45 protein-coding genes and 1 pseudogene (1 of these 46 running past the window's edge) are annotated in these 57,671 nt (G+C 69.7%); 38 read left to right on the forward strand and 8 right to left on the reverse strand.

What is annotated here, in order from left to right; translation table 11 throughout:
• The 6 genes and pseudogenes from ACWER9_RS00005 to ACWER9_RS00030 all read left to right on the forward strand — a co-directional run.
• A pseudogene (locus tag ACWER9_RS00005) lies at positions 1-2,330 on the forward strand (hypothetical protein); the annotation flags it as partial.
• Between the two features lie 384 nt (positions 2,331-2,714).
• Complete coding sequence (locus tag ACWER9_RS00010; RefSeq protein ID WP_452299652.1) at positions 2,715-3,806, forward strand: RuBisCO large subunit C-terminal-like domain-containing protein; 1,092 nt, start codon at positions 2,715-2,717, stop codon at positions 3,804-3,806.
• 6 nt (positions 3,807-3,812) lie between these two features.
• Positions 3,813-4,214 carry a hypothetical protein gene (locus ACWER9_RS00015; protein WP_452299653.1) on the forward strand — a complete coding sequence of 134 codons (402 nt, stop codon included), beginning with the start codon at positions 3,813-3,815 and terminating at the stop codon, positions 4,212-4,214.
• The gene (locus ACWER9_RS00020) at positions 4,211-5,476 is read left to right on the forward strand and encodes a hypothetical protein (RefSeq protein WP_452299654.1); all 1,266 of its coding nucleotides are present in this window, start codon (positions 4,211-4,213) and stop codon (positions 5,474-5,476) included. Before ACWER9_RS00015 ends, ACWER9_RS00020 begins: the two co-directional genes overlap by 4 nt.
• Positions 5,469-5,981 carry a pyridoxamine 5'-phosphate oxidase family protein gene (locus ACWER9_RS00025; protein WP_452299655.1) on the forward strand — a complete coding sequence of 171 codons (513 nt, stop codon included), beginning with the start codon at positions 5,469-5,471 and terminating at the stop codon, positions 5,979-5,981. Before ACWER9_RS00020 ends, ACWER9_RS00025 begins: the two co-directional genes overlap by 8 nt.
• Before the next feature lie 26 nt (positions 5,982-6,007).
• Positions 6,008-6,496 carry a 2,4'-dihydroxyacetophenone dioxygenase family protein gene (locus tag ACWER9_RS00030; protein WP_452299656.1) on the forward strand — a complete coding sequence of 163 codons (489 nt, stop codon included), beginning with the start codon at positions 6,008-6,010 and terminating at the stop codon, positions 6,494-6,496.
• Between the two features lie 28 nt (positions 6,497-6,524).
• Here ACWER9_RS00030 and ACWER9_RS00035 read toward each other — a convergent pair whose 3' ends face one another.
• Positions 6,525-7,097 carry a flavin reductase family protein gene (locus ACWER9_RS00035; protein WP_452299657.1) on the reverse strand — a complete coding sequence of 191 codons (573 nt, stop codon included), beginning with the start codon at positions 7,095-7,097 and terminating at the stop codon, positions 6,525-6,527.
• 105 nt (positions 7,098-7,202) lie between these two features.
• Here ACWER9_RS00035 and ACWER9_RS00040 point away from each other — a divergent pair, with 105 nt between their 5' ends.
• On the forward strand, positions 7,203-8,192 hold the full coding sequence (locus ACWER9_RS00040; protein WP_452299658.1) for an N-acetyltransferase family protein: 990 nt from the start codon (positions 7,203-7,205) through the stop codon (positions 8,190-8,192).
• Between the two features lie 241 nt (positions 8,193-8,433).
• Positions 8,434-9,324, forward strand: a complete 891-nt coding sequence (locus ACWER9_RS00045) for a hypothetical protein (RefSeq protein WP_452299659.1) — start codon at positions 8,434-8,436, stop codon at positions 9,322-9,324.
• 328 nt (positions 9,325-9,652) lie between these two features.
• Here the strand turns inward: ACWER9_RS00045 and ACWER9_RS00050 are convergent, their stop codons facing one another.
• Entirely contained in the window at positions 9,653-9,946 is a 294-nt protein-coding gene (locus ACWER9_RS00050; protein WP_452299660.1) for a DivIVA domain-containing protein, read from the reverse strand.
• A gap of 317 nt (positions 9,947-10,263) precedes the next feature.
• On the opposite strand from ACWER9_RS00050, the gene ACWER9_RS00055 reads away from it, so the two are divergent.
• The 6 genes from ACWER9_RS00055 (at position 10,264) to ACWER9_RS00080 (ending at position 18,187) form a co-directional block, all read left to right on the forward strand.
• A complete protein-coding gene (locus tag ACWER9_RS00055; protein ID WP_452299661.1) occupies positions 10,264-10,503 on the forward strand; it encodes a winged helix-turn-helix domain-containing protein in 240 nt (79 codons plus the stop codon).
• Positions 10,504-10,575: 72 nt separating this feature from the next.
• The gene (pglX, locus tag ACWER9_RS00060) at positions 10,576-14,169 is read left to right on the forward strand and encodes a BREX-2 system adenine-specific DNA-methyltransferase PglX (RefSeq protein WP_452299662.1); all 3,594 of its coding nucleotides are present in this window, start codon (positions 10,576-10,578) and stop codon (positions 14,167-14,169) included.
• The gene (locus ACWER9_RS00065; RefSeq protein ID WP_452299663.1) at positions 14,166-15,344 is read left to right on the forward strand and encodes a hypothetical protein; all 1,179 of its coding nucleotides are present in this window, start codon (positions 14,166-14,168) and stop codon (positions 15,342-15,344) included. Before pglX ends, ACWER9_RS00065 begins: the two co-directional genes overlap by 4 nt.
• Positions 15,345-15,404: 60 nt before the next feature.
• Positions 15,405-16,343 carry a hypothetical protein gene (locus ACWER9_RS00070; protein WP_452299664.1) on the forward strand — a complete coding sequence of 313 codons (939 nt, stop codon included), beginning with the start codon at positions 15,405-15,407 and terminating at the stop codon, positions 16,341-16,343.
• Between the two features lie 379 nt (positions 16,344-16,722).
• Positions 16,723-17,412 carry a DUF6642 family protein gene (locus ACWER9_RS00075; RefSeq protein WP_452299665.1) on the forward strand — a complete coding sequence of 230 codons (690 nt, stop codon included), beginning with the start codon at positions 16,723-16,725 and terminating at the stop codon, positions 17,410-17,412.
• An 88-nt stretch (positions 17,413-17,500) separates the two neighbouring features.
• Positions 17,501-18,187, forward strand: a complete 687-nt coding sequence (locus ACWER9_RS00080; RefSeq protein ID WP_452299666.1) for a hypothetical protein — start codon at positions 17,501-17,503, stop codon at positions 18,185-18,187.
• A 55-nt stretch (positions 18,188-18,242) separates the two neighbouring features.
• Here the strand turns inward: ACWER9_RS00080 and ACWER9_RS00085 are convergent, their stop codons facing one another.
• The 3 genes from ACWER9_RS00085 to ACWER9_RS00095 are packed head-to-tail and all read right to left on the reverse strand — an operon-like array spanning position 18,243 to position 21,705.
• The gene (locus ACWER9_RS00085; RefSeq protein WP_452299667.1) at positions 18,243-18,509 is read right to left on the reverse strand and encodes a DUF7662 domain-containing protein; all 267 of its coding nucleotides are present in this window, start codon (positions 18,507-18,509) and stop codon (positions 18,243-18,245) included.
• A gap of 11 nt (positions 18,510-18,520) precedes the next feature.
• A complete protein-coding gene (locus ACWER9_RS00090) occupies positions 18,521-19,708 on the reverse strand; it encodes a hypothetical protein (RefSeq protein ID WP_452299668.1) in 1,188 nt (395 codons plus the stop codon).
• 11 nt (positions 19,709-19,719) lie between these two features.
• Positions 19,720-21,705 carry a GmrSD restriction endonuclease domain-containing protein gene (locus ACWER9_RS00095; RefSeq protein WP_452299669.1) on the reverse strand — a complete coding sequence of 662 codons (1,986 nt, stop codon included), beginning with the start codon at positions 21,703-21,705 and terminating at the stop codon, positions 19,720-19,722.
• Between the two features lie 299 nt (positions 21,706-22,004).
• Here ACWER9_RS00095 and pglY point away from each other — a divergent pair, with 299 nt between their 5' ends.
• From pglY to ACWER9_RS00120, 5 genes are all read left to right on the forward strand, one after another.
• Entirely contained in the window at positions 22,005-25,706 is a 3,702-nt protein-coding gene (pglY, locus tag ACWER9_RS00100) for a BREX-2 system ATPase PglY (protein WP_452299670.1), read from the forward strand.
• The gene (pglZ, locus tag ACWER9_RS00105; RefSeq protein ID WP_452299671.1) at positions 25,703-28,444 is read left to right on the forward strand and encodes a BREX-2 system phosphatase PglZ; all 2,742 of its coding nucleotides are present in this window, start codon (positions 25,703-25,705) and stop codon (positions 28,442-28,444) included. Before pglY ends, pglZ begins: the two co-directional genes overlap by 4 nt.
• 29 nt (positions 28,445-28,473) lie before the next feature.
• Positions 28,474-29,754: a BREX system ATP-binding protein BrxD gene (gene brxD / locus ACWER9_RS00110; protein ID WP_452299672.1), complete on the forward strand. Its 1,281-nt coding sequence runs from the start codon at positions 28,474-28,476 to the stop codon at positions 29,752-29,754.
• Between the two features lie 14 nt (positions 29,755-29,768).
• Positions 29,769-31,892 carry a DEAD/DEAH box helicase gene (locus ACWER9_RS00115; protein ID WP_452299673.1) on the forward strand — a complete coding sequence of 708 codons (2,124 nt, stop codon included), beginning with the start codon at positions 29,769-29,771 and terminating at the stop codon, positions 31,890-31,892.
• A 127-nt stretch (positions 31,893-32,019) separates the two neighbouring features.
• On the forward strand, positions 32,020-32,970 hold the full coding sequence (locus ACWER9_RS00120) for a DUF559 domain-containing protein (RefSeq protein ID WP_452299674.1): 951 nt from the start codon (positions 32,020-32,022) through the stop codon (positions 32,968-32,970).
• A 56-nt stretch (positions 32,971-33,026) separates the two neighbouring features.
• On the opposite strand, the gene ACWER9_RS00125 is transcribed toward ACWER9_RS00120, so the two are convergent.
• Positions 33,027-33,866, reverse strand: coding sequence for a hypothetical protein (locus ACWER9_RS00125; protein WP_452299675.1), 840 nt, complete (start codon positions 33,864-33,866; stop codon positions 33,027-33,029).
• Positions 33,867-34,052: 186 nt separating this feature from the next.
• Between ACWER9_RS00125 and mptB the strand changes: the two genes are divergently transcribed.
• From mptB to ACWER9_RS00220, 19 genes are all read left to right on the forward strand, one after another.
• The gene (gene mptB, locus ACWER9_RS00130) at positions 34,053-35,456 is read left to right on the forward strand and encodes a polyprenol phosphomannose-dependent alpha 1,6 mannosyltransferase MptB (RefSeq protein ID WP_452299676.1); all 1,404 of its coding nucleotides are present in this window, start codon (positions 34,053-34,055) and stop codon (positions 35,454-35,456) included.
• Positions 35,453-36,673 carry a glycosyltransferase 87 family protein gene (locus ACWER9_RS00135; protein WP_452299677.1) on the forward strand — a complete coding sequence of 407 codons (1,221 nt, stop codon included), beginning with the start codon at positions 35,453-35,455 and terminating at the stop codon, positions 36,671-36,673. The genes mptB and ACWER9_RS00135 overlap by 4 nt, the downstream gene beginning before the upstream one ends.
• Positions 36,674-36,738: 65 nt before the next feature.
• A complete protein-coding gene (locus tag ACWER9_RS00140; RefSeq protein ID WP_452299678.1) occupies positions 36,739-37,188 on the forward strand; it encodes a ribonuclease domain-containing protein in 450 nt (149 codons plus the stop codon).
• A gap of 33 nt (positions 37,189-37,221) precedes the next feature.
• Positions 37,222-37,593, forward strand: coding sequence for a barstar family protein (locus tag ACWER9_RS00145; RefSeq protein ID WP_452299679.1), 372 nt, complete (start codon positions 37,222-37,224; stop codon positions 37,591-37,593).
• Positions 37,594-38,041: 448 nt separating this feature from the next.
• Positions 38,042-38,983 (forward strand): hypothetical protein, encoded by a 942-nt coding sequence (locus tag ACWER9_RS00150; RefSeq protein WP_452299680.1) that lies wholly within the window; start codon positions 38,042-38,044, stop codon positions 38,981-38,983.
• A gap of 37 nt (positions 38,984-39,020) precedes the next feature.
• Positions 39,021-40,190, forward strand: a complete 1,170-nt coding sequence (locus ACWER9_RS00155; protein ID WP_452299681.1) for a hypothetical protein — start codon at positions 39,021-39,023, stop codon at positions 40,188-40,190.
• 17 nt (positions 40,191-40,207) lie between these two features.
• Positions 40,208-40,636, forward strand: coding sequence for a hypothetical protein (locus tag ACWER9_RS00160; protein WP_452299682.1), 429 nt, complete (start codon positions 40,208-40,210; stop codon positions 40,634-40,636).
• A 59-nt stretch (positions 40,637-40,695) separates the two neighbouring features.
• Positions 40,696-40,950, forward strand: a complete 255-nt coding sequence (locus tag ACWER9_RS00165; protein ID WP_088989350.1) for a hypothetical protein — start codon at positions 40,696-40,698, stop codon at positions 40,948-40,950.
• Positions 40,951-40,952: 2 nt separating this feature from the next.
• On the forward strand, positions 40,953-44,168 hold the full coding sequence (locus ACWER9_RS00170; RefSeq protein WP_452299683.1) for a hypothetical protein: 3,216 nt from the start codon (positions 40,953-40,955) through the stop codon (positions 44,166-44,168).
• Entirely contained in the window at positions 44,165-45,643 is a 1,479-nt protein-coding gene (locus tag ACWER9_RS00175; protein WP_452299684.1) for a hypothetical protein, read from the forward strand. The genes ACWER9_RS00170 and ACWER9_RS00175 overlap by 4 nt, the downstream gene beginning before the upstream one ends.
• 2 nt (positions 45,644-45,645) lie before the next feature.
• Positions 45,646-46,146, forward strand: a complete 501-nt coding sequence (locus ACWER9_RS00180; RefSeq protein ID WP_452299685.1) for a hypothetical protein — start codon at positions 45,646-45,648, stop codon at positions 46,144-46,146.
• Positions 46,146-46,793, forward strand: a complete 648-nt coding sequence (locus ACWER9_RS00185; RefSeq protein WP_452299686.1) for a hypothetical protein — start codon at positions 46,146-46,148, stop codon at positions 46,791-46,793. The genes ACWER9_RS00180 and ACWER9_RS00185 overlap by 1 nt, the downstream gene beginning before the upstream one ends.
• On the forward strand, positions 46,790-48,817 hold the full coding sequence (locus ACWER9_RS00190; protein WP_452299687.1) for a hypothetical protein: 2,028 nt from the start codon (positions 46,790-46,792) through the stop codon (positions 48,815-48,817). The genes ACWER9_RS00185 and ACWER9_RS00190 overlap by 4 nt, the downstream gene beginning before the upstream one ends.
• Positions 48,818-48,827: 10 nt before the next feature.
• Positions 48,828-49,151 carry a hypothetical protein gene (locus tag ACWER9_RS00195; RefSeq protein ID WP_145781284.1) on the forward strand — a complete coding sequence of 108 codons (324 nt, stop codon included), beginning with the start codon at positions 48,828-48,830 and terminating at the stop codon, positions 49,149-49,151.
• Between the two features lies 1 nt (position 49,152).
• Entirely contained in the window at positions 49,153-49,656 is a 504-nt protein-coding gene (locus ACWER9_RS00200) for a hypothetical protein (protein WP_452299688.1), read from the forward strand.
• Positions 49,649-51,085: a baseplate J/gp47 family protein gene (locus ACWER9_RS00205; RefSeq protein ID WP_452299689.1), complete on the forward strand. Its 1,437-nt coding sequence runs from the start codon at positions 49,649-49,651 to the stop codon at positions 51,083-51,085. Before ACWER9_RS00200 ends, ACWER9_RS00205 begins: the two co-directional genes overlap by 8 nt.
• A gap of 11 nt (positions 51,086-51,096) precedes the next feature.
• Positions 51,097-53,442, forward strand: coding sequence for a hypothetical protein (locus ACWER9_RS00210; RefSeq protein ID WP_452299690.1), 2,346 nt, complete (start codon positions 51,097-51,099; stop codon positions 53,440-53,442).
• Between the two features lie 13 nt (positions 53,443-53,455).
• Positions 53,456-54,583: a hypothetical protein gene (locus tag ACWER9_RS00215; protein ID WP_452299691.1), complete on the forward strand. Its 1,128-nt coding sequence runs from the start codon at positions 53,456-53,458 to the stop codon at positions 54,581-54,583.
• 137 nt (positions 54,584-54,720) lie between these two features.
• Positions 54,721-55,500 carry an AfsR/SARP family transcriptional regulator gene (locus ACWER9_RS00220; RefSeq protein ID WP_452299692.1) on the forward strand — a complete coding sequence of 260 codons (780 nt, stop codon included), beginning with the start codon at positions 54,721-54,723 and terminating at the stop codon, positions 55,498-55,500.
• A 33-nt stretch (positions 55,501-55,533) separates the two neighbouring features.
• On the opposite strand, the gene ACWER9_RS00225 is transcribed toward ACWER9_RS00220, so the two are convergent.
• Entirely contained in the window at positions 55,534-56,256 is a 723-nt protein-coding gene (locus ACWER9_RS00225) for an HD domain-containing protein (RefSeq protein ID WP_452299693.1), read from the reverse strand.
• Between the two features lie 81 nt (positions 56,257-56,337).
• Positions 56,338-57,671, reverse strand: partial view of a pectate lyase family protein gene (locus tag ACWER9_RS00230; RefSeq protein ID WP_452299694.1) — the 3' portion only. Its footprint extends 19 nt past the window's final position; 1,334 of the gene's 1,353 nt are visible here — the last part of the coding sequence; its start codon lies beyond the right edge, outside the window; its stop codon occupies positions 56,338-56,340.

Genomic DNA, 57,671 nt, shown 5'->3' on the forward strand with positions numbered 1-57,671 from the left:
TCCTCGGCGCCGCGAATCGTCAGGTCTACGACAAACACGCCGAGTGGTACGCACTCGCGGTCACCCTGCACGAGATGGCCTCCGGAGAGCTGCCGGTCTGGGGCGACGGCGGCACAGAACCGCAGCTCACCGACGGCCCGCCGGTGCTGGCAGCCGAGGCGTTCGACCCGGCGATCCGCGACGGCCTCGTGGAGTTCTTCCAGCGGGCACTGCACCGCGACCATCGTCGACGCCACGCGTCGCTGAAGGATCTGCGCGACGCCTGGCAGGACGTCTTCCGCCGCTCGGACGCGAGCACCCCCGTCGGCACCGAGCACCCGGACGTCGACGAGCCGGACGAGCAGGTCGCCGCGGCGGCCCGCGACGAGGCCGCAGGCAAGGCCACCCGGGCTACCACGCTGGAGGCTGCCGGTCTCACCCCACGGGCAGTCTCGGCCGCGCACCGACTGGAGGCCGCCACCGTCGGGGAGCTGCTCGCGGTCGCCAACAAACTCGCCCACCTGCCCGGTCTGGGTGCGAAGACCCGCCAGGAGCTGCAACGCCGGGTCAAGGAGTGGCGGCAGCGACTGGGGGAGCGGGAAACGCTGCCCACCACGCCCGCCGCCCGCAAGGCGGCAAGCGAAGAGGCAGCCACCGAGACCTCTTCCGGTCACGGCGACACCGATCTGGTACGCGTCGGTTTGGACGCCATCGCCACGCTGCTCGTCCCGGCGAAGAACGGCCGCAACGCCACCGAGATCGAGGGCACCCGGCTGCTGCTGCACCTGCCCGACGAGTCGGGTGCGCTGCCGGCGTTGCAGCTGTGGCCGCAGCAGCCGCAGGTAGCCACCGCGCTGGGTGTGACCGCCGGTCGGGTCGCGCAGGTCCTCGGCAAGCAGCGCAAACGCTGGCACGAGATCCCGGTGGTCGGCAGCCTGCGTACCCAGATCGTCGAGCTGTTGCACGACGGCGGCCGGGTGATGGGCGTCGCCGAGTTGGCCGCGGCGTTGTTGAGCAGCCGCGGCTCGGTGCGTACCGGGGACGCCTTACGTCTCGCGGTGGCCGTCGCAGCGGTACGTGCCGCCGTGGAGGTCGACGCGCTCGCCGACGAGCCGCGCCTGTTGCTGCGCCGGCACGCCCGCGCCGACATCGACGGCAAGCCCCATCCGCGCGGCGACCGGCTGCTGGTGGCGCTGGAGGTCAGCGAGGACGACGCACCGGACACCCCGGCCGCGCCGGCGCTGCTCGACTACGCCGACGCGCTCGGTAAGGCCGCCGACAAGCTCGCCGCGAGTGACGTTCTGCCCAGCCCCGCAACGGTGCTGCGTACTCTCGCGGCGGTGAGCGCGCCCGGCGGCGCGGCTGAGGCGTTCGACGAACGGCGACGCGTGTTGCTCGCCGCGGTGGCCTCGGAGCGGGCCGCCGCCACCACGCGGTTGGAGCTCTATCCGCGCAACCTCGACCCGGTGCGGGCACTGCGGCTGGCCCAGGCTGGCGTGGTGCCGCCGACGAGCCCACCTGATGGCCGGCGTGGGCTGACCCCGACGCACGTCGCCGACCGGGTCACCGCCCGCTTCCCGGAGCTGGACCCGCTGCCAGGCCACCCCAAACTGGATCGACTACTCGCCGAGGCGGGCTTCGAGCTGCGCTGGGACCGGGACCGGTACGTCTCGCCACCACCCCGCGCGGCCTCGTCCTCGGTGTCGATCATTCAACGGCGCCCGTCGGTCACGGCCACGCCGAGCCGGTGGACTGCGGAGTCACCGGAGTTGGCGGCGGCGATGCGCGCCGAGGAGCGACTGGCCGGGGCACGGTCGGCGGGTGGGTTCCGGGCGCTGACGGTGCGCCTCGACCGCTACCACCTGGCCCGGGAGGAACTGGCCCGACGCTTCGACGCCCGACCGGTCAACGTGGCGGCGCGTTTCCTGGGGCACCTGCACGCCCTGGTCGACGCCCGCCCGAAGCCGACATGGGAGACCGTGCTCGGTGCGGACATCGCCCAGGAAGGGTCGCGGGCGGCGATCAAGCTGGGGGAGTACGTCGAGCAGGCGTGGCAGCTCACCGTGCCGTCGCTGCACTCCTTGCTGTCTGCCGCGGAGGGGCCGGTGCTGCTGCATGACGCGGCGGTGCTGGCGCGGTACCGGGCGATGGAGCGGCTGCACGAGGTGGCTGACGCGGCGCGCGGTGGGTCGGGGGATATCTGGCTGCTCTGTCCGATGGAGGATCCGGCGCTGCTGCCCAAGCTGGACGGTGCGGTGGTGCGGGTGGGCGACAACGAGTGGATCGCGCTGCCGGACGCCTGGGTGGTAAACGCTCATCGCAGCACCGCTGGTCAGGTCCTCACGCGCTGACGTAGCGGGTTGTATCGATTGCTGGTTGTCAGATATCAGACCAGCTATCGTTGACTCGGACTGCGACAATGGGCGTCGCGTGCGGACGGAAGTCGATCTCACTTTCGCCAATACTCCACACACGGTGGTGAGCCCTTTGCCAGCTCCTGTGCAGATTTCCCGAACTGGCGATCCGGTCTGATGAACTGGCGGGACCAGATTCTGGACCCAGACTCGTTGGATCTGGATGCGTTCGTGAGGGCCACCTACAGTTTCGCGGTTCCCGCGGGCTCGGACCTTCGCCACGCCGCTGTGCAGATGCTTCGGATCCTGACTCAACGCTCACAGCGACTCGATCATCAATACCGGAGCACCGATCCGGAGATCGCCGGAGCTGTCATCCACGTGGGTCCGATCTCCGATTGGACGGATGTCACGCTCGCTCTGCCACTCGCGCACGCCGCACCGTCCGAAGGGCTGGCCCACCTCTTTCAGCTCCTCACCAGCGCGGCCGAGTACAGCTACGCGGACGGGGTCTGGTTGCAGCGGGTCGACCTGCCTCGGCCCTTCCTCTCTGCCGTGCCCGGCCCACAACTGGGAATCGGCGGCATCCGGTCGATGGTGGGAGTGTCGGACCGCCCCCTGCTGGCTCTGGAGACGGGGCCGCGCACCCAGCCGCTCGACCAGCCGGTCCTGGACCTCTACCGGCAATCGCTGGTCGCCGGAGCGGACCTCCTGGTCGACGACATGTTGCTGGGTGATCCGCCGTCACCGACGCTGAGTCTGCAGCACCGGCTGCCTCGGTTGGTGGAGGTGTGCAGCCGCGCGGCGGACGAAACCGGTAAGGCGAAGGCCTACATCACCTCTCTCGCCGGCAGCCCGAGTCAGATCCTGCGCAAGGCGGAGTGGGCTGCCGCGAACGGCGCGAAGGGTTTCGTGGTCAACGGATTCACTCAGGGGCTCGGCACACTTGAGGATCTCAGCGCCCACAGTTTCGGTGTGGCTCTGGTGGCCACGAACATGGGCTCCGGCATGGTGTCCCGCCCGTCCGCTGGCGGGGTGCACCGGGTGGGTGTCGACGAGCAGGTCATCTCCAAACTCAGCCGACTCGCCGGGGCCGATGCCGTGCACACGGGCACGACCGGGGCGGAGTGTTTCGACATCAACTGGAGTGACGCGGTCCGGGCCCTCGCGCAACCGCTGCACGTGCCGGGCCGACGGATCCCCGGGTCGTTTCGAGTGGCGGAAGGAGACCTACAGATGATCAACATCTGGCCCAACATGAGGGAGTTAGGCACCGACACGATCTTCGAGATCCACTCTGCGATCCTCGGCCACGGCGACATCCGCACTCGTACGCGTCGGTTCGTCGAGTTGATGAACGGGCTGACAGGGGTCACCGACAACGCGTCCGCGTTGACCGTGTACCGAGCGCTCGCCGGTCGAGACCAGGTGCTCCGGGCTGAATTGGACTCCGTTGACCTGAAGCGGTGGTGACCGATGATGAATCCGTTTCCGGGCCTGCTGCACCAGGACCCGGGTCTCGCCGAGCCGATCAAGGACGCGACCGCCCTGGCAGCCAGTCTCGCCGCGATCTCCGTGGCGATCTTCATCGTGCTACCGACGTTTCACAGCATCATCCGCCTGCAGGGTGCCCCCGGGTTCTCCGAGTTCATGGCCGGACGGCGGGTCCTCCGCGGTTTGCACGCCCTTGCGTTCGCCAGCGGGCTCTTCTCCGCCAGTGTGGTGCTCGGCATCCTCGGCCGGCACTTCCCCTGCAAGCTGGTGCTCTATGGCCAAGAGGGCATGACGACCCTGGCGACTCTGCTCTTCTTCGTGGCGATCTACGTGGTGTGGCGGTCGTCCGTGCGCTCCTTCAACGACCGGACCAACGGCAGCGGATGAGTGAGCAGGTGGCCCAAGGGCAGGTGCAGATCGCTCACGGCCTCCACCGGAGCTTCGAGGCTCTGCGCACCGTGCTCGACGAGAGACCGCACCGACCGATACGGGTGCGCTACAGCCACCAGCCGAACGTGCTCGCCAGCCTGGCGGTGCTGACGCCGTGCGTCGCCGCCTCGATCACCGCCTCTCGGATGGGACAACAGGCAGACTGCGACATCACCTGGGTCTGTGTCGACTACGACGGCGCGGACGACGAGCAGTTCCTCCGGGTCCGGCTACCCCGGCTGCGACCCGCGCCGGCAACCCGGATGACCCCGGCCCTGGGCCGGCGGTGGGCCGGTCGGCGGCTGACATCGAGCATCCCCTCCTCGGCGATGCTGTCACGTCTCGTGGACCTTGAGCAGGAAGTTGTCCACGCTGCCCTCGCACTGCGGCACGACTTAGCTCGCCGGGGTTGGCCGGTCGGTGCGCGACGAACATGCCGCCAGCGAGTCACGGAGGGGTTCACCGCGCTGCGCCACGCGCTCAGCATCCATCGCCGGCTTCCGGACGCCCTGGCCAGCCACAACTCGTGGATGATCGAACAGGTATTCGGGGTCCATGTTTCCGTTCAGAGCGGCACAGATTGGTTGCAGGGTCAGGCAAAGCAGCGGATGGAGACCCTGGCGCTTGTCGCGGCGGCCCGACCCGATCTGCTCGGTGCGGGAATCTGGCGGGTCTGCTCCCGCTGTCACGTGCGCACCCGCGTCGAGTGCGGCGTTTCGTCATCGATCCTGCAGGTCACGGAGGAATCGTGCGGAGGGTGTGGGCGCGTCCTCGAGCGGGCGCCGATCGACCTGACCGCCACAGTGGATTCGCCGGCCGGACCATGTCCGGAATTCTTTCCGCCCGTTCACCTCGATGACCTCCTGGAGCGACTGGTGGACCCGGGCTTTGATCTGGCCGTGCACTACCCGGGCTCGTTCAGTCATCTGGCGGCATCGCGGGCAGCGCTGGTGCCGTTGCTCGACGGCGTCCTGTCCGGCTACCCGCAGCCGGCTCCGGACTGGTGCCCGACCCACTTGGACCTGATCGCGTTCGTCGATAGTCTCTTCCCGGATCGCTCGCCGCGTTCCACGCGGGTCGATGACGTGACGGCCTTTCAGATCCTCTATCGGTCTTCCGCCCTGGTGGCATGGAGCATCCTCAGCAGGCCGTCGACGGCTCGACCACTGACTGCTATAACGTCCCGACCGGCGAACCCAGGGGGTAGCTCACGTGACTGACGACGATCTGGTGCGACGCGCTGTCAAGCTGGTGCGCGACAATCGTTATCTGACGCTCTCGACCTGCTCCGACGGGATGGCCTGGGCCGCGCCGATCAACTATGTCCTCGGGCCTGGCGACTTTCTGTATTTCTATTCCACTCCCACCGCTCGGCATTCCCAGGACATCGCGGTCACACCGAGAGTCGCCGGTGCCATCTTCGACTCCACAGCCACGGGCGACGACGTCGATGGCATGCAGTTCGTCGGCACCTGCGTGGAGGTGGCCGGTCCCGAGCTGGCGGAGGTGTCCGAGCACTACTTCACCGTTAACTTCCCGGACCCGGAGGTGCGCGAGTGGTGGTACAGGCCGCCGACGGAGTTCGAGGGCGATGGCACGTGGCGCTTCTACCGCCTGGACCTCATCCACATCTACCTGATCGATGTTGAGACGTTCGAGGAGACCAAGGTGGATTCGCGGGTCGAGGTGGAGCCGGGTCCGGTGTTCGCCGCTCTGCGGGCCTGACCTGGCGCTCACGGGGGAGGCGGCACATGTACGGCATCGATCTGTCGGATCGACGGCGGTCGTCCTCGGTGGCCGCCGTCCAGTGCGCGACCCAGCCGTGGGTGGAGGACCCGGTAACCGGGGGCAGCTTCATGCTTCTGCATGTCGATCGTCTCTCCGGGCTGTGGGTGGTACGCAGCCGCTTCGGCGCCGGCACTGTCATCGAGCAGCATCTCCACAGTGGATCGGTGACTGCGGTGACTCTTGCCGGTTCCTGGGGCTATCCCGAGCTGGGCGTGCGGTGCGGCGCCGGAGACTATCTGGTGGAGGAGGCGGGGACGGTGCATTCGCTTGCCGTGCATGGTGACGAGCGCGTCGACATCGTGTTCTCGATCCTCGGCTCCATCACCTACTTCCACGGCGACGGCACGGTCTCGCGAATCGAGGACTGGCGGAGCGTCCTGGACGAGTACGAGGTCGGGTGCGCCGCGCAGGGCCTGCCGGCGAGAGTCATCGGCTCCTCCAGCCTGCACTGACGGTGATCACCGCTGCCGGGTGGCGGGGCTATTCCACCGGTTGCGCCGTGGCGAACCGAGCGCCGGTGAGTTGCAGGAGCGGCTGTCGGCGACTGAGGCCCAGGACGAGGTCGTCCGAAACCGACTCCGGGTCCACCCACGCCGACCTGACCTTCGCTATTACGACGTCGTGGTCGCCCAGGCCCGAAACAACCTCCACCACGTCGCAGATCAGGACGGCTGCGCTCTCGGCCACGCCGGCGGGGTAGTCGCCCCCGGTCGTCAGGGGTGTGAGGCCCGCCGCCGCGAACTTGTCCGACGACCCGGTGGGAAGAGTGACCCCGCTGTACCGGTGCCCGGCCGTCAGCACGGACGCCACCTGGTCGGACAGGGCGAGGCTCACGGTGAGCTTCCCGCTCCTGCGGATGTTGACGGTCGTCTCCCACTCCGGCCAGAGGGCCACCGCGAGCAGCGCCGGGTCGGAGCTGATGGAGGTGACGTTGGTGGCGGCGCAGAGGTGTGGCGCCCCGTCCGGGCGGTTCGACCCGACGAAGTAGACGGGTCGGGGCCCGAGGAGCCGGTGGTAGGGATGTGGGTGTGATGCCGGAAGCTCACGCAGCATTCGAGTCTCCATTTCTGGGCCGGGCAGGGCTCATCAGATACCTACCACTGTTGGCTACGGTGCGTAGAATCACGGTGCCAGAGCGTGGAGCCGGGGTGGTCACCAGTGGATCTGCTGGACGCGATCGTGGAGCAGCACCGACGTCGAGCGCGGTTGGACGATCGCCTTCCGAGCCTGGACCGATCGCGACTGTCGTCGTTGGTCGACACTCCCGTACCCGATGCGTCGGCGTCGGTCCGCGCGGTGGGTGGAGCGGGCGGCCTGCTGGCGCTGGGCTGGCCCGCCGTGGATCACTACCCGGTCGACAGCGACAAGCTGGCCTACTACGAGCGCGATACCGGCACCACGGTTGCGCTGACCCTGCCCGAGGCCGACTCGTACTGTCTTGACGCGCTGGGTCGGTTGCTGGATCGCATCGAGACGGACTGGGTCGCCTCCGGAGCCACAGGTGCCAACCTCGTCTGGCCGTGCCGGGAGGTCAACATCGATCGTGTCGTCGCCGCTCGCGGGTTCCGGAAGGACGCCTGTATCGCCTTCAAGCCGGTCCGTGAGCTGGCGCCTACCCCTGCGCGATCCGAGTCGCCGTACGTCGTCAGGGCAGCCGTGCCAGCCGACGAACCTGACCTTCTGCGCTTGCAGGAGGAGGTCCTCGCGGCGCACATCCCGTGCAGCCCGTTCGCTCGGCGTGTTCCCGGAGTGCGGGCCCGCTTCAGCGATCGGTTGGCCGAGATGTGGGTACGAGGGCCGGCGGTCGACGGCGCTCCGCTGGTGCTGGTGCTTGAGGATGGGGGCCGGATCACAGCCATGTCGGAGTGCTTCGTCCGGCAGCACGAGATCGCCCTGGACATGCTGTTGCCCGCCGGGCGCTACGGCTACGTGAACACGTTCGGAGTCCTACCGGAGTGCCGCGGTAACGGGACCGGCCGCTTCCTGGCTGCGGCGGTCGAGGCCCGCCTCTCGTCGTACGGGGTCGACGGCCTCTACCTCTACTACAGCTACTACAACTCCGGGGCGGTGGCCTTCTGGTCGCGCCAGGGGTACTCGCCGCTGTGGCGGACGTACCAGCGGCGTGATCTGGGTCCGTCGCGGCGTTGACGGTCGGCGTCAGGGTGCCGCCGCTCTCGGCTGGCAGGAAGTTCCGACCGGGTCCATCAGAAATCCGACAGATCTGCTGAGGCAGGGCAAGTGGCCCTCGCGTCTGGCAGCCAACTCACCCTCCGGTCGGTGGCAAATGACGGATTTTCAGGGATGACAGGGGATTGGCGCCAGCCGGCCCCACACTTAGAGTCGTCGATGCCCTACCTCAAGCGACGGCGAGCCGATCGGCGGACTGTGGATGGCTGGGAACACGCACAGAGCGAACTGCGCCAACGCCCAGAACCCGGGCTGCACGTGCTCCGGCTGTGGCGGCTCGCTGCATGGCTGGGATGGGTGGGCAAAGCTGGCCGTCGAGCCCCCGGCCGTTCGCGACGAGCGGCGAAGCGCGCTCAGGAGCGACATCGGCAAGGACCGCACCGGGGCACTGGCATTCAACGCCAAGAATCGGCAGAAATCCCTCGACCTTGCCCGTCTCGACCTCGCCAATCACCTGTGGGCTGCGGACCCGCGCCCCAAGGACCACGCGCCACTGCCGCGTCAGTTCGACATCGGCGACCGGGCGGCGGTGACATTCGACAACGGGCGGATGAACATCCTCGCGGACTCCATCATGGTCGACCCGTGGGACGAGATCTCGGAGGGCATCGACGACCTCGTCCAGAACAAGCAGACCGCCCGGGAGGTCAAGAAGGGCCTCGCCAGTCACGGTTGGTGCAACCTGCTCGTCGCGCTGATCCAGTTGATCGAGAAGGTCAACAAGACCATCGGTCTCTTCACCGACGCGGCCAAGCGGGCGGTCCAGCGTGCGTTGGCGGATCACCTCACGTCCCGCATCCCACAGCAGGTGAAGGATGCCGTCGCCGGCCTCGTCGTCGACAAGGTGTGGTCGGCCCTGACGCGACTGCTCGAAGCTCACTTCCCCCTCCTGGGCGCGGACACCCTGCGCGTCCTACGGATGCTGACCGTCTTCGCCTGTCCCTCAGTCGAGCGGCACCGGGACGTCTACCAGCACGCCGTCGTGCCGCTCATGGGTGACGCCCGAGGGCTGGTCACCGAGGAGGTCAAGGCGCAGGTGACCACCCTGTTCACGGCGTGGTGGCAGCGAAAGGGCCCAGCGACTGCCCAGTGACATCTCCGGTCAGGCGACCGGGCGTGGGTGCGAAGCCCTGAACGGGACGGGAGTGCTCAACAACCGGCTCGGCGCCGGACGCCACGACCTTGCCTATCTGAAGCGACGGGCACGCCAGGGCGAAGGCCAGCGAGTTGGACGTAGACCTCACGTTTGGTTGTCGCGTCGCCTCGGCGGTTGATGACGTAGCCGGTCAACCAGACCCAACCCTCGTACGTCGGTCGATCGCAGACCGACACGACGCGGAAGGTCAGCGCACGGTCTCCGGCGAACTGCACCGAGGCCCGGCCGTCGATGACGAGCAGGTCGCCGGGGGAAGGTCGCGCGGTCACCAGGGGCCGGAGTTGGGGCGCTGCTCCTGCGGCGGCGGGCACTCCCGCGCGTGCATGGTCTGCCAGTCCCGCAGCGCCCGCTTGATCCGGTCGTTCTCCTGGCTGAGCAGCCGTACCGTCTCGTTGAGCATCGCCAGCTCGTCGCTGACCCGGGCCTGGAACTCGCGTACCTCATCGGGGTCGACGCCGCGCCGGCACGCGGCGAACTCGCGGGTCCGCACCTCGTGCGGCGTCAACCGGCCCGGGTAGCCGGCGGGGTAGGGGCGGCCACCTCGATACACCTGAGCCACGGCGATCCTTTCTGAGGGCAGGGGGAAGCGCAGAAGGTCCCTGTGGTGGGTCTGGAGGGCGGGCCGTCCGCGCGGGGGCCGCGGGCGACCCGCCCGCTCCGCTGACGCAGCCCCATTCGGCGGTACGACAGCAGAGCAGTCCGGAGGGTCGGGACGGGCACACGCACCCGCCCCGACCAGGGGGATGAGCCGAACTCGTTGCCACGCGAGGAGCAGCTCAGGCTCAAGAGTAACGAGTTAGTCGTTTAAGTCAACCACCGAGTGTTGTCGTTCCGGGGCGGTTCGTGATCGAATTGGCGAGCCACGCAAGGAGCGCCATGCCAACAACACCTGACTACATCCGCATCGCCGATGACATCATCGCTGGGGTCAAGGCGAAGAGGCTCAAGCCTGAAGAAAAGTTGCCACCGATCGCGCAGATGGCAACCGACTACCGCGTCGGCACGTCTACCATCCAGATGGTCTACGTGCGACTCGAAGCCCTGCGCGTCATCCGGCGTCATCAGGGCAAGGGCATCTTTATCACTGAACCGAAGACCTGGATGCGGGAGCCGTAGGTAGCGGGCCGGCTACGTACACGAGCCTTTTGGGTACCCCCGTCCCGTGAGCGGGACGACTAGAGTCGGCGCGTGATCGACCGGAAACTGCTCTTGTCCGACCTGCAGAAGCAGGTCAAGAACCTGGAAAAGGACCTGCGGGAGCAGGCCGAGTCGGTCGAGGAGGTGCGCCTCCGCCTGCGTGGCGAGTACGACCACGCCTTCAAGGTCGGACGCACTGCCGCCACCTGGGCAGCCTGGCGCGACGAGCGGGTAACCCAGGCCGCCGTCGCCTGGGTGCTCGGCACCGTCTTCGTACGTTTCTGCGAGGACAACGGCCTGCTGCCCGACCCTTACCTGGCTGGCCCGGGGGACCGCCTGGTCCTCGCCGAGGAAGCTGAGGCTCAGTTCTTCCGGAACCAGCCCGACAAGACGCTCCGCGACTGGCTGCACCAGGGCCACGACGCTATTGCCAGCACTCAGGCAGGCAAGTCTCTCTTCGACAAGCGCCACAACCCGCTGTATCAGATCCCGCTGTCGCACGACGAGGCAAAGAACCTCATCGCCTTCTGGCGTCGGCGCGGCGAGGCCGGCGGCCTGGTCCACGACTTCACCGACCCGGAGTGGGACACCCGCTTCCTCGGCGACCTCTACCAGGACCTCTCCGAGGCGGCCCGCAAGACCTACGCGCTGCTTCAGACCCCGGAGTTCGTCGAAGAGTTCATCCTCGATCTGACGCTGACCCCGGCGATCGAGGAGTTCGGCCACGACGTGGTCAAGATGATCGATCCGACCTGCGGCTCGGGTCACTTCGTCCTCGGTGCCTTCCACCGCCTCCTGAAGGAGTGGGAGCAGCACGCCCCCAACCGCGACCCCCACGAACGAGTACGCCTCGCCCTCGACGCCGTCCACGGCGTCGACCTCAACCCCTACGCGGTAGCCATTGCCCGCTTTCGTCTACTGATCGCTGCTCTGCGTGCTTCCAGACTCAAGGTTCTCGATGCTGCTGACGGTGTCGCATTTCCCATACATCTTGCCGTCGGGGATTCGCTGATTAAGTCTCGGCAGGCGATGCTGGACGGGCAGGAAGATTTGGCTGATTTTGCTTATGCTACGGAGGATGTTGGCCAGTACCCAGGCATTCTGGGTGTCGGTCAGTATCAGGTTGTTGTCGGCAACCCGCCCTACATTACGGTGAAAGACAAGGGCTTGAACGAAGCCTACCGTGATATGTACGACGCCTGCTCTGGCAAGTACGCACTGTCCGTGCCGTTCGCGCAGCGGTTCTTTCACCTGGCCAAAACCGCCGATACTATCGGCAAGGGTGCGGGCTACGTCGGACAGATCACTGCCAACTCGTTCATGAAGCGCGAGTTCGGCAAGAAGATGATTGAGAAGCTGTTTGCTCTTCGGGTCAACCTGACCCATGTCATCGACACCTCCGGTGCTTACGTACCTGGCCACGGTACGCCGACAGTGATCCTCGTTGGTCGCAACACCAACCTGAACCGTGCAGGGGTCATCCGGACGGTCATGGGTATCCGAGGCGAATCCAGCATCCCGGACGACCCGCGTCGAGGCTTAGTCTGGCGGGCCATCGTGGATCAGGTTGAAAGTCCTGGTTCCGAAAGTCAATGGATCAGCGTCGCTGACACACCTAGGTCCCATCTTTCCACGTTTCCATGGAGTTTAAGTGGCGGCGGGGCCGGAGACCTTCTGGCGAAATTGGATGCGGGTGAGCGCCAGCGCTTAGAAACAAGGATTAGCGGAGCGATTGGATTCGCTAGCTTCCCAGGTCAAGATGATGCATTCTTCGCACCGCCGGGATGGTTCCGCCGTCTCCGAATCAAAGACGGGATCCGGCGGCCTCTTCTAATCGGTGAGGTAATACGGGACTGGGGCAGTGCGCCGGAGGATCACGCCTTAACGCCATACGGCACGGACTTCAAGCCCGTCGCATTCGATCTGGAGACAGGGTGGGGTAGGCACCTGTGGTCACTACGTAGGCTGCTCGCTTCAACGACTGGCTTTAGCGGACGAACCCGGGGGGACTCAGACGAGCCTTGGTGGACGTGGTACCGGTGGGTTTCCGACCGTTACCGGACGCCCTTGTCGATCACATTCGCCTCTGTCGTAACGCATAACCATTTTGTTTTAGACCGGGGTGGAAAGGTTTTCAAACAATCGGCGCCGGTGATCAAACTGCCGGACGGGGCGTCTGAGGACGAACACCTGCAGTTACTTGGAGTCCTCAACAGTTCCACTGCCTGCTTCTGGCTGAAGCAAGTAAGTCACGCCAAAACCGGTGCCGATAATTCAAGTGGTGGCGGTAATCGATGGAGCCCTGAGCCTTGGTACTCGTTCTACGACTTCACCGGGACAAAACTGCATGATTTTCCACTGCCGTCAGCGTACCCACTAGGGTTGAGTCGGGGGATCGACGGTCTTGCGCAGCGGTTAGCTACTGTGAGCGCGGCGGCGGTTGCGGCTACTGGGGTTCCCACCCGCGAACGGCTCGCTGCCGCTCGCGACGAGTGGCAATCGGTCCGAGGGCAGATGATCGCCTTGCAGGAAGAGTTGGACTGGCAGGTCTACTCGTTCTACGGGTTGCACGATGAGCCGACTTCGCACACCGAACCGGTGCCGGGGCTGAAAGCGGGAGAGCGCGCGTTCGAGATCGTTCTCGCTCGCAGGGTGGCTTCTGGTAAGGCGGAAACGCAGTGGTTTACCCATCACAACCACACTCCTGTTACGGAGTTGCCGGCGCACTGGTCGGACGAGTATAAGGCGATCGTGGAGCGGCGGATCGCGGTCATCGGGGGCAACCGCAACATCGGGCTGATTGAGCGGCCGGAGTGCAAGCGGCGCTGGGCCACCGAGGGCTGGGACGTCATGCAGCAGAAGGCGCTGCGCGACTGGCTGTTGGACCGGTGTGAGGCGCGGGAGCTGTGGTACCAGTACGTCGACGGCCTAGAACAGCCGCGCCCGTTGACCACCGCGCAGCTCGCCGACGAGCTGCGCCGCGACGACGACGTGCTCACCGTCGCCAACCTTTACGCGCCCGGTCAGGATCTCGGCAAGGTGGTCGCCGACCTTGTCGCCGACGAGCACGTGCCGCACCTGGCGGCGCTGCGCTACAAGGACACCGGGCTGGTCAAGCGGGCCGACTGGGAGCAGGTGTGGGACCTGCAACGGCAGGAGGACGCGCTGCCCGACGAGGCGGCGAAGCGGGCGTTCCGTAAGGGCATCCCGGTACCGCCGAAGTACACCTCGGCGGACTTCCTCAAGAGCAGCTTCTGGAAGCACCGGGGCAAGCTCGACGTACCCAAGGAACGGTTTGTCTCGTACCCCGGTGCCAGCCGCGACGGTGACCCGTCGCTGCTGGTCGGCTGGGCCGGCTGGGACCACCGCGAGCAGGCCCAGGCGCTGGCCACCCTGATCGTGGCCCGCGAGCAGGAGGACGGCTGGGCTGACGACCGGCTGTTTCCGCTGGTCGCGGGGTTGCGCGAGATCCTTCCCTGGGTACGCCAGTGGCACGGCGAGTTCGACCCGGAGTGGGGTGCGTCGCCGGCGGACATCTACGAGGGCTTCCTCGCCGAGACCACCAACCGTCTGCACCTCACCGATGAGGCGCTCACGTCGTGGCGTCCGGCGAAAGCCACCCGCGGCCGCAAGGTCAAGGTATGACGACCGAGTCGGTGCCGGCCGGTTTGTGGTCGGCGGATGACGTTGAGGAACTGACCGGGATCCTGGCGGCCCGCCGTTCCCGGCTGTGGCAGCTCACCCAGCCGGCCGACCTCGCGGCGTGGGTGTTCGCCGACCCGGCGCCGGCGCCGCTGGAGCCGCCGCCGGCCGCCTTCGACGGTGACTGGGCCGATGGGTTGGACGAGTCACAGCGCGCCGCCTGGGCCTTCGCCGGATGGGTGGCCCGGATGGCGGTGCCCGAGGCGGCACCGACCGCCGGCACGCACTGGCTGCTGTCGCGGGTGAGCGGCGGCCACGGTCCGCTGCTGCGGTTGACCGTCGGGGTGCTGGAAACCCTCGGCGTGTACGAGTCGGGCGAGGAGGTGTGGCTGCGGGTGGCCATGGCACCGATTGGCCTGGCCATGGACGCCGGTACGGCGGACCTGGAGGAGTGGGGACGGCGCGGCATTGACGTGGGGGAAGACCGGACGAAAACCCGCGCCGAGGACAAGCTGCTCTTCACCTGCCCCGACGTCGAGACGGCGCTGTGGCTGCTCCGGCAGCCACCCGTGATGGCCGCCGCCCGGATGCTCAACGCCTGGGTGGCGGCGGGCCCGTTTCCGTTCGAGAGCCGGTACCGGCCCGAGGTGGCCGGCCGTGCCTGGCGGGCAGCCGAGGCCCTGATCTCCGATGCGGTGCCCGCCGGGACCGGCGGGGAGCGGGGCTTCGACCGGGAGTACGCCGGGCCGACTGCGCCGGTCGACCTGCCGGCGCAGCGGTCGTTCGACGCGGACGCCTACCGGGCCGGGGTAAACGAGCACGATCGGCTGTGCCGGGCGTTGATCGACCAGCTCGGCGCCGAGGGCATACGGGCTGGTGCGGGCCTGCACGACGTACCGGTGGATCTGGCCTGGCGGGACGCCGATGGACGACAGTTCATCGCCGAGGTGAAGAGCGTGGTCGGCGGCAACGAGGTGGAGCAGCTGCGGCTGGGCCTCGGCCAGGTCCTCGAATACCGTCACCTCCTCGCGAGGCGTGGAGTCGATGCCACGCCCGTGCTAGTCGTGTCGAAGTGCACGGCCCCGGCCTGGTTCGACGTTTGCGCTGAGAACACGGTCGTCCTGGTCCAGGGTGAGGAAATTGCGGATTGGACAACCAGGCTGCGATCCGCGCCCTGAGGATTCTGTTGGTGTCGCTACCGCGGCGATGGTGCCGTCAGTTTGGGGAGGGAACAAGCCATGACCACTGTTGACGCGGCCCACGTACCGGTGTGGACGCTCGCCACGGAGGCGGTGAGCGTGCCCGACGTGCTCCGTGCGGATGGCATGACGCCGGACCGACTCGCCGAGCTGAGAACGGCCCTGGCGACACTCGCAGCTGCCCCCATCGCCACGCTTGAGGCCTATCCGATCTCGACCAGACGCGACCGGGCCAGCGGGATTCCGCTGCACGCGACAAGCCCGCTCGCTCAACAGCTGTCGCACCTCGTCACGCAGACCGCGAGCTCAGTGCCCAGAACGGTGAACGCCGCCACCTCGGGTGACGTGCTCTACCGCATGGTGGTGCCGGCCAAGGTCGCCGCGCAGGTCGGTAAGGGGCTCGTCCGACCCATGACATCGAAGGCATCCGCAGGAGGCATTCACAGCGCCCTGGTCAACTCGACCGGCATCGCAGCCCAGGCCACATTCGTGCCCGTTGCCGGCAAGACCGCTGTTGCCGGGGCGGCGACCGGCTCAGCCGCCACCGCGGGTGTGGCTGCGGCCGGTGCCGGAGCATTGACGGTGGCTGCACCACTCGTGTTGATGGCCGTCGCGGTCGGCGTCAGCGCCTACGCCGACCACCAACGTCAGCAGGCCATCGAGCGAATCACCGACCTCCTGGAGCAGCTGCACGAAGACAGCCTGGAAGGAGAACGCAACGCGTTGGACGGATGCCGCGACGCCATCGACAAGGCGACGTCGGTCCTCCTCGACCAGGGCCGCGTCGGCCTGTCACTGGGGCTGGATTCCTCCTCGTACGCGATCAACACGGCGATCGAGGGAACCAAGCGTCGGCTGACGAAGTGGCAACAGGCGCTCGTGGCGCTACCCGACGGCCCGCTGGAACTGGGCGTGTTGACGAAGGCGTTCCCCGGCATCAACGAAGAAGGCGGCGTTCACGTAGGGCGAGGTCGATGAGCTGCTTAAGGCGGCGTACCGCCTGCGCGCCTGGGGTGACGGGCTGGCTGTGGGAAGCCAACAGGTTGACGTGGCGATTGAGATCGAACGAGGTGGCGACGGATCGCTCGTCGTGTTCCCTGCCGTCGCCGTTTGACCGAGCACCGGGCACGACTGAATCCATGAAGGTTGTCCTACCGTAGGCGGCGCCCGGGCAATGTGCGGTGGAGGTTCACGGTCTGCCGCATGTCCGGTGGCGGCAGGTCGTCTTCACCGCGAGCGACGGTATTTAGGTAGCTCGGCGGCTCAGCATCACCCTGGTCGACTGGCGCGCCTTGAAGTTGCGGCGTTCGGGGGCGCTGCCGGGGGAGGTTGCCTGGAACTGATCCCGCTCAGCACAATGTCGGCCACGACTGACTTTTCGATCAATCGCTATCTGTTGATCGCCTTGTTAGGGTCGGTGCTTCGACGGGCGAGGGGCGACTGCGACGTGGCAAAGCCGGGTGGCGTGTTCTGTGTGGAGGGTCAGTGGCACGATAACCTTGAGGAGCGAGGATCGGTGCTGCCGACGCTGGAACTGCTTGAGCGACTCGGCGCGCTCCGCTACATCCATCGGGATACCGCCACGCCGCAGGAGCTTCGGTACTTCCTCGAACGGTGGCTGTCCAGGAAGTACGCGGCCTACGAGGTTGGCTTCTTCGCGCTGCACGGCGCACCCACCAAACTGCAGCTCTCCGACACCCACTCAGTGGGGCTGGCGGAGATCGCGAGCTGGCTGTCCGGTCGGTGTGAGGGAAAGCGGTTGTACTTCGGGAGCTGCTCGTCCCTGCGGGCCTCCGACACCACACTCGCCGAGTTCCTGCGCGAAACCAAAGCCGCGATGATCTGCGGGTTCACCAAGAATATCGACTGGATCGAGTCCGCCGCGTTCGAGACGGTGGTCCTTAACCGGCTGGTCAACAGCAGCAAGATCAATGGTATCGAGCAGCTGATGAAGTCGGAGCGCTGGGCTCCGCTGGCTCGGCACCTGGGCTTCCGGGTGGTGTATCGCAACGGGGTCTCACGGGAGAGCGGCGCTCCTCGTCGGTGACATGCTCCCGTCCGACTCGACATCGACCTGGATGTTGTTGTACCGGTGCACTTCGCTGATCAGCGCTGGATGACCGGGAGGAAAGCGAATGGATGAGACGGACTGCCAGCCGGGAGATGCCGATCTGCTGGCCGCCGAGGTGCTCAAGGTGCTCGGCCCCGCCGAAACCTGGCGACCGGCGCCGTCCGGCTATCCCAAGAGCCTCGCACTGTGCATCCTTGATGCCATCTGGTCAATGGGCGTCCGGTACGGCGCGGTGCAGAACGTCGTGCGCCGCTACCGGGAGGTACGCTTGGCAGACGGCCGGGACGCTGACCGGGACGGAGCGTCGGACCTGCTCCGATGCATCGAGACGCTCCATGGGGCGGACGGGTTCGCGGAGCGTGTGCGGAACCGGCAGCGCGTGTCGACCCACGCGAATGCGGTGCGCAAGGCCGAGGCAGTCCACCGGGCGGCCCAGGCTCTGCTCCAGGCCGGAGTGGAGACGGTGGAGGACCTGCGGGTGGCGGCAATCAGCCCGGATGAGGCTGGGGTGAAGAGCGTATGGCTGGCCCTGCCGGGGCAGCACTCCGGCATCTCCTGGCACTACCTGCTCATGTTGGCCGGCCTCCCCGGAGTCAAGCCGGACCGGATGATCTGCCGGTTCGTCGGCCGGGCCCTCGGGCGCAAGCGGGTCCCGCCGGTAGAGGCCGCGTGTCTCATCAAGCGTGCGGCCGTGATCCTCGACGTGTCACCCACGAGACTCGATCACGAGATTTGGCGGTACGAACGTTAGGGCCGCAGGTAGGCGCGACCTCGTGCCAAGCGTCTGGGCACCGCGTGGCCGGCGATTACCTAAGCCCCGCCCGCGTGCCCGGTTCAGGCCACGGTACGAAGCGGACCCGCTGTCGGGGAATGTCCGCGTGCGCGTCGAACCCGGCGTCACCCCACGCCCGGCAGTGTAAGTGGGTTGCGTCACTGTTGTTCCACCAAGCGGGGTAGCGGTAGGCGGAGTTCGGCAGGCCGCCGGGCACCAAGTCCGACACCTCGGCGAAACTCAGCTCCACCGTGCTGGACCGTCGACTGAGATGGTCCCGCAGTAGGTCGTACTTGCCCACAGCGCTCGGTCCTACCTTCCGGCCGGGGTATCCAGGACGACGAGGATGGCTGCGGCGGTCTGCTCGATCCAGTCGATCGTCTTGGTGGCGGTGGGCGCGTCGATGGCACGCTTCCTGCTGGGATCGTCAGGATCCTCGTCGTACTCGTGGGCAATCTTGTGGCGGCGCTGCACGATCTGGCGCAGTTGGTCTCGCACCTCGGCCCCGGTGAACGAGACCCCGTCGCCACTCTGCTCGGTGAGTACCTTGGCAACCCTGTTCCACAATCCGTTGACATCGGCGACCAAAGCAAAGCCGTCCCGGATCTTGTCCGGGTGTTGGTAGACCAGGTGGCCACGGTCGCGCAATTGCTGGTCGAGCGCGTCGACCAAGGTGGCGTTTCCCATCTGCACCTGTTCGACCAGCCCCAGCGAGATCTGGAAGGCCGCGAAGGCCTGAGGCTTCTCGGTGCCGGGCTGCGCCGCCAGTCGGAGCATCCTGGCCCGGATCTCCTGGCGTACCCAGTGGTCCAGAGCTGCGACGCTCTGCACCCAGGCTGCGCGGAATACATCCGAGATCTCGAACGCGCCGACCTTGAGCAGGGCCAGGTGCTGGCCGGCGGTGGCGAGACTGCGGGCGTAGTTCAGGTTGCGTTGGAGGTTGGCGAAGGGTTCGGACATTTCGTCCGGTCGGGCTGGGGTGACCACCTCAGGCGCCATGACGACCGCGTCAGGTATGGGTTGCGGGTCGCCCGCAAGCCGCTGAAGGCGAGCGACGGTCTCTGCCTGGTTGATGCGGTAAACGGTGGTCAGGGTAGGCAGGGCGAGCAGTTCCCGCTCTACCGATGCGCGGGGCAGGTCGGTGCGTGCCCAGGTCACCGACCGGACGTGAGCGATCCCGTCAACGAGGTCCTCCCGGAACATGTAGCCACCAGTGATTCGACCGAGTGCCACATCTGGACTCGACCGGCGCAACAGGAGCACGACGTCGCCCGGGGCCATCCGGGCGCGGAAGGCGAGGAGTTGGATGGCGTATCCGTCCGCCGCCTGGTACTCCACCGACGGGTAGGCGGACAGCACCCGATGACGGATGGCGGTGAGTGTTGTTGACTCACTGAGATCGCCGGTTGCCGACCATCCGACCGCGATCAAATTCTTGTTGAGGGCCAACTCCTCATAGCTGTCGTCCCGTCCCGCCCGGACGATCCATGCCTGCGTCATGCGTCCTTCCCTCAATCGGTGCTGGTAACGGGGAACTCGATCCGGTTGCCGCTCCATGCAGCCGGAGCCAGCGGTGGAGCCGCCGACAGGGGCTGCGAAGCGAGTCGCTCACGGTCGAACACCGCACGCCACTCCTCAGGAGTGCCGGTCACGAGGAAGGGGCCGATGGGAACGTGGAGCGAGTCCTCCATCATCTGAACGGGCACGGATTCACCCGCGATGGTCACGTCGCTGTCGATTCCGGCGATACGAGCCGACTCGATGGCGGCTTCCAGCTCGGTTACACTGGCCGATCCCACCCAGGAAATGCTGTCGCCGGTGGCGGTGAAGACCATTTGTCCGTCGTCTCGGCGACTCTCGTAAAGCGCCAGGTCCAGTGAAAGGCCTGCGTTCGGGTCGGCAGGCCCAGCTGGCACCTCGTCCAGGAACTCCGGCCGGAACCGATCGAGCAGGACGTTCATCGCGTCCGCCAACGTGCGGCGCCGCTCGACCAGGAAGCGCGCATAACCGTCTGCGTCGCGTAGGGGCTCTTCCAAAGGCACGCAGTGCGCTCTGAGTTCCTCTACTTCCAGTGTCGGGAAGTACTCGGCGGGGCTCCTGCCGTTGATCTGTTTGTTGGCTTTCGTCGAGATGAAGACCAGATTGGCGAGGTCGTTCACGACCCCCTTGTCGAACCGATCATCGAGCGTCGTGGGCGGATGGATATGGTGGTGCTCGAGTTTCCGCCCGTCATCGTGCCCGGGCAGGATCTCCGTGCCGTACCACCAGTCCCGGGCGCCGTTGGCCAGCGAGACCAAGAGGCTGAGAAAGAAGTACGGGCTTTCCTTCGTGCGGCCTCGCAGCGCACGATCGGTCACCTCGGCACGCGAGTGCTCCACGTCGAGCCCCTCAAGCAGTGCCCGGACGGGGTCCGGCTGGCGGACAGCCCGGATGTCCTGACTCAACTTGGTGTCCGTGGAGATGCTGTAGCGGGTCTGGATCGTGGCAAGGAGTAGCCAGTAGACGATGCCGTCGGTGGTCGTCCGGTCGATCGGCTCCTCGCCCCGCTCGCCGAGCAGAACGACTAGCGGAATGAGAACAACCATGGAGGGGAGCGGGTCGGAGCGGGTGAGCGCCAGATTCGCCTGGAGCAGCGGGACCAGCCGCCGAAGACCCCGTTTGACAATCTCCCAGCCCCGTTCGAGCTCCACATCCTCCGTCTGCCGTAGCCGGCTGTGCGACCAGATCGAAAGTCCTCGCCCGAGCACCACCCCGGCCAGGGCTCGGGAGAGGAAGTTGACATCGACGTCGGCGTAACCGCGCTGCGCCCAGTACTGCGCCTCGTCCTTCAGCCGGGCCAGTACGCCCGTCCAGCGGGTGGAGAGAGTCGCCATGGCCAGGTCGAGTGTGCCGAGTCGTCGACCGCCACTGTTGACCCGCACGAAGATCTCGGCAACCTCGTCATACGGGAAGCCCTTGAGCACCTCCATCACAAAGCGTCGGTCTCGCAGCCGCTTGATCTGGCTGAGGCGGTCCTCAATGTCGTGGTCGGGCAAAGTGGAACCCGCGTCGAGTAGCTGTTTGGTGAGCCGCAGCATGCTGGCCTTCGGGTCGAGCACGTCCGCCACCTTGATCCACTTGGGGTCGCGCTGGGTGGCCGCGCTCTGGTTCTGGAACTTCTGGGTCTCGACATTGAAGACCACCTGGGCCTCCGGATGGTCGTTGAAGACCCGGTGTAGCGAAGTCAACCTCTGTTGCCCGTCGAGGAGGAAAAGAGGAGGGCGGAGCGGGCTGACCTCGGCACCGCTCACGGACATTTCGCGAGTTTGCGGGGTGTCATCGGTTTCCCAGAACAGCAACGAGCCGAAGGGGTAGCCGCGGTAGATCGAGTCCATCAGTTTCGCGACCTGTGTCGGCTTCCAGACATATTCCCGCTGGATCTCTGGCAGCAGGATCTCGGCGTTGGAAATCTGGTCGATGAGTTCACCGATGGACCGGTCGATCCTGTCTACGTGCATGCACAGCCCTCTTCGTCGTGGCCGGACTTGGGTGCAGGCCAGCCAGTTCCCCGCATGGTGAACCCGTGTAGCTACTCCCGGTCCCCTGGGGTGATGCAGGGCGACTCTCCGAAAGGGTTCGATGTTTCCTACCCTGCCGCGATTGCGCTGTCCACCCCACTCTCGGGCGAACTGTCTCTCGAAATCGAGGGACGGCTGGGACGTCTGAATCGTTCAGCCTGGTCCAATGGGCTCTTCTGCAGGGCGGATCCGCCCTGCCTGCTCCATGCGCCAGGTCGTTGATCGGTACGGTGAGCACCATGTCTTCGCCCAGCCCCGCGCCGCTGCTTCGGGATTTCATCGACATTCCGGAGCGTACGAGCACGAGTGACTTCGTGCTCAAGCTCGCCGACAGCGTCGCCGACGCTGACGTGACCCTGCGCGATTACGTGGTTACAGAGCGTCTTCTCGGCAACTTCGACGAGGCGCTCGGGCTGATTCGCTCGGCTGTCGAGGGGCACGCCTCCAAGGCGGCGTACCTGCACGGCTCCTTCGGCTCTGGTAAGTCGCACTTCATGGCGGTGCTGCACGCGCTGCTGCGCGGCGAGTCGGCCGCCCGCGGCCGCGACGAGCTGGCCCCGCTGGTGGCGAAGCACAGCGTCTGGCTGGACGGTCGCAAGTTCCTACTCATTCCGTACCACCTGCTCGACGCACGGTCGTTGGAGCAGCGGGTGCTCGGCGGCTATGTCGACCGGGTCCGCGCGCTGCACCCGGACGCACCCATCCCGGCGGTGCACCGCACTGACGCGCTGCTGGAGCAGGCCGCCTCGTTGCGGGAGAAGATCGGCGACAAGCAGTTCATCGACGGCCTGCCCGGCGGAGACGCCGAAGACGAGTGGGGCGACAGCGAGACGTTCTGGACGCCGGAGCGCCTCGATGAGGCGTTCGGCGGCACGTACTCCGACGAACTGCGCCGCAAGCTGGTCAACGACCTGCTGACCAGCTGGAATGTCGGGTTCTTCAGTAACGCTCGGGAGGACGCCGAAGCGTTCGTCTCGCTCGACCGGGGCCTGACCGAGATCAGCCGGCACGCCAAGGAGCTTGGCTACCACGGGCTGATCCTCTTCCTCGACGAGCTGATTCTCTGGCTGGCCAACTCGATCGGCGACCAGCAGTTCGTCTCCCGGGAAATCCAGAAGATCACCAACTTCGTCGAGGGCGGCGACACCCGCAGGCCGATTCCGGTGGTCAGCTTCATCGCCCGGCAGCGCGACCTGCGCGAGTTGGTCGGCGAGGAGGTCACCGGCGCCAACGAGCTGAGCTATCAGGACACCCTCAACCTGGCCAGCGGCCGGTTCGACGTCATCAAGTTGGAGGACCGCAACCTTCCGGAGATCGCCCGCCGTCGGCTGCTCAAACCCCGCGACACCGCAGCCGGCGAGGCCATCATCCGGGCCTTCGACGCCACTACCAAGGTACGCCGGGAGGTGTTCGACACCCTGCTCGGCACCGACTCGGGCAGTGGCGCTGACATCGATGCCTTCCGGTCGACGTACCCGTTCAGTCCGGCATTCCTCTCTACGCTGGTGCACGTCTCCAGCGCGTTGCAGCGTTCCCGGACGGCGTTGAAGCTCATGCGCCAGCTGCTGGTCGACCGGCGGGACACCCTGCGTCTGGGTCAGCTGGTGCCCCTGGGTGACCTCTACGACGTCATCAGCACCGGGGGCGACCAGCCCTTCACCGAGAAGCTCAAGGCCGAGTTCGAGATGGCCCAGAAGCTCTACGACCTGAAGCTGCGTCCCTACCTGCTCAGCCAGTACGACCTCACCGATGACGATCTGGACGCGGCCCGGCGGGGCGAGACCCAGCCGACCGAGACAGCGGGACGGATCCGCGCCTTCACCGGCGACGATCGCTTGATCAAAACACTGCTGCTGGCTGCGTTGGCGCCAAGCGTCCCGGCACTGCGCAATCTCACCGCTCGCCGGCTCTCCGCGCTCAACCACGGCAGCATCACGAGCCCGATCCCGGGTGGTGAGGTCGCCCAGGTCAGCCGGAAGCTTGCTGACTGGGCTCCCCGGTTCGCCGAGATTCGCATCGGTGACGGCGACGACCCGGTCGTGTCGCTGGAGATGGTCGGCGTCGACGTCGACAGCGTGCTCGCCACGGCCAAGCAGTACGACAACGAAGGTGCTCGCAAGCACCTCGTCCAGCGACTGCTCTGGCAGCAACTCGGAGTGCCGTGGAGCGACTCGTTCTTCGCCGAGGCTGGGTTGAACTGGCGCGGGAGTCGCCGCACGATCGAGCTCGTGTATGGCAATGTCCGCGACCCGCACGACATCCGGGACGAGGCGTTTCCCCCGAACGATCCGACCGGCTGGCGTCTGATCGTCGACTATCCGTTCGACGACGGCAGTCACGGACCTGCCGATGACCGGCAGCGGGTCCAAGAGCTGAGTGGCCGGATGAGCCCGCGCACGGTCTGCTGGATCCCGGCCGCTCTGACCATCGAGCGCCGCACCGAGCTGGGAAAGCTCGCCATCATCGACAAGCTGCTGGAGGGCCAGCGCTTCGACAGCCACGCCGGGCACCTCAACCCCGACGACCGCCGACGGGCGCACGCGGCACTGACCAACCAGCGCAGCGCGCTGCTGAACAAGATGCAGGCGGTGCTGCGCCAGGCGTACGGGCTGGCGGGCAAGCAACCCTCGGACGTGCAGCTTGGATTCGATGATCACCTGCAGTCGCTCACCCGTGCGTTGGAGCCGAGACTGCCGATGGGCGCCACGTTCGCTGACGCGCTGCGCAGTCTCGGCGATCAGATGCTCAGCCAACAGTTCCCCGCCCATCCAGACTTCGACCCGGACCGCAAGGGCGAGCCTGTGCGTCTGCCCGACGTGAAGGTTGTACTGGACCACGTCCGGCGGGCGGTCGAGTCGCCGGAGGGACGCGTCGAGGTCGAGCGGGCGCACCGCCAGACCATGCGCCGGATCGCCAACCCGCTCGGACTCGGCACGATGCATGAGGCGGCCTTCGTCGTCGAGGGTCAGTGGTCCCAGCATTTCCACCACAAGGCGGCCGCTGAGGGTGTCACCGGTGAGCTACGCGTGGCCGACCTCCTGGGGTGGATCGACCAACCCAACCCACGGGGCCTCGACCCGATCGTGGCGCAGCTTGTTGTGGCCACCTTCGCAGAGCAGACCGACCGCGCCTTCCACCTGCACGGAAGCGCAGTCACACCCAGTCCCGAGCCAGGCAAGATCACTATTGACCACGTTCTGCGCGAGGAACGGCTGCCGAGCGAGGACGACTGGGCGGAGGCGCGGGTTCGAGCCGGGGCGATCTTCGGTGTGCACAACCTGAATCTGCGGCGGGGCCGGCTGGTCGCGATGTTTGGTCGCGACCTCAGCAACGAGGGCGGGCGGTATCGGGAAGCAGCGCACGGTCTGACCGCCCGGCTCGAGCAGCACGATAAATGGCTGGGTATCGACCAGGCGTCTCTGTCAGGTCGGCTCGCCACCGCCCGCGCGGCCGCCGACCTGCTGGAGCGGCTGGCGACCGGGCGTACGGCGGTGGAGACCATCGAGCGGTTGGCTCGGGCGGAGCTCGCCGGCCCGGCCGACAGGGTCGGACGGAGCATCAAAAGCGCCGCACAGGTATCGGCCGAATTGGCCAGCACGGCGTGGGACAACTTCGAGATCATCGCTGGCCTCGGCGAGCCGTACGCCGGGGAGGCGTCTGCGATCCTCGCCGAGCTGCGCCGCGTCGGCCAGGCCGACGAGTTGACCGCTCCGCTGAGCCCGGCTCTTCGGCGCGCACAGTCTGATGCGGTGGCGCTCATCCGGCGTGCTACGAAGCCGCCGCCGCTGCCTCCACTGCCGCCGCCCCCGCCGCCCCGTCCCATCGGGGGTAAGGCTGTCGTTTCGGCTGGGCTCTCCGAGGATGCGGTGAACGAACTTCGCCAGTACGTAGCCGCCCACCCGGACGCGACCATCGAGGTCACCTGGAGAATCGTTTCGTGACTCAGGCACCTGCCCCGGCCCAGGCGCTGCGGATCAGCCCCGTGGCGCTGCGACAGAAGGTGGCGCAGCAGCTCGAACGGCACCGTAACGGCGACGCGTACCCGGTGATGGTGATCCGGGCGGAGCCGGCCTGGCCGCATGACCGGACGGTGCTGTTGCCGGACGGACGCCCGGTTCGGGTAGTGCCGTGCGTCTCCCCACTGGCCGTGTGGGAGAACCTCGTCGCCGACCGTGATGAGGAGATTCTCGTCCTGCTGACCGACGTTCCGGAGTCGGTGCTGCACCACGGCGTCCGTAGCCGGGTTTTCCGTCAGCGCGTCCTCACCGTGAAACCCTGGGACCTGGTCGTCGATGCGTTCGGCGCGCAGTTGCCCGACACCGCGTTGGAACGCGAGGCCTGGGCCGGTGAGGCGTTGCTCGACGCCATGCCACCGGGCGGCTGGCCGAGGCTGGCCACATCGGTGCTGACCCGCGACATGGCTCTGCGGCACCTCGCGGCGGTGCGGCTCGGTCTCGACCGGCAGGGCATCGGCCCGGACGACCTGGACGTGACAGCGCTGCTCCGGTGGAGTGCCGAGCCAGGCGCCGTCGAGGCGTATGGACTGCTACGGGAGGCCGAGCGGAACGGGCTCGCACGCTGGCTGCTGGAACAGTTCGGCCGGCCGGCGAAGGCTCTCTTCGCGCTTGTCGATGCCGGGCACGGCACCGACGCGCTGCCGCTGGGCCTGGTCTGCGATGCGCTCTGGAGCACCGAGAGCGCCGACGCGGTGCGGGCTCAGGGGCGCATCGACCAGTACTTCGGCAACCTCAACGACGATGACACCGTGCGTAGCTTCGCGGCCGCGGCCGTGCAGGTGGTCACCGCGCTGTTGAACGCGCCGCGGGCGGCGGTTCGCCGGGACGGCCATGCCATCCTCGACCGAGCGGAGGAGTTCCTCATCCAGTTCTCCGCGGCCAGCAGCGCGGGCCACAGTCCGATCCTCCGGACCGGCTTCGCAAACCGCCTCGGTGTCACGGCCGAAGCCCTGCTCGCCGGCCTGCGGAACCCCGCGAACACGGAACTTGACCTGGCGGTCGAGCACCTCGCCGGGCATCGACTCGCTGATGCCGAGGCCGAACGGGTGAGCCGAGCCCGGATGGCCCACCGGCTGGTGCGGTGGCTCGGCACGACAGTGGTGCCTCCGCAGAGCGTCGCGGACGGTGTGGACCGGCAGATCGCCGAGTGGGGCTGGGTGGATCGGGCGCTCAACCACGTCTGGGCTGGCGAGGAGACCCATCCGCGGCTGCAGCGGGCGTACCGGGAGATCCATGAGCTGGCACAGCAGCGGCGGCGTGACCTCGACGGTGCGTTCGCCGGCCGGCTCGCAGCGTGGGCCACCGCTGGGCCGGGAGGCGACGGTGACCTGCTCACCGTCGAGAATCTCCTGCCGCGCGTGGTCGATCCGCTGATCCGTGCCGGCCGCTCCGTGCTGCTCGCCGTGCTCGACGGAATGAGCGCCGCGATCGCGGTGCAGCTCGCAGACGAGTTGGCCCCGCACTGGGTGGAGTACGACCCGCTCGCAGGATCGGGATCGGCCCGGCGTCGGGGAATCGTTGCGGCGCTGCCCACTCTTACGGCGGTGTCCCGCACGTCGCTCTTCGCCGGGGCACTGCGTTCGGGGAATCAAGACCTTGAGCGGAGGCTCTTCGCCGAGGGGCGATGGGGTCGAGGCTCTCGAATCTTCCACAAGGGCCCGGCGCGCGGCGGTGCGGGCGAGGTCATCGCCACGGAGTTGACCGATGCGGTGGCGAGTTCCGCTCCCGTGGTGGCCGTTGTGATCAACACGGTTGATGACTCGCTGACCCACGGCCGCGAGGGCGACGAAGCCGGGTGGCAACTTGATGATCTCGGCTTCCTGCGCAGCCTGCTCGACCAGGCTCGTCGAACCGGTCGGGCCGTCATCGTCACCAGCGACCACGGCCACATCCTCGAGCGTGGGGGTCAGCACCTCAAGACGCCGGACGCCGCGTCCGCCCGACACCGGATCGGGGCTGGCCCGGCAGGCCCGGGTGAGGTGGAACTGACCGGTCCGAGAGTCATCTCGGGGGAGAATCGCATCATCGCGCTGTGGGATCCCCTGCTGCGGCACTGTCCGAGCCGGGCGGGTTACCACGGCGGCGCGTCGCTGGCCGAGGTGACGATCCCGTTGCTGGCCTACCTACTGCCCAACGTGACCGACCCACCGGCGGGCTGGACCCCTGTCGAGGAGCGCACCCCGGAGTGGTGGCAGACAGGCCCGGCCGCCTCGAAGCCGAGCGCTCTGGCACGGCCGACCAACGCACCGAAGCCACGCCGCAAGGCACCCGCCCTCGCTGAGGACGCGCTCTTCGAGGTACCGGAAGTGGCAGCCGAGCCGCAGGCAGCGTCACCAGCCGGCGACGCCGATCTGGTTGCGGCGGTGCTGGCCACCGAACTGTTCGAGGCGCAGCACAGTCTGACGCCGCGCCGGGTGGAGCTGAAGAAGATTCAGGCGGCGCTGCGAGCACTTGTCGACGCCAAGGGCGTGCTGCCTGTTGCGGTTCTGGCGCAGCGGGCCGGCGAGGCGCCGGTGCGTGCGGTCGGCTTCGCCACCACCTTGCAACGGATCTTCAACGTGGACAACTATCCGGTGTTGTCGCTCACCGACAACGGTCGGACAGTCCGGCTGGACCTCCAACTGCTCCAGGAGCAGTTCCGCGTCCGAGGAGGGGCAGCGTGACGACGGTCAGCCCGGCGCGACGCCGCGAGGTGATCGACGCGCTGCGGCGCGGTGCCGTGCCGTCGGCCGGGCTGGATCTCTTCGCAGTAGGACTGGACCGCTTCGCCGGGGCCATCGGTGATGACCTGGACAGTGTCGCCACCGGCAGTTCCGTCTTCAAGGCAGTTCGTGGTGAGTACGGCTCCGGCAAGACGTTCTTTGCCCGATGGATTGCCGAGCGGGCAAAACAGGCGAACCTCGCCGTCGCCGAGGTGCAGATATCCGAGAACGAGACGCCCTTACACAAGCTGGAGACCGTCTACCGTCGGCTCAGCGAGCGACTCACCACCTCGACGTTCCCGCCCAGCGCACTCCGTCCCATAGTGGACGGTTGGTTTTACGCGCTGGAAGAGGACGTCCTGGTGGCAGGGCAGGTCGCTGCCGATGACAGTGATGCTCTCGACGCCGCTGTCGAGACTCTGCTCGACCAGCGGCTGGCCCTGGTAAGTCGGAGCGCTCCCGCTTTCGCTGCCGCGTTGCGCGGCTACCGGGCTGCTACCGCCCGGGGCGATGCGGCGACCGCGGATGCCGTGCTCGCCTGGCTCGGCGGGCAGCCGCACGTCGCGGCCGCCGCCCGTCGGGCAGCCGGGGTACGGGGCGATCTCGACCACTTCGCGGCACTCAGCTTCCTGCAAGGTCTGCTGGCTGTGCTCCGCGACAGTGGGCACCCGGGTCTGTTGCTGGTGCTCGACGAGGTGGAGACGCTGCAACGCGTCAGGTCGGACGCCCGGGACAAGGCGCTCAACGCACTCCGGCAACTTATTGACGAAGTGCACTCCGGACGATTTCCGGGTCTCTATCTGGTCATTACCGGCACGCCAGCATTCTACGACGGTCCGCAGGGCGTCCAACGGCTCGCGCCACTGGCACAGCGCCTCGCCGTGGACTTCAACACTGATCCACGTTTCGACAATCCCCGTGCCGTGCAGATCCGACTGCCGGGTTTCACCGTCGACTCCCTCGTGGAACTCGGCGGTCGGGTGCGCGATCTCTACGCCGACGGATCTGCCTCGCCTGAGCGGGTGTCCACGCTTGTCGATGATAGGTATCTCGGTGAGCTGTCACGAGCGGTCGCTGGTGGTCTCGGCGGCAAGGTCGGAGTGGCGCCGCGGCTGTTTCTCAAGAAACTTGTGGGGGAGGTGCTCGACCGGGTGGACCAGTTCCCAGAGTTCGACCCTCGGCAGCACTATGCGCTCACCCTGTCCAGTGCCGAGATGACAGAGGTGGAGCGAAACGCCACAAGCGCCGACGAGATCTCGATCGAGCTCTGAAGGACGTCGAAATCATGGCGAGCGATGCCGAGGGGCTGCATCCGGTCGTACTGCATCACATCGTCAACTCGTTGCAGTGGCCGGCATTACGACCGTTGCAACAAGCCGCCGTGCAACCACTCTTGGCCGGCGAGGACGCACTTCTGCTGGCACCCACTGCCGGCGGTAAGACCGAGGCCGCGGTGTTCCCGCTGCTCTCACGGATGGCGCAGGAGAATTGGTCGGGCACCTCCGTCCTCTACATCTGCCCACTGAAGGCGCTGCTCAACAATCTCCTGCCCCGGCTGGAGAGCTACGCGGCATGGCTCGGGCGCCGGGCAGCGCTCTGGCATGGCGATGTGACGATGGGTCGGCGCCGTGCGATCCTCCGCGGGAGGCCCGACATTCTGTTGACCACTCCGGAGTCCCTGGAGTCGATGTTGGTCAGCGGTGCCGTCGACCACGATGTGTTCCTCGGCCACCTTCAGGCGGTCGTGGTCGACGAGGTTCACGCCTTCGCCGGAGATGACCGAGGTTGGCACCTGCTGGCCGTGTTGGAACGCCTCGGCCGGGTGGCGGGACGACCGTTACAGCGGATCGGGCTCTCCGCAACTGTCGGCAACCCGGACGAGTTGTTGGCCTGGTTGCAGGGCTCGGGCCGCGGCGAGCGGTCCGCATCTGTGGTGGCGCCCGATCGTCATCCGGCGACGTCGGCGCCGCGTCCGTCTGGTGAGGTGGAGCTGGACTATGTCGGGTCCGTGCACAACGCGGCCAAGGTCATTGCGGCACTGCACCACGGGCAGAAGCGCTTGGTCTTCTGCGATTCTCGGGCCCTGGTGGAGGATCTTGGCCAACGGCTGCGTGCCCTCAATGTGACGACCTTCCTCTCCCACGCGTCGCTCTCGGTCGATGAGCGGCGCCGGGCCGAGGAGGCCTTTGCGCAGGAGCGGGACTGCGTCATCGTCGCCACCAGCACCCTGGAGCTCGGCATCGACGTGGGTGACCTGGACCGTGTCATCCAGATCAACGCCCCACGTAGCGTCGCCGCATTCCTGCAGAGGATCGGCCGTACGGGTCGGCGTCCTGGCAGCAGCCGCAACTGCCTCTTCCTCGCCCTGGATGGGGAAGGCCTGCTGCACGCCGCTGGATTGCTGAATCTCTGGGCACAAGGTTGGGTCGAAGAGGTCGTACCCCCACCTGAGCCGCGACACATCGTGGCCCAGCAGATGCTGGCGCTCGCACTCCAACAGCACCGGATCGGTGACAACCTCTGGTCGCAAGAGTGGAATGGCCTGACGCCGTTCGACAAGAGTGCGGACGTGATCGTTCGTCACCTCGTCAGGTGTGGTTTTCTCGATGTCGACTCCGGGATGCTCTTCATCGGGCCAGAAGCTGAACTGCGTTTCGGGCATCGGCACTTCATGGACATGCTGGCGGTGTTCACCGCGCCACCGCAGTTCACCGTGCTGGCTGGTCGTACCGAGATCGGCCGGACCGATCCCGCTCTGCTGACCGCCAAGGTGCTCGGCCCCCGGCTGTTGCTGCTCGCTGGCCGAAGTTGGCGCGTCACCTATGTAGACTGGAAGCGTCAACGCTGCTTCGTCGAGCCGGCCGAGAGCGGTGGAAAGGCCCTCTGGATGACCGACGGATCGCCACAGGGACTGTCGTTCCGGATGGTTCGGGCAATGCGGGATGTGCTGCTCGGTGCCGACCCGCCGGTCGCCCTCACCGGTCGGGCGAAGAGTAGACTTGCTGACCTACGGGACGACGCTGCCCCTGTCGTCCATCCCGCTGGCCCGGTGTTGGTCAGGGACAGCGACGGTGAGGTGCGTTGGTGGACCTGGGCAGGCTTTCGCGCTAATGCCACTCTGATCGCCACGCTCAGCGAACTTGCCGATCCGGGCCAACGGTACGACGACGCTTCCATTCGACTCCGGCCAGATGTGGACCGCGCCATGGTGCGACAGGCCATGGCAGAGGCAGCCGACCGAATCTGCCTCCCTGATGTGTCCGACAAGGCGCTCGCCGGTCTCAAGTTCAGTGCCGCCCTGCCCGAGCGGCTCGCCGTCGCCACCCTGGCCTCCCGACTGGCGGACATTCCGGCGGCGCAGGCAGTTCTCGCCGAGTCCATGCAGATGACCCACCTTCCCCATTACTAGGCCGCTCCCTCGCGCCCTACGTATCACAATCGAAGACGCCTCGGGCGGTTGTCCACAGGTGCTTTCGCTGTCCACAGCGGCCTCGGCGTGGGCAGTGCTCAGGAACACCCCGGGAAAGAGTCGGACCGTGGACCCGAGGTTGCAAGCCCTCCTTGTTCGTGGCCATGGGCTGGTCACTCGACGGGACATGCTGCGGGCGGCACCAGCCTGGACCATCCAGAGCGCCGAGCGAGCGGGCCGGCTCGTGCGGCTGTTGCCCGGGGTCTACGGCGACGCCACGCTGATCCGTCACGCCACCGCCGACCGACCGACGCTGGCCCGTGTCGACCGGGACGTCGCCCGACGCGCCGTGCTGGCGTACGCCGACGGGCGTGGGGTGCTGAGTCGCCTGACCGCGCTCGACGTGTGGGGCCTACGCCGACAGCCGGCGAGCGAGCCGGTCCATCTCGACGTGCCGCGAGGGTCGGGCCTGCGTGATCGGCCGCACCTCGTGGTAGCCCACCGCTCCGATCTGGTGATCGCGCCGCCGCAGGTGGTGACTCGGGGAGGGTTGCCGGTCACTCGGCTCGACCGGGCCCTGGTGGACTCGTGGCCACTGTTGTCACCGGTCGACCGATCGAGTCTGCTCATCCGTGCGGTCAACGACCGACTGACCACACCGCAGCGCCTCGTCGCCGCGCTTGCCTCGGTGCCCCGGATGCCCGATCGTGGGGCACTCGGCGACTTGCTGGACCGGCTCGACGCTGGTTGCCGCAGCCCGTTGGAGATCTGGGGCCACGACCGCGTCTTCACCGGGTCGGGGATGCCGACGTTCATTCGGCAGGCGCGGGTGCGGGTGGGCTCCCGGACGATGTATCTCGACATGTTCGCCGAGGCGGAGCGGGTCAACATCGAGCTGGACGGGGCGACCAGCCACGGCGACCCCACCGAACGCGAGATCGACCTCCGCCGCGACGCCCTGCTCGCCTCCGTCGGCATCCTCGTCGTCCGCTTCACGCACCGCCGCCTCACCGTGGACCCGGTCCAAGTCCGCCAGGAGACCCTGGCCATTCTCGCCAACCGCGCAGGCCGATCATGATCAAGTGATGAGAAATAGGTCCCCCAGGGCCCCAGAACCTACTTTCCATCACTTGATCATGGGGGCGGGGGCGAGGGCGGGGGCGAGGGCGGGGGTGAGGTGGGTGGGGGCGGGGTTGAGGTGGGTGGGGGTGGGGGTGGGGGTTGGCGGTGGAGGAGTTCGGCTATCCATCTTGCGGCTTCTCGGTTTGCCGTCAGCATGTGGTCGCGGGCGTCGGCCAGGTCCGCGTCGACGTCGGCGTGGACGCTCAGGATCGTCGCCCACTTGCGGCTCAACTGGTCGGCGTAGCGGGCCTTTCGCATCTGCTCCTCGAACTGGTACTCCAGCTTGACCAGCCGGTCGACGTGCGGCTGGAGCGCCGGCATGATCCGTTCGTCGAGTCGTACGGTGGCGTCGGGGCGGCAGGTCAGCGTGATGTCGCCCCGTTGGTAGTGCCACAGGGGATCCTCGGCCAGCGCGTGTTGCAACGCCACCTCCAGGTCGCCGGCCCGGTGCGGGGGCAGGTCCCGGGCGGCATCGGCGGCGAGACGGGTCAGCCGCTGGATCGCGGTGGCCTGGAAGTACTGCACGTACCAGCTGAGCACCTCGGAGCGCAGGCTTGCCGGTGACGACCAGGCGAACGTGGCGCGGATGTAGAACGAGTACACGTACCCGCGTGCCGGGACCGCGATGAGCCGGGGTGCGTCGCGTTGTTCGACGAGTGGACCCGACGGCGACGGGGCGGCGGCGGATCCGACGGGCGCCTCGTCCTGGAGCGCGGCGACCAGTCGATCCCAGGTGCGTGCCCACCACCGCCAGCCGCGTACACCGGCGTCGCGGGCGATCGTCACCCCTCGTACGCCCCGGTGCCGCCACTGCTCCGCGGGCCTCGGTCTCCCGTCGGGGGCGTCCGTCATGGCACCCCTCCACGGTCACGGATCAGCATGTCACGCTAGCAACGAGTGCCCGATATGCCCGTAGCCACGCCGTTGCGGGCCGGGCCGGGACCACCGCCGACGACGAAGCCGGTGCGACATCGCACCGTCGCCTGCTGATCGTCCGGGCGTCGTGTGGCGGTCAGGCGTGGACGACATCCTGCCCGGGTGCGCACACTGCCGACCGTCGTCGCGTACCGGCTGCTCGGGGGCGTCGGTGCCACCCTGCTGTCCTGCGCCGGCCTGGCCGCCGGCGCGCTCCCCGTCGGCGCGCACGCCGCCTGGTGGAGCGCGTTGCGGCAGCTCGCGGGGCCGGGGCTGCTCTGCGGGTACGCCGGTCTGACCCTGCTCGTCGCCGCCTGGTGGTGGGCGGGCCGGCACCGGCACGCCGCCGACGAGGTCGTCGACCGTCGGTCCGCCGCGCTCACCCTGCTCTGCTGGGCGGGACCGTTGCTTCTGGCGCCGCCGCTGTTCAGCCGGGACGCGTACAGCTACCTGGCGCAGGGGGCGATGGTCCTCGCCGACATGGACGTGTACCGGCACGGGGTGGCCCAGTTGGGCGGTGCGTTGGCCGGTGAGGTGCCGCAGATGTGGCAGCAGACCCCCGCGCCGTACGGGCCGGTGTTCCTCGCGGTGGCGGCGGTGGTGACCGGGGCGACCGGCGGCAAGCTGGTGCTCGGCGTGCTCGGTCTGCGGCTGGTGGCGCTGGCCGGGGTGGCGCTGCTGGTGGCCTACCTGCCCCGGTTGGCCCGGCACTGCGGCGTCGACCCGGCCGCCGCGCTCTGGCTGGGCGTGCTCAACCCGCTCGTACCGCTGCACCTCGTCGCGGGCGCGCACAACGAGGCGGTGATGCTGGGGCTGCTGGTCGCCGGGCTCAGTCTCGCCTTCGAGCACCGCCACGGCGCGGCCACCGTGCTGGTCACCCTCGCCGCGCTGGTCAAGGTGCCGGCGGTGGTCGGGCTGCTGGTGGTCGTGTCGCTCGCCGCGCGCCACCGCGGGCTGCCGACCTCGGTGGCGCGCACCGCCGGGTTCGCGCTGGGCACCGCCGCCGGGGTCACCTGGGTCACCGGCATCGGGTACGGGTGGGTCGGCGCGCTCGGCACACCGGTGTACCGCCACAGCTGGTCGATCTCCAGCGCGCTGGGTCGGGTGGCGTCACGCGCGGCCGGGCGCAGCGGTCTGCACCTGGGTGACGCCCCGATGCGGTTCTGCCTGGCGCTGGGCGTGGCCGCCGTCCTGACCGTGGCGGTCGGGGTGTGGTGGCACCGGCGGCGGCTCGGCCCGGCGTACGCGCTGGGGTTGGTGTTGGTGGCGGTGGCCCTGCTCGGCCCGGCGACCCGGCCCTGGTACGCGCTGTGGGGTCTGGTGCTGATCGCGGCGGCGGCGCACGGGCGGGCCCGGCCGGCGGCGGCGGTGGGCGCGGTGGTGCTCGCGTTCGTGGCGCTGCCCAGTGGCTTCGGTCCGAATCTGGCGCAGGCGTGGCTGGCCGCCGCCGGGGTGCTGGTGGGGTTGCTCGCGGTCGGTTGGCTACGCCTGCTGGTACCACCCGCCCCGGTGCAGGTGGCCCGATGAACGCGGGTCGGCGGCGGGTGGTGACGGTGCTCGGCCTGGTCACCGTGCTCGCGGTGGCGATCGCGGTGCTGCCCGGACACCGGGGCTGGTTCGACGTCGGCGTCTACCACGGCGCGGTCGGACACTGGGTACGCGGCGGCGACCTCTACGGGTGGACCACCGGCAACGGGTACGGGTTCACCTATCCACCGTTCGCCGCGTTCAGCATGCTGCCGATGGCCGCGCTGGCCTGGTACCCGACGATCGTGGCGAACCTGCTGCTCACCGCGCTGGCCACCGCGTTCCTGCTGCACCTGCTGGTGGACCCGTTGGTCCGGCGGCACGGGTGGACCCGCTGGTACGCGCTCGCGTTGGCCTGCTGTCTGCTCGCCGGGCTCAACCCGGTACGGGACACGGTCAGCTTCGGGCAGGTCAATCTGGTGCTGGTGGCGCTCGTCTACCTGGACCTGTGGTTGCTGGAGCGGGGCAGTCGGCTGGCCGGAGTGGGGGTGGGGCTGGCCGCCGCGATCAAGCTCACCCCGGCGGTCTTCGTCGGCTATCTGCTCGTCACCGGGCGCTGGCGGGCCGCCGCCACCGCCATCGGCACCGCCGTCGGTGCCACGGTGGTCGCGGCGGTGTTCGCGCCGGACGCCAGTCGCACGTTCTTCACCGAGGCGCTGTGGGACACCGACCGGGTCGGCGAGTTGGCGTACGTGTCGAACCAGTCGCTGCTCGGCCTGGTTGCCCGGCTCGACCCGGCGCACCCGGACCGGCGGCTGTGGCTGCTGCTGGTCGTCGTCGTGCTGGCGGTGTGGGCGGTACGGGTACGCCGGGCGGTGCGTGACGGCGACGAACGGGCCGGCTTCGCGCTGACCGGTGTCACCGCGTGCCTGGTCAGCCCGGTCACCTGGGTACACCACCTGGTGTGGCTGGTGCCGGGGCTCGTGGTGCTCGCCGCGTCCACGCTGCCGTGGCCGCCGGCCGACCCGACGGCCCGTCGTCGGGCGCGTGCCGGCGTCGCCTGCTACGTGGTGCTGTGCAGTGGGCTGGTCTGGGTCTTCGCCAACGGGTCGGCCGGGCCGGTGGGGTTCGTGGGCGCGAACGCGTACGTGTGGGTCAGCCTCGGCATGCTCGCGCTGCTCCCGGTCGGGCGGGTCGATGTGCGGGCGGATCACCCGGGGTTCACCGAGCATTGTGGAGCAGTTGAGGTGGCGGGGGGTGTTGGCGTCGGCCGCTAGAGGCGAGACTGGGCACGATCTTACAATCACGCAGATCGATGCACTGGATGGTCTGGAGGCAGCCTGTGTCCACCCTCGTGTCCCCGCCGGTCACGCTCGGCGCGATCCGCCGGCGTACCACCACCCTCGCCCTGCTCCTCGCCATGGTCGCCGCGGCGCTGGTCGGCCCGTCCGTGGTGTCGCCCCGACTGACCGACTCCGCCTCGGCGGCGGTCTACAGCTCCTGCACCATGAGCCGCTGTGCCGACGCCCGCACCGCCCGGTCGGGCTGGGCCGCGAAGGGTTTCCCGACCAGCCGCGGCTGGTACTCCTGGAGCGGCGGCAAGTCCAACTTCGCCGGCGGCCAGTTCTACAACTACGAGGGTCAACTGCCCACGAACGCCACCTACAACGAGTACGACGTCTATCCGCGCACCCAGGGTGCCGCCCGGGACGCGTACCGCATCGTGGTGAACCGCAGCACCGGGGTGACCTGGTTCTCGCCCAACCACTACACCGACTTCTACCGGCTCTGACCGGCCCCGCAGTTTCGCAGCAGGAGGCACGTGATGGCCGACGAGGACGCGGGTCGGACGCCCGACTGGCTGACCGTCCGCCGCGACGACACCCTCGACGTGCCCGGCGCGGTGGTGCTTGCCGGCGCGACGACCCGGACCAGGGCCGGGTTGTTCGCCGCGCTCGCCGCCGCGCTCGCCCTACCGGTCTACCTGGGGGACACCTGGGACGCCCTCGCCGACGTGCTCCGCGACCGGCTCGACACCGGTCCGCTCACCCTGCTGATCACCGACGCCGGGCAGCTGCTCGTTGACGAGCCGAACGATCAGTTCGGCCTGCTGCTCACCGTGCTCGGTGACCTCGCCGCCAGCGCTGCGCACCCGCTACGCGTCGTCTTCACCGGGGCCCCACCCCGTGACCGTTGATCGGGCCGCGGGTAGCGCGCCAGGGCGGACGGAATCTCACCATGGGTGACGGCCGCTGGAGGCACTTACCTCGTTGAGCCCTATGACTCACAGGTATGTATATGACTCTGGGGTATATCGCTCTCCGGAGTGGCAGGCGCCGGCCCGGCCCGCCCGGCCGCGCACCGTTCGGCGCGCGCCGCCTGCCTGGCCTGAGCCGATTCGGTTGGGCCTCCGCCGTTCCGGTCGGTGCCACGTCTACCGTTCGCGCGTCCGATCGAGGGCAGGCGTCGGGCAAAGGCACTCAACCGAGTGTGGCCGCAGGGCTGTGTGGGTGCTCAGTTCCCGACAGTCCGGCCTGCGTGCGGGCGCGGTGACGGTGGTGGTGACGCTCGGGTGACGGGCCTTTCGCGATCCTCGTGCCGAGCCGGGCAGGGTGCACCGGCGCGGGCAGCGGGGAGGCCGTGCGGTGGACTTCGTCGACGGGGTGCTGGTGCGGTTGGCCGATCCGGGCACCCGCGCCGCGCTCTTCGATGACGCGTCGCTGGCGCACCTGGTCGAGGCCGCGTACGACACGGAGGCGATGCCTGTCGCGCCGCCGTACGCGGCGGTCTTCGACGAGCTGACCCTCGGCTTCGCGGCCGCACCCGTCACGGTGGCCGAGGGGGAGTGGCTGGGCCCCGGCGGCACCGCCCGCACCGAACTGCGCGTACGCCTGCACGGCCTGGGCGGTTCGGCGCTGCGTATCGACGCCCTGTGGCGCGGCAGCCTGGTGGTGCGGACCAGCGCCGCCCGGGACCGGGTCGAGGACCTCGACGTGGCGGTGCCCGCCTTCGACGTCGACCCGCAGATCGTCGCCGACCTGGGCGCGTTGCCGGCCGACCCGGCCCAACTGGAGGCCGAGCGGCGCACCCGGCTGGTGACCCGGCTGCGGGCCGGGCTGCACCAGCCGGCCGCGTTCACGGACGACCACCTGGACCGGCTGCTCGCAGGTGTCGGCGCCGCGAACGCCGGCGATCTGGTGACCCGGATGCGCGGGCAGGCCGCCGGGGCCACCGTGAAGCTGCGTTACGCCGTGCCGTCGGCCGCCCCACCCACCCCGCGCCCACTGCCGTTCGCCGCCGCGGTGTTGGTCCGCGACAAGGGTTTCTCGCTTGCCGACCTGCTGGTCGAGACCCGCCTGGTGCGGGCCCGCGCGGAGGAACTCGGTCTGGACGTGCCCGCACCGGACGACGTACGACGGCGGCACCGGGTGGTCGCCGTCTGGGTCGTTCCGGTCGAGACGTTCGACGACGACGGCTGGCCCGGCGGTGAGACCGGCACCGACGCGCAGAAGCGGGCCGCCCGGTTCGCGAGGGCCGGCCAGTGGCTCGCCCGCAGCGGCATCGGGCTCGCCGCCGTCTCGACCTGAGAACTCAGACCAGTAGCAACTTCGTCCGGGAGGACCCGTGGCACCGACAGCAGCATTCCCGTACATCGAGGTCCGGATCGTGCCGCCACCGGCGCCGCTGGCCCAGCGCTCGCCGGGTGTCATCGCGGTCGTGGGCAAGGCGCCGTCCACCGCCGACGGTGGTTCCGCGCCGGCGAACACGCCGGTGCGGATCGAGACCCTCGACGACGCGGTCACCAACTTCGCCCGCCGGCAGAGCGGCAACGTGGTCCGCAACGCCCTCTACAACTCGCTGGAGTTGGCGTTCCTCCAGGACCCGCGCCCGGCCAAGGTGTACGGGGTGAAGGTCGCCGGCGACGACTACGCCGCCGCCCTGAGCGGCCTGGAGGCGGCCGACGACGTGACAATGGTGTCGCTGGCCAACGAGTCGGGCGTAGGCAACCCGGCCGGGGCGAGCCCGCCCACCGGGCTGCACGCGCTCAAGGCGCACGTCGAGACGATGTCCGCGGCCGGTCAGCGGCGGATCGGCTTCGCCATGGTCAACCCGGCCACCGAGAAGGGCCCCAGCTACGTCGCGGACATCACCACCGCCGCGAACCCGCTCAAGAGCAGCACCAGCCGGATGGTCATGATCGCCGCGCGGGGCGCGGACGGTGACGCGGCCACCGCCGCCATGGCGGCCGTGGCCGGGCTGCCGGTGCACCACAGCATCGTCCTGAAGAAGATCCGCGGGGTCGCCATCCCGGTGGCCAAGCAGTACAGCCCGGCGGAGATCAAGGGGCTCGCCGAGGCCAACCTGACGCCGATCATCGACCCGACGTTGATCACCGGGGAGAGCCTGCACTTCGCCGACGGGCGGCTGTTCACCACCGACGCGAGCCTGCTGCACGTCGACCTGGTGCGCACCCTCGACCAGATCGAGTTCATGCTGCGCGCCGGCCTGATCGGCCTGGTCGGCGACGCACGGATCACCAAGCCGGGCATGACGCTGCTGAAGACCCAGGTGGACGGCATCCTCGGCCCGCTCAAGCGGCAGACGGTGATCGACGACTACCGCGTCGAGATCCCGGTGCTGGACATCCTCGCCATCCCCGAGGTCGCGCGTACCGCCACCGACACCTCGATCGTCACCGCCGCCCGGGCCGACCGCACCGTCGATCTGGTCGTCACCGTCACCTACGGCCCGGCCGTGAGCCGCCTGCTGGTCACGCTCGTGGCCAAGTTCTGACCCGGAGGAACCAGACCATGGAGTGGAAGACCCGCCTCGCGGTGCAGTACACCAAGGGCACCGAGACGGTGCTGATCAGCCCGATCGACTCGTTCAGCCCGTCCTTCTCGCTCAACATCGAGGCGCTGCACTCGTGCGAGGTGACCCACCTGGGTGCCATCCACGCGCCGGTCTCGATGAACTTCACCATGACCGTCAAGGCGATCGGGGACGTCGCCGGCCGGCTCACCAAGCTGGCCCTGGACGGCGAACTGTTCGACATCGCGTTGCTTGAGCACACCGGCGACGACTGGTCGTTCTCGTCGTTCGTGCTGCGGGACTGCCTGATCACCAGCGCCACACCGACCACCGCCACCATCTCCGGCGCGCCGGCGGCGACCTTCAGCGGCTTCAGCCTTGCCGCCTCGGTCGACCCGAAGACCGGCGACGCGTCCGTGCTGCCCTGACCGGCCACCGACGGCACACCGACGACAACCCGCCGACGACGACTGACCGGAGGTAGCAGATGGCGACCGGTGCTGGCCGTGCCGCCCGGGTCACCCGTACCGGGCTGGCCCTGGTGCACGCGGGTGAGCTGGTGCTGCCGGCGGCCGGCAGCGAGGCCGAGGCCGAGCAGGTGGCCGAGGACGACCGGGCGGTCATCGCGTACCACTTCCCGGTGGAGATCGAGGTGGTCGCGGCCGGCGGCGCCCTCGACGCCGACGCGCTCGCCGACCTCGCGCTGGCCCGCCTCGCCGAGCACCTGGACGGGCGGTTCTGACGGTGGCCATCTCGGTGCACGTTCCGGTGCGGATCCGGGTGGACGCCCGGTCACTTGCCGAGCGCCCGGAGGCGGTGGCCGACGCCCTCGGCGCGGCGCTGGGCCGCGCCCTGGAACGCTCCCGCCGCGAGGTGGTCGCGCCCCGTGGCGGCTACCTGGAGGTACGCCCCGAAGCGCCGACGTTCCGGTGGACCGGCGCGGACGGTGAGCGGGTGCACCCGGACGACCGGCGGGCGTTCGAGGCCCGGCTGCGCCGGCGCGTCGACGAGGTGGTGACCGCCGCGCGGCTGGACCCGGGGCTGCCGCCCGGGGTGGCCGTGCCGTTGAGCGAGCCGGCCGAGGAGCTGTTCGACGCGTCTCGGATGCGTCACCTCCTCGCGGTCTACCGGGTGCCGTCCTACGACGACGGTGGGAACGCCGCCGAGGTGCCGGTGGACGGCGACGAACCGCCGCCGGTGACCTACCAATGGCTGCTGCGACCAGCCACTTACCTGGCCGGTCACTTCGCCGAGTTGGCGCGCGAGGCGGTACGCCAGCACGGTGGCCTGCCCTCCGGCACCCCACAGGGGATCATCGCGCGGGTGGTCGGCAGCGACGGCCGCCCGGTCTGGGCGATCATGGTGACCACCACTCCACTGTCGGTCCTGACCTTCGAACGGTTCGGCGAGACGGTGTTCCGGCCCACCCCGCAGCCGCACTTCGAGGTGGAGGAGCGGGTGCCCAGCCCGCAACCCGGCACGGTGCAGCGCCGACCCGTGGCCGGTCGCGCCGCCCTGGTGTCGATGGTGGACGAGGAGTTGAGCGCCGACATCCGGCATCGGTTGCGGACCGCCCAACCGCGCGGCGAGACCACGAGCGTCGAGGAGTACCAGGCGCAGATCGAACGGGCCGTCGACGCCGAGGTGACCCGGCGGGTCGACGCGATCATCGCCTCGGTGGGCGGGGCCACGCCGACAAGCCTCGTGGTGGTCAGCATCGGCGGGGTGTCCCTGCTGCTGGTGGGCACCGAGGAGACCGACGCCACGCTGCACTGGACCGGCACGGCGAACCTGTTGCCGATCAGCGTCGAGCACCGTCCGGCGACACCACCGGACCCGAACGCACCACCCGGCGGCAGCATCGGCGACGGCAGTGGCCCGGGCGCGGGCAGCGGCTCCGGCACCGGCAGCGGGCCGGGCGGGGGCAGTGGACCCGGCGGCACCGGGGGTCTGGGCACCGGAACCGGGCCCGGCGGTGGGGCCGGTGGCAGCGGCGCGGACGGCACCGGGGACGCCCGACGGGGTGGGTTCGTCTTCGACCCGAGCAGCCCCAGCGCCCCACCCGGCACCGACGGTCGACGGTTTCCCGCCGTCACGGGTGCGCACGCCGAACTGCGGGCCTGCGCCCCCTTCAACGGCGAGCCGGAGGTGGCCGCGCTCGGGCCCGACGGTGACGAGCTGCGCCGGCTCATGGACGACATCGCGTTCCGTTTGCAGATGGGCGACCCGTGCCGCTACCCGGCGAACTTCTGCCTCCAGGCCGCCGCCATGCTGCGCGGTCGGGCGGCGGCGATCAGTCTGCTTGTCGGCTCGACCGAGCGGGAGGCGTTCACCCGACCCGTGCCGGAGGGCTCCGGCCGACTCGGCCCGCTGGACTTCCGGCCGGTCGCCTCACCTGCCGTGCAGTTCCTGCGTCACCTGGCCGGGGTCGTGCCCCGACTGGACCGCCTCGCCCAACTGGTGATGGGCCGCTACAGCCAGCCCGAGCACTTCGCCCGGATCCAGGGCGGCTGGATCGACACGTCGGCGTCCTGGAACCTGCACTTCGTCCAGGCGTTCAGCACGGCCGTCAAGGGCGCCGTCGGGCAGCTCTTCGTCGTCGGCAGCCAGGCGATGCTCGTGCAGTTGCTGCTCAGCTCGCGCACCGGAATCGACGCGCGGATCACCAACTTCGACAGGTACGCCCCGATCTTCGAGCGGTTGATCGTCTCCCAGCTCACCGACTACGCCGAGTTGCAGGGGCTGCGGGAGCGGCTGCGCCGCCACGAGGCCGCCCGGTGGACGCAGGCGCACACCGACCTGGGTGGCGGCACCCTCGCCACGGTGAGCATGGCCAACCCGTCCACCGCCTGGTACGGGGCGGCCCGCGCCATCTCCAGCGCCTTCCTGGCCACCGAGGCCGCCCTGAGCAGCCCCGGCGCGGCCGGGGAGATCGTCGAGACCGACGGCACCACCCGGATCCGTGACGCGCACGCCGTGCTCTGGACCCTCGCCGAGATCGAACAGGCGCTCGTCATCCAGCGCGGCGAGGCCGAGGGCATCGACCCGCTGGTCAAGCAGATCACCGACCTGCCCGACGTGCTGGCCCGCTTCGCCGGCAACCGGTCGGCGATCCGCGACGAGCTGTGGCGGGTGCTGCAGGACATGCGGCGCAACAACACCGAGATGCTCGGCCGCGCCCGCGCCGACGCCCGGTTCGCCTTCCGGTCCAGCCGGATCAGCGAGCACATCCCGTCGGCCACCATTCCCCGTGGACGCTTCGCGCTGCAGGGCATCCACCTCGCCACCCACCAGCAGATCGGCGAGTTCTTCGGCGGCAACCTCTACTACGCCACGGGTGTCGACGACCTGTTCAGCACCGAGCTGGGCCGCGAGGCGTTGAGCGCCTTCGCCACCATGGTGGGGATCATCGCGCTGTCCGTCCTCTGCCCACCGCTGGGCTTCGTGGTCGGGGTCGCCGTCGCCGCCGTCGACGTGGCGCACGCCCACCGGCGGGAGCGCCTCTACGGCGCGATGCTCGACCCGGAGCTGGTGCTCACCCGCACCGAGGTCGAGGTGGAGCTGTTCGCCGCGTACCTCGGGCTGGCGTTGTCGCTGATCCCGGAGGCCGGCACCATCGGCGGCGCGGCCGTGCGCGGCGGCCGGGTCGCGCTACGCTTCGGCGTCCGCGCCGGGCTGCGCGCCGCCCGGGGGTACGTGGTGCGCCGGGTCACCCGGCAGATCGTCGAGGCCGCGTCCCGTGACCTGCTCCAGGGGTTCCTCACCGAGATCCTGCTCAACGAGGTGCTGGAACGGGTGGTGCAGAAGCTGATGGAGCCGATCCTCGCGTACGTGGAGCGCGAGGCGATGCTCAGCGGCGCGGTCGGCGGCCCGGAGGGCGCCCGCTTCATCCTCATGGTGCTCGACTCCCCGCCCGGCGGCACCACCGCCGGGCCGCGCGTCCCGGTGGTGCGGCCGTGACCGGGCCGCGCCGGTTCCGCGCCGGCCGGTTCCTCGACGCCGCCGCCGTGCACGCCGCCGCCGACGCCAACCCGCGGCTGCGCCGGTTCATGCGGACCGTCGCCGCGCACAGCGAGGCCGGCGAGGTCCGCTCGCGGCGACTGCTGGAGCACCTCATCCGCCGCATCGTCGACGACGTCGGCGACCTGCACCTGGGCAACGCGCTCAACCGGCTGGAACGCATCGCCGTGCTGCGCGACAACATCGCCGCGATCCTCGACCACGTGCTGGAGGGCGGCACCCTGCCCGAGGGGGTGCGGGTGGCCACCCTCGGTGAGTACTTCGACCAGCTCAGCACCGAGATGCGCGAGCTGAGTCGACCCCGCGACGGCATCGTCGGGGACGCGCCGCTGCGGCTTGCCGACGACTCCGCCGCGTACGCCGACTCGCTGTTGCGGGAGTTCGACGCCGGCGGCGGCGCGGCCGGCCGGCACGTCGAGCCCGCCGCGATTGTCGGCGACGCGTTCCGGGCGATGCCGGCGGACCGGCAGGCCGCGCTGCGCCGCGCCGCCGAGCTGGAACCGGCCGGGCTGTGGCGCGCGGTGGCCGCCGAGAGCGAGGGCGGCAAGCGGGCCGCCGTCGCCGACCTGGAGACCCGCCTCGGCGGCCGGCTGAGCCCCGACGAGCTGGCCCGGCTGCGCGCCGCCGTCGACGACCTCGGTCGGGCCCGCTCCCGCGGACTGCAGATGAGCGACGCCCGGCTCGCCGACGCGCTCGCCCGGATCGGTGACCCGGACCTGCGGGCCGTGGTGGCCGGCGGCGACGTCTGGCTCACCCAGCAGCTCGCCGTGCACAACCCGGAGGCGCTGGCCACCCTGTGGCGGCGTTTCCGCGACCGTGGTGGCCGCGCCGACGACGGCCCCGGCTTCCGCGCCTACCTGCGCCACGACATGGTCACCTACGGGCGGGGCGTGCTCGGCGAGTACAGCGCGGCGTTCTCACTGAGCAGCATCGAACTGTTCCTGAAGGGCCCGGACGCCAACGTCAAGGTCGCCGGCACCGACCTGGTCGGCATCGGCCACGACGGCTGGGTGTGGCTGGTCGACGACAAGTCACACCGGGCCGCGAGCGTCGGCGGGGTCAGCGCGCTCACCGACAACCTCGTCGCCAACCTGCGCCGCGACGCGGCCGACTTCCGCGACGCCATCGCCCGCCTGCAGCGCGACGACCCGGGCTTCACACCCGACCCGCGCATCCTCGACGCGATCTCCCGGATGGAGGACGCCGCCGCCGAGATCGACCGGATCAACCGGCGCGGCTCCGCGTCCACCCGCCCGGCGCGGATCAGCGCCGCTCTGGAGGCCCGCCGCCTGCGGCTCCGGGTGACAAGCGCCGCCGGCGAGGTCCGCGAGATCACCCAGGCGCTGCGCGACCTGGGCCTGGCCGTCGAACCCACCGGCACGCCGGTGCCGCTGCCACCCACCGGAGGTCGCTGAGCATGGCCATCACCAGCAGCTTCATGCGGTACGGCACGGTGCCGTCGGCGATCATCAGCGACGGGGTGCTGCCGATACCCATCTGGGCGGTCACCGCCATCTCGCTGGCCGAGACCTACCACCTGCCGCCGATCGGCTCCACCGCGCACAAGGCCATCGTGGCCACCCACGACGACACCATCACCCTGACCGGGGTGCTCGTCGGCGCGGAACGCTACGCGTGGAAGTTCGCCCTGGAGACGATGGCCGAGGCGAGCAAACGCGGCACCGCCCTGGCCGCGTACTCCGGGGGGAAGTTCGGCGGGCTGATCCTGGTCACCTCGATGACCATCCGCACCGACATGCAGGTGCAGTCGCTGACCTTCAACGCCTCGGCCGCCCGCCGCGACGTCCTGGACACCACCATCACCCTCGTCCACGTGCCCCGTCCCAGCCTGCTCGGCAAGCTGCTCGACGTGGCAAGCATCGGAGTCGGCGCCCTCGCCGACGGGTTGGGAAACTGATGCCACCGTTCCCGATCGACCGCTACCTGCTGCCGGAGACACCCCTCGAGGTGCCCGACGGGTTCACCGAGGTACGGCAGAACCTCACCGCCGGCCTCCCGCACCGCGTGGAGCTGGGCGACGGCGTACACGCGGTGCTGATCCTGCCCACCGGCCTGGCCCGGCAGTGGTTGGCCACCGACCCGCTCGCCGTGGTCAGCACCTCCGCCGACGACGTGACACCCCGGCCCGCCCCGCCGGCCGCACCCCCGCCGCCGGCGTTGGTCGGCCGGGTGCCACTGCGCCTCGTCGTCCGCCACGGCACCCGGATCCTCGGCTCGGTGCCCCTCGCCGCCGGTCTGCGCCGGGTCTGCCCCGACGCCGGCTCACCGGCCGCCACCTCCGGGCCGCCGATCGCCGTGGAGGTGCTGGTGCTGACCTGGCTGCTGCACGCCGGGACGGTCCGCGGCTCCGGTGACTACGGCTCGTCCATCGCGCTGGCCTGGCGCCGCGCCGACCGCGCGGTGGACCAGTTCGGACCGCCGCCGATCAACGAGTTCGTCTGGCGTCGCCGCCCACCCGCGCAGCGCGTCGAGTCCGAGCTGGGCCCCGCCCGGCTGCGCTACCGCTACCTGCTCGACAAGAAGCTGCGGAGGGTGCTCCGATGACGCTCACACCGTTCCAGACCGGCCAGGTCCGCCAGGGCGCGGTCGGCAACGACGCCGGTTGGACCCTGACCTTCCACCGGGAGACACCGACCGGGCTCAGCCCCGACACCGCACTCACCCTGTCCAGCGCCGACTACTACGCGGCAATCGACGCCGCGCTGCCCGACGGGCTCGGCCCCGGCGCGTACACCATCACGGTGCAGGGGCTGATCGACGAGCACTTCGCCGCGCTGCGTACCGCCGAGGGGCAACCGCCGCTGGTGGCGAAACTGCACCTGTACTGGCGCGACGCGAACACCTCCGTCGGCGCGTTCTTCACCAACCTGGTCGGCGTCAACGCCGGACCCACCCCGGCCGAGCTGACCCAGGCACTCGTCGCCGTGCTGCGGGTGACGAAGGTGCGCCGGCTCACCGGTGAGCGCACCTACGACACCGAGCTGACCCTCGTCGAGCAGGCGTACGCCCGCCTCGGTCAACGGGTCGCCGAACGGTTCGAGGCGGCCACCTTCAGCGCCGCGATCCGGGCCGTCGCCGAACGGACCAGGGTGGACATCACCACCTGGGGCGCCAACCCGGACGGCACGATGACCAGGGGCGCCACCGAGGCGGCCGGCGACGAGCGGGTGGCCTTCGGCGCCGGCCTGCTCTACCGCGCCGCGGTGGAGCGCATCGGCGGCGCGGTGCAGCAGTCGCTCAACGCGTACGGGCGGGGAATGCTGCTGATCCGCGACGGCACCGTGCACGTCGGCAAGCGGCCCATCCCGTACCCGGAGGGGGAGCCGAAGCCGCTCACCCTCGCCACCGGCCTGCTGGCCTGCACCGAGAACGGCAGCCAGGACACCGACCCGTACGCGGCCACCGAAGCCGGTGGCGCCGCCGCGCCGCGCCGTCGGGCGTGGACGTTGACCCTCAAGGGACGCCCCGACCTGAAACCCGGCGATGTGGTGCTCTTCGACCCGCCGGCGGTGGACGAGGCCACCACGCTCGGCAGCGTCGGCGCGGCGCTGCTCGGCTCGTTCGCGGCGCCGTTCGCTCCGTCGACCGGGGAGTTGGGCGCGGGCGCCAAGCTGCTCTACCTCAGCGCCGCCCGGCACACCCTGTCGCGTACCGCCGGTTTCGTCACCGTGGTGCAGGGCGTCGAGGTCGCCTCGGGCGCCCAGGCGTGGGACAGCTGGAGCGATGCCTCCGGTGTGGGCGCCGCCGAGCCGGCCGGCCCGGCGTCGTCGCCCGGGGTGGCCGCCGCGGAGGCGGTGCGTCGGGCCGCCCGCGCCGCCCGGGGTGAGACGCGGGGCCTGGAGGTCGGCGAGGTACGCGCGGCGGCCACGAACGCCGGCGGCGCTGTCGAACCACCGGCGCAGACCGAGACGGTGTGGGAGGGGTTGGCCCGCCCGGACGGCCGTCCCAACGGTGGCCGCCGCCTGCCGGTACGCCGGGAGCAGCCCGTGCCGTTGCCCGGGGTGACCTACCTGACCCCGTTCGCCTGGGGCGGTTGCGGGCTCATCCTGCCCCGCTACCCGGGAACCCGGGTGGCGCTGGCCTATCGCAACGGCGCACCTGACGACCCGGTGGAGGTGGGCGCGCTCTGGCCGACCGGGCACGCCCCGGTGTCCCAGCCGGGGGACTGGTGGCTGTCGCTGCCGGTGGGGGTGGCCACCAGCAGCCGCTCGTCGATCGGCGACACGGTGGTGCCCGCCGACCACGACGGCAAGGTGGCGCACGACCTCACCGACGGCGACGGCAACCGGGTCATCGAGCTGGGGGAGTTGACCGTGCGGGTGGGTCGGGCCCAACTGAAGGGTCGCGGTCAGCGCCCGGCCCGCGCGCAGGAGGCGGACAGCATCACCATCGAGCACGCCGCCGGTGGGTCGTCGATCGTGATGAAGCAGGACGGTTCGATCACCATCACCGCCACCCAGATCGACCTGGACGCGGGCAACGGCGCGGTGAACATCAGCGGCGGCACCGTCAACATCGCCGCCGCCGACGTCGACGTCCAGGTCGACAACGCGATGAACGTCCACTGAGGGGAACGACATGGCCTTCGTGCTCACCACGTCGAGCGACGTGCACTGCCCCAGCCAGGGGACCGTCACCCCGGCCGGGCAGTCGAAGCTGATCGTGGCCGGCGACGAGGTGACCCGCCTCGACGGCATCACCGGCAAGTCGGTGTCCGGGTGCACGATCACCGACAGCAACTCCACCATGCAGTGCAAGAAGGTGATGTCGGCGACCGGCGCTGCCCAGAAGCTCGTCGTCAGCGGGGCCGGAGTCGCGCTGAGCACCCTCACGGGCGCCACCAACGGCAGCACCTCCGGCCTGGCGGCGAACGCCAAGCAGACCAAGCTGAAGGCGGTCTGACATGGACCGGACCGAACGGGAACGGCAGGCCGCCCAGCGCCGTTACCTCGGCTGGGGCCTCGCCTTCGAACCCACGATGCCGGGCGTGGACCTGGCCCGCGACGTCGTCTTCGACGATGGTCCGAACGGCCGGGTGCTCGCCCTCGTCGCGGGGACCGAGAACGTCGCCCAGAGTCTCGCGGTGGCGCTGACCACCCTGCGCGGGTCGAACGTCTTCGACGCCACCTTCGGCTTCGACGGCCTCAACGCCCTCGCCGAGCAGATCGAGCCGAACCTGATCCGCGAACAGGTCCGCATCGGCATCATCACCCTGCTCGACCGCGACCCGCGCGTCCGCAAGATCGTCGACGTCAACCTCGACGACGGCCGCCTCGGCGCGGGCCGTGCCGACGACGCAGCGGCAGCGGCGCTGCGGTCCTCCCGCACCCTCCAGGTGCAGGTCCAGTTCGAAACCATCACCGACGACCGGCTCTCGGTGCATCTCGGGGAGCTGCCACATGTCTGATCCGACAGTCCCGGCCGAGCTGGCCGACGTCCTGGCCGTCGACGCCGCCGCGCTGCGCGCCACCGGCTCGACCGGCTTCGGCATCGTCGAGACCGGCTTCGTGCCGAAGTCCTTCGCCCGACTGCTCGCCGAGAAGCTGGCCACCGCCCGGTTGCTCTTCGGCGACGACATCGACCTGACCAGCGGTGCCGTGCTGCGCAAGGTCCTCGAACTGGCCGCACTCGAGGACGCCCGGCTGTGGGCGGCGCTCGGGGCGGTCTACGACAACTCGTACGTCGTGTCGGCGACCGCCGACGCGCTGACCCGCCTCGGCGAGGAACTCGGCATCCCCCGGCCCTACCTGCAGGCCCGGGGCACGGTGAAGCTGAAACTGAAGGCGGCGCTGCCCACCGGCCGCACCCAGCTCACGCTTCCCCGGGGCGCCCGGCTCTCCACACCGGGCGGGCACCACGTGGCCCTGGACGAGACGGTGGTGCTCTCCGCCGCCGTCGGCGAACGGGTGCCGGCCGTCGCCGCCTTCTACCCCGGCCCCGCGCACAACCTCGACCCCGCCCAGGCCAGTCAGAAGATCGACAGGTGGAACCGCGCCGACACCCTGCTGGCCGACCTTGACGACGCCGAGCAGGCCGCCGGGAAGGAGCTGGTGGAGATCACCCACACCGTCGCGCTGACCGGGGGCGAACAGCAGGTCTCCGACGCCCGCTACCGGCAACTGCTGCTGGCCGCGCCCCGCTCGATCTGGACGGCCGAGGCGATCGGCCTGGCCGTGACGACAGTGCCCGGCGTACGACAGGTGCAGGTCTTCGACGGTCGCGGCGGGCTGGACCTGAACCAGTCCATCTTCGGCAACTTCACCTTCATCGAGCGGGTCTTCAGCACCGAACGGGACCTGGGCAACCCGTACTACGTCACCGTTCTGGTGGCGCCGACCGCCGCGGCGATCTGGGACGGCCCGGACGGGTTGCACGCCGCCGTCGAGTCGGTCATCGAAGACCTGCGCCCGGTGGGCATCTTCGCCTCCGTGGACCGCGCCGACGAGGTGGGCATCGGCGTCGAGGCCGATCTGGTGATCCGGGGCCTGCCGCTGCCCACCGGCTCGAAGGAGACGGTGAACGCCTCCACCGCCGCAAGCGAGCTGCGGGCCCGGCTGCACGCCCGGCTGCGCCGCTACGTCGACGAACTGCCCTTCGGTGAGCCGGTCCGCGCCGCCGAGGTGATCTGGACGTTGATGAACGAGCCCGGCGTCGCGGACGTCCGCGACCTGCGGCTGGTCCGCTTCCCGGCCGACTCGGCGGTGGTGGTGACCGGCAGCGCGCCCACCGGCGACGGGGTGCAGCGGCTGCCGGTCGGCGACAACGCGGTGCTCGCCGCGAACCAGGTGCCCGTCTACGTGGACCGGGACGACCCCCGGCCGTTCCGGATCGTCTGAGCGGGGGCGCGATGACCGACATCCGCGTGCCGGTGGACGGTGCCGACCCGTCCGTCGAACGGAACCTCGTCGACCAGTTGGAGGGCCCGTACCCGGGTACCGTCCGGCGGGTGGTGGTGCCCGTCGCCGCCAGCGGTGCGGCAGCGGTGGACTGGACCAGCCGCCACCCGCTGCTCACCGTGGTGCTGCGCCGGGACCTCGCCGAGGAGACCGTCCGCGTGACGGTCACCGTCGACCCCGGCGGGACCGGCGAGCGGGTGCTGCCACCAGTCGTCTTCGCGCCCTGGTCGGCGGCCGGCGCGTCGGTTCCCGCGTACGTGCCGGACACCGCCGACGAGCCGCTTGTCGCGTCGTTCCCGGTCGCCGTGACGGCCGAGCGCTCCGTCGACGGCGGCACTGCCACGGCCGTCACCGGCTCGGCGCTCACCGGCCTGGTCGAGCTGGCCGTGCTGGAGGGCAACCTCGGCCGGCTGCTCTACCTGGTGTCGTACGAGAAGCACCGGCTGCGCCGCGCGGCCCGGGAGGTGCACGCGTACCGGACCCTCGCGCACGCCCGGCGCGACGCGCTGGACCGGATCGGCGCGGACGTCGGGGTGGCCCGCTTCGTCGACGAGCTGGTGCACGAACCGACAAGGGGCGAGGTGTACGCGCGGCGGCTGCCCCCGCCGGCCCGTGAGCCGGACGCCGCGTACGCCCACCGGCTCGGGCTCTACCGACGGTTCCTGCTGCCCACCCCGGGTGCGGTACGCCACCTGCTCAACGGCCCCGGTGCGGACACCGACCCGAACACCGGTCTCTTCGCCGACCTGCCCGGCGGCGCCCGGTTCACCGTGCGCGAGGACGACGACCGGTTCGCCGTGGCGATCCGACTTGTCGCCGTCGGCGATCCGCAGCACCGCACGAACTTCCTCGCCCAGCTGCGCCGCGACCGCCTCGTGCTGCCCGCCAACACCCCACCGAACAACACCGTGCACGCCGGTCGGGCGTTGCCGGCCAGCCGGTTGGCCCAGGTCACCGCGCTGCGGGCCAGCCTGCGCCAGTCGTACACCTTCGACAGCGCCCACGGCGTGGCGCCGCCGCTGGCCGCCGCCCTGGACCGCGCCGGGCGGGTCTGCCGGGCGCTCGGCTCGACGATCGTGTGGCAGGTGACCCGGGCCCAGGACGACGCCGGTGGCAGCCGCTACGAGTTGGGTCTCGGCGTGGACGTGAGCTGGCCGACCCCCGCGCAAGCCACCGACCTGCGCAACCGGGTGCTCGACACCGGACGCGCGATCACCGCCGACCGGACCGCCGAGGCACTCATCGCCGCCGCCCGCGCCGCCGGTGTACCCACCGTCTCGGCCGACGGCGAGGTGGCGTGGCTGTGGCGGGTGTGCGGACTGCCGACCACCCACCGGATCAGCACCACCCGGATGTACCTGTCGCACCTGCCCACCCGAGGGTTGGCGGTGACCGCCCCGCTGAGCGCGGCGGTCGGTGCGGACATGGCGGTCGAGGCGCAGTTCCACGCGCCCGGCGACCCGGGTGGCAACGCGTTGCTGCTGGCGGGGCTGGCCGCCGCCAGGGCGGCCTGGACCAGCGCCGGTGAGACCGCGTGGAACCCGTTGACCGACGCGGTGGCGCGCACCCGGTGGGCGGCCGTGCCGACCCGGCCGGCGGGGCAGCCGGTCGACCAGGTCCTGGCCGCCGCCGGCCTGCCGGCGGTACGGGACCCGGCGCCGGTGGTGGCCGCGCTGAACCGGCTCCCCGACGAGCTGGTGGAGACGATCGAACTGCCGGCGGCGTTGGCCTCCGCGTTGATCGCCGGCCAGCCGGCCGCCGGTGACCGGCTGGCCCGCCTGGTCGGGCTCCTGCGCGACCAGCACCTCGCCGCCGCGCTGCCACTCGTCGAGACGGGCAACCGGGTACTGCTGGTGTGCAGCGTGATCGGCCTGCCGCAGGCCGGGCTGAACCTGGCCGAGCGGCGGGCCACCGGGTTCCGCTGGTACACCGTCGGGCTCGGCGGCGGCACCGCGGAGATCAAGGCGGTCGGCGCGCGGACCACGCTGCGGCCCACCCACGCCGGGCTGGTCGCCGTGGTGGCGCTCTCCTACGTGCGCACCGGCCGGACCGACCCGTACGAGTTCCGGGTGGAGCTGCCGGACGGGGTGACCTTGACCCTGGCGCAGTACGAGCGGCTGATGAACGCCCTGACGAGGGTCTGCCCGCTCGGGGTGGAGATCAACACGTTCGGCATCCGGCGCGACCACGTCGACCTCGACGACGACGGCACGGCCGAGCCGCTGCGCCCGGCGGTGGCGCGCACCTTCCGCACCTTCCAGCAGCGCCGGCACCGCGGCGTGTACGACCAGCTCTGAGAGGGACACCACCATGGCGAGCGAGATCAACTACGACGGGGTGACCGTCACCGAGCTGTACGAGGCGTTCACCAAGCACGGCATTCCGGCCTCGGACGCCAGCGTGCTGGTCTCGTCCTGGATCTACGAGAACGTGGGCACCGCGAAGCGGGTGTTCAGCTACGCCGAGTCGTTCCCCGCGGTGGAGCCGGGCTGCGCGCCGCCACCGTTCGCGCGTACCTTCGCGCACACCGACTGGGTCGACGGCGAGGATGTGGTCCAGGCCGGGCAGACCCCCGGCGAGCAGGGTTTCAACGAGCGGTTCCACCGGATCGAGCACGACCTGGACCACCTCGGCACCGACCTGGCCAAGGCGTTCTCCTGCATGGCGGCGATGCGGGTCAGCCTGCGCCGGCTGCTCGACGAGATCCGCGCGGAGATCAACCGGCTGCACTCCACGGTGCACGAGAACAAGATCGTGCCCGGCCCGTACACCTTCGAGCAGATCCCCAACTACATCGGCGCGCTCGACTTCGGTAAGTACATGGGCACCACGATGTTCATGGACAAGAAGGTCAGCATCTGGCAGACCAAGGCCGGCACCATCGTGCTGCCCGCCGTGGAGACCCTCGGCGTGGACGTGGTCGTCGGCCCGAAGGTCCGCGGCGCCGCCCAGCTCGCTCGCCACGCGGCCGAGCACGGCGACGTCCGGGAGCGTTTCCCCCGCGAGGTGAAGCTCGTGGAGTTCATCCGGTTCTTCGGCGAGGACGAGTTGGCCGACGGCCGGACGGTCCGCGACGTGCTCAAGGTGCTGCCGGCCGACACCAGCTACCCGAGCCTGGACGCGATGTTCGGCGAGGTGAGCGAGCGTGAGGCAGCGATCGTCCGGACCACCGTCGGCGCCCCGTCGGCGGTCTCGGCGGCGCTCGGCATCGAGGCCGAGCTGGAGAACATCGCCGACGCCGACATCGCCATGCTCGCCGGGGTGCCGACCAAGGCTCGCGCGGCGCTGACCCGCGCCGGGATCAGCACCCTCGGCAAGCTGGCCGACGCGAAGCCTGAGCAGGTGCTCGGCATCATGAAGGAGGCCGGGGTACGCGCCGATGTCGGCGACGCCGCCGAGTGGACCGGGTACGCCCAGACGCTGAGCAAGCTGCGCTGAACGGCCGGACCCGAATCCGGCGAACGGATGATCTCCACCGTTCGCCGGGTCGGTGAAACGACACTGCGCTGGCGCGGCGACCGTCCACACCCGAGCGTGGAACTGCCACGGGGCGATCGGGTGCGAGAGGCGCAATCATGGCTGTGCACGAGGTAACGCAGGACCGTCGCACCCGGGCAACCGAGACCGACGCGGGGCAGCCCGCCCGGTACGAGTTGCGCCTGCTCGGCGGATTCGGGCTGGAACGCGACGGGCGGGCGGTGGCCGTGCCGCAGGGTGCCCGCCGGCTGCTGGCCTTCCTCGGCGTACGCCAGCGGTGTGGTCGGTCCGAGGCCGCCGGCACGCTCTGGCCCGGCTCCCACGAGGAGCGGGCCCGGGCCAACCTGCGCACGATGCTCTGGCGACTGCACCGGGTCACCCCCGAACCCCTGGTGGAGGAGGACGACCGGCTGGCCCTGGCCGCCGGGGTGACAAGCGACGTGGCCACCCTGGGCGTGGCGGCCACCGCGCTGCTGTCCGGTGGCGCGTCGATCGCCGTCGGCCCCGGCGTGCCGGTGTTGGCGACCGGCGAGCTGCTGCCCGGTTGGTACGACGACTGGGTGCTTGCCGAGCGGGAACGGCTGCGCCAGACCCGGCTGTACGCGCTGGAGACGCTCGCCGAGTGGCTCACCACGCAGCGCCGGTTCGGCGAGGCGGTGCAGGTGGCGTTGACGGCTGTGCAGTTGGAGCCGCTGCGGGAGAGCGCCACCCGCACGTTGATCGCCGTGCACCTGGCGGAGCGCAACATCAACGAGGCGGTACGACGGTTCGAGCTGTTCCGCGCCGACCTGGGTCGAGAGTTGGGGGTGGCCCCGACGCCCTGGTTGGAGCGCCTGGTGCAGGCCGGCAAGGCCGGCGCGACCGTCCCGTACCAGTGATCGGGCGCGGGTGTGGGTGTGGGGCGGCGAGCGTCAGGTGGGGGCGGGCTGGTCCAGGATGGCGCTGAACCGCTCCTCGGCGAGGTCGAGCTGGCCGAAGATGTGCCGCTTCACGGCCGGTGACAACGGGGTGTCCGGGCGGCCGATCAGGTCCCGGAAGAGCGGCACCAGCGGCCGGTACTTCCGGGCCGACGAGACCACCTTCGGCCCGACCGTGTGGATCACGCCCACACCGTTGTCGGTGAAGTCCGACACCTTGATCACCCGAGCCCAGGGCTCCCGGTCCAGGCTGACCGCCAGGTGCTGCCGGTACTGCTCGTTGCGGTCCCGCTCGGGGTCGTACAGCGGATTGGTGACCGCCGCGACCAGGGTGGCGACGCGCGGCCCGAACCGGGCGGCCAGCACGGCGAGCGCCGCTTCGGTGGCATCGCCGTCGGCGTCACCGGCCAGCTCGGCCGGGTGATCCTCGACCGCGTCGTGCAGCAGACCGGCGACGATCACGTCCACGTCCCGCACCTGGTAGTGGTGCATCAACCGGATCGCCACCCGCAACAGGTGGTTCAGGTACGGCTCGCGGACGCGCCGGTCGTCGCGGTGCAGGTCGGCGGCGAGGTCGAGCGCGGCGGTCAACCGCGCTCGGGCGGTCTCGTCGAACTGCTGGACCTCCAGCCGGAAGCGTTCCAGCAGGCCCGGTTCGCCGTGGATCTCGGTGATCGCGTGCATCGGCATGCTGCCCAGGTGTGGCGGGAAGTCCATGCGTCACTTATAGCCGATCTTCTCCACATCGATGAGCCTGTACGTCGCCGACCCGACCGCGAGTTCTGCCGGACCGAGCCGTCAGAGCGGCAGCCGGTCGGCGCCGACGAGCGGGTCCACCAGGATGGGCACCAGCGGTGCCGGCAGCACCGGGTCGCGGCGCAGGGTGGGAGTCCAGCCCGCGTCGGCGGCCAGGTCGGGGTCGTGCGTCGCGTTGTACGCCGCCAGCAGGTCGACAGGTCGGGCCGCGCCGCCGCCCCGGCGCGCCCAGGAGCCGCGCTCGGTCAACGCGGTGCCGCCCCAGTCGTAGAGCAGGTCCGCCGGGTCGACCGCCGCGTCCAGGGTGAAGAAGTTGTCCTGCGCGTAGATCGCCGACTGGACACCCACACCGAGCGCGTACTGGAAGTCGTCCCCACCGAGCCGGTAGTGGTTGTTGTAGACGTCGACCTGCCCGAAACGCACCCTCGGCAACCGTTGCAGGACACCGTCGAACAGGTTGTGGTGCAGGGTGACCCTCAGCCGCCCCACGTCCGGACCGACGGTGTTGGACGAGCCGATCAGCAGCAGCTTGTCCCGACCGGTGAAGCGGTTCCAGGAGGCGGTGACCAGGCTGGCGGTGTGTGTGACGTCAAGCGACCCGTCATGCACCTGGTACGGCCGACCGAAGTAGACCGGCTGGGCGCTGTCCGGGTTGTCGCCGTCGGTGAAGGTGTTGTGGTCGACCCAGACGTTCTCGCTGCGGCGGACCGAGATCTGGTCGTACTGGCTGTTCCAGTTGCCGGCCTCGCCGTCGGTCGGCGACCAGGCGGGGAAGCAGTCCCTCGCGTCGACGAGGGTCAGATTGCGGACGATGACGTTCGGCGCCCGATCGATCATGAGGGTGAGGCCGGTCAGCCGGGCACCGCGCAGCCCGACGATGGTGGTGTTCGGGCCGACGTTGATCTGGGTTTGCCGGGTCTGGTTGGCCACCGAGCGCACCCGAGCCTCCTCCAGCGGCCCGCTCGGTGGCACCCGTCCCCACACCGCCGGGTCGTACGCGGCCAGGTACGCGTCCAACCGGTACCCCGGGTCGGCCAGGTCGGCGCAGCTCAACGCGGTGCCGTCCGGGCCGTCGAAGCCGTCGATGACACCGTCGACGTAGATGAGCTTCGGCGTGGCGTCGGCGGCGTTGCCGGCGTTGTCTCCGCCGAGCGCCGCGACCAACTCCGCCCGGTCGTGCACCACCCGGGTCCGCTCGGGCGTGGCCGCCGAGCCGCCGGTGGTGCCGGGGCCGTCGGCCGCCCAGCCGTCCCGCTCGGGCAGGGCCTGCCGGCCGAGGTGACGGGCCAACCAGGAGAGCCGTTCGGCGGACGGGACACCCGGGTGTGCGGCGGCTGCCGGGGCGGCGCCGAGGAGGAGGGCGACCACTGTGACGC

It is taken from the genome of Micromonospora sp. NPDC003944, from assembly GCF_053605225.1.

What these genes read in the sequence shown, in the direction of transcription:
- ACWER9_RS00185 (WP_452299686.1), top strand. Translation starts at nt 46,146, where the DNA reads ATGCCACCGTTCCCGATCGACCGCTACCTGCTGCCGGAGACACCCCTC.
- ACWER9_RS00215 (WP_452299691.1), top strand. Translation starts at nt 53,456, where the DNA reads ATGGCGAGCGAGATCAACTACGACGGGGTGACCGTCACCGAGCTGTAC.
- ACWER9_RS00090 (WP_452299668.1), bottom strand. Translation starts at nt 19,708, where the DNA reads ATGACGCAGGCATGGATCGTCCGGGCGGGACGGGACGACAGCTATGAG.
- ACWER9_RS00075 (WP_452299665.1), top strand. Translation starts at nt 16,723, where the DNA reads ATGTCGGCCACGACTGACTTTTCGATCAATCGCTATCTGTTGATCGCC.
- ACWER9_RS00030 (WP_452299656.1), top strand. Translation starts at nt 6,008, where the DNA reads ATGTACGGCATCGATCTGTCGGATCGACGGCGGTCGTCCTCGGTGGCC.
- ACWER9_RS00015 (WP_452299653.1), top strand. Translation starts at nt 3,813, where the DNA reads ATGAATCCGTTTCCGGGCCTGCTGCACCAGGACCCGGGTCTCGCCGAG.
- ACWER9_RS00210 (WP_452299690.1), top strand. Translation starts at nt 51,097, where the DNA reads ATGACCGACATCCGCGTGCCGGTGGACGGTGCCGACCCGTCCGTCGAA.
- ACWER9_RS00055 (WP_452299661.1), top strand. Translation starts at nt 10,264, where the DNA reads ATGCCAACAACACCTGACTACATCCGCATCGCCGATGACATCATCGCT.
- ACWER9_RS00080 (WP_452299666.1), top strand. Translation starts at nt 17,501, where the DNA reads ATGGATGAGACGGACTGCCAGCCGGGAGATGCCGATCTGCTGGCCGCC.
- ACWER9_RS00220 (WP_452299692.1), top strand. Translation starts at nt 54,721, where the DNA reads ATGGCTGTGCACGAGGTAACGCAGGACCGTCGCACCCGGGCAACCGAG.
- ACWER9_RS00195 (WP_145781284.1), top strand. Translation starts at nt 48,828, where the DNA reads ATGGCCTTCGTGCTCACCACGTCGAGCGACGTGCACTGCCCCAGCCAG.
- ACWER9_RS00225 (WP_452299693.1), bottom strand. Translation starts at nt 56,256, where the DNA reads ATGGACTTCCCGCCACACCTGGGCAGCATGCCGATGCACGCGATCACC.
- ACWER9_RS00180 (WP_452299685.1), top strand. Translation starts at nt 45,646, where the DNA reads ATGGCCATCACCAGCAGCTTCATGCGGTACGGCACGGTGCCGTCGGCG.
- pglY (WP_452299670.1), top strand. Translation starts at nt 22,005, where the DNA reads ATGTCTTCGCCCAGCCCCGCGCCGCTGCTTCGGGATTTCATCGACATT.
- ACWER9_RS00070 (WP_452299664.1), top strand. Translation starts at nt 15,405, where the DNA reads ATGACCACTGTTGACGCGGCCCACGTACCGGTGTGGACGCTCGCCACG.
- ACWER9_RS00145 (WP_452299679.1), top strand. Translation starts at nt 37,222, where the DNA reads ATGGCCGACGAGGACGCGGGTCGGACGCCCGACTGGCTGACCGTCCGC.
- ACWER9_RS00020 (WP_452299654.1), top strand. Translation starts at nt 4,211, where the DNA reads ATGAGTGAGCAGGTGGCCCAAGGGCAGGTGCAGATCGCTCACGGCCTC.
- ACWER9_RS00135 (WP_452299677.1), top strand. Translation starts at nt 35,453, where the DNA reads ATGAACGCGGGTCGGCGGCGGGTGGTGACGGTGCTCGGCCTGGTCACC.
- ACWER9_RS00065 (WP_452299663.1), top strand. Translation starts at nt 14,166, where the DNA reads ATGACGACCGAGTCGGTGCCGGCCGGTTTGTGGTCGGCGGATGACGTT.
- ACWER9_RS00165 (WP_088989350.1), top strand. Translation starts at nt 40,696, where the DNA reads ATGGCGACCGGTGCTGGCCGTGCCGCCCGGGTCACCCGTACCGGGCTG.
- ACWER9_RS00095 (WP_452299669.1), bottom strand. Translation starts at nt 21,705, where the DNA reads ATGCACGTAGACAGGATCGACCGGTCCATCGGTGAACTCATCGACCAG.
- ACWER9_RS00115 (WP_452299673.1), top strand. Translation starts at nt 29,769, where the DNA reads ATGGCGAGCGATGCCGAGGGGCTGCATCCGGTCGTACTGCATCACATC.
- ACWER9_RS00125 (WP_452299675.1), bottom strand. Translation starts at nt 33,866, where the DNA reads ATGACGGACGCCCCCGACGGGAGACCGAGGCCCGCGGAGCAGTGGCGG.
- ACWER9_RS00205 (WP_452299689.1), top strand. Translation starts at nt 49,649, where the DNA reads ATGTCTGATCCGACAGTCCCGGCCGAGCTGGCCGACGTCCTGGCCGTC.
- ACWER9_RS00200 (WP_452299688.1), top strand. Translation starts at nt 49,153, where the DNA reads ATGGACCGGACCGAACGGGAACGGCAGGCCGCCCAGCGCCGTTACCTC.
- ACWER9_RS00190 (WP_452299687.1), top strand. Translation starts at nt 46,790, where the DNA reads ATGACGCTCACACCGTTCCAGACCGGCCAGGTCCGCCAGGGCGCGGTC.
- ACWER9_RS00035 (WP_452299657.1), bottom strand. Translation starts at nt 7,097, where the DNA reads ATGCTGCGTGAGCTTCCGGCATCACACCCACATCCCTACCACCGGCTC.
- ACWER9_RS00160 (WP_452299682.1), top strand. Translation starts at nt 40,208, where the DNA reads ATGGAGTGGAAGACCCGCCTCGCGGTGCAGTACACCAAGGGCACCGAG.
- ACWER9_RS00045 (WP_452299659.1), top strand. Translation starts at nt 8,434, where the DNA reads ATGGCTGGGAACACGCACAGAGCGAACTGCGCCAACGCCCAGAACCCG.